The sequence below is a fragment of the Litoreibacter arenae DSM 19593 genome (assembly GCF_000442275.2).
Lineage (GTDB): Bacteria > Pseudomonadota > Alphaproteobacteria > Rhodobacterales > Rhodobacteraceae > Litoreibacter > Litoreibacter arenae.
This window is the reverse complement of the sequence record NZ_KE557306.1, coordinates 711269-768043: the sequence shown is the minus strand read 5'-3', so window position 1 is coordinate 768043 and position 56775 is coordinate 711269. Positions and strand designations below refer to the sequence as shown.

The window sequence follows — 56775 nt, the reverse complement described above, 5'->3', positions numbered from 1 at the left end:
GGTTCTGCCAGTGCTGGTCGCATGGTTGGCCGGATTGAGCTGGAACAGGCTGGCCGCCATGCCTTTCGCGGTTATAGCCTTTCTCGTGGTGCTCTATCTGGCCGTCGATACCTCTGGTGCTCCGGTCCGAACCGACACCGCATGGCTTCCAAGCTTTACCCCCGTTGCACCGGTCTTTACCGTCCAGTCGGTGTTTTCCATCGCCCTGCCGCTCTATCTTGTGACCATGGCCGGACAAAACATCCCCGGCTTTGCCGTGCTGGAGCTGAACGGCTATCCCGTCGACCGGCAGCCATTGTTGCGCAAAACCGGCCTCGTCAGCCTTGCGTTCGCCCCGTTCGGGTCAATTCCTGTCAACATGTCCGCGATCACTGCCGCGATGATGGCGGGCGAGGACGCAGGGCGCGACCCCGCAACCCGCTATTGGGCCGCGATCACATCGGGCGTCGTCTACGTCTTGCTGGCATTTGCCGCGGCGCTTGTGACGACATTGGCCGGCCTCGCGCCTATCGCGCTGATCGCTGCGGTGGCCGGACTTGCGCTGATCCCTGCCCTGGTCGCCTCGCTCTCGGGCGCGTTCAGAGACACCAGCCAGCTGGAAGCCCCTGCCCTCACCTTCCTGATCGCCGCAAGCGGGATGACACTTTTCGGCGTAAGCGGCGCGTTCTGGGGCGTTGTCGTCGGGGCAATGGTGTGGATAGCAAAGAGTATGACACACGGGTCGGCAGGCGATTGAGCGACAGTCGAGACAACCGAGAGGACAGGTATGCCCGACATAACATCCAACCCTTGGCGCGGGCGCGGACTGGACCTTGACGCGGAATTTCCCTGCGACAACCCGCAGCATGTCCGCAAGCTGTTGGCGCAATGCCCCGTCCATTCACCGACCCCACTGCTGGATATGCCCGCATTGGCCGAACAGGTCGGGGTGGCTTCGGTCGTCGTAAAAGACGAACGCACACGCAAGGGTCTGGGCAGTTTCAAAGCGCTCGGCGCGGCATATGCCATTGCGCGGGAAGCCGAACTGACCGGCTTGACCGATTTGAAAACCGCGCTGAACGGGCGCACATTCGTCACCGCCAGCGCGGGCAATCACGGCCTGTCCGTCGCGGCCGGCGCTCAGATCTTCGGTGCAGATGCAGTGATTTACCTTGCCGAGACCGTTCCGGCCGCCTTCGCCGACCGCTTGCAAGCCATGGGCGCACGGGTCATGCGTGCAGGGGCGACCTACGAGGACAGCATGGAAGCTGCCGAAGCTGCTGCGGCGGCGAAAGGATGGACCTTGCTGTCCGACAGCTCGTGGCCCGGATACAGCGCGCTGCCGTTGCGCGTCATGGAAGGCTACCTGCAACTCGCCGCAGAGGCTGCCGAGCAGATGCCAAAGCCCCCGACGCATATCCTGCTTCAGGCAGGCGTGGGCGGGCTTGCCGCCGCTGTCGCCGCGTATTCTCGCAAGATCTGGGGCGACGCCCCCGAGATAATCGTCGTGGAGCCCTCCGCCGCGCCCGCGTTGCAGGCCAGCATCGCAGCCGGAAAGGTGGTCGAGACGCAAGGCCCCGTGTCGTCGATGGGGCGGCTGGATTGCAAGACGCCGTCCCTGATTGCCCTGAACGGTCTGGCGCGCGATGCCGATCTGTTTGTGACGATCTCGGAGGACGAAGCCAACCACGCGCTGCCCATTCTGGCAGGCCTGGGACTGGACACGACACCTTCAGGCGGCGCCGGGCTTGCCGCGCTGTTGGCGGGATTGCCGCTTGGCCCCGACGCGCGGGTCTGGGCGATCCTCAGCGAAGGTCCGGAAGGCGGCTAGCCCTGCCCGCCTAGTTCAACCGCTGGCCGGTTTCGGGCGCGAAATAGGACACCTTGCCCAGATCGAAGGCCAGCGGCTGTGCAACCCCGGCTTTCGCGGTCGTCTCGGCATGGAGCCGCGCGGTGACGTGTTTGCCACCCAGTTGCATCACCACATAGGTATCCGCGCCTGCGGGCTCGACGATGTCGATCACGCATTCGGCGACTTGCGCGTCGTCGCGGGTGCGGCTGGCAGGGTCGGCAATGTCTTCGGGCCTGACACCCAAGATCACATCCTCTGGCAGGTCTGCGTTCTTGGGGTCTGTCAGCACAATCGGATCACCTTCCTTGCGGGCGATCTCAATGACCGTGCCACCGTTGTCGCGGCGCGTCTTGGCGGGAATCAGGTTCATCGCGGGCGAGCCCATGAAATCCGCCACGAATAGATTTGCCGGACGGTTGTAGATTTCCGCAGGCGAGCCGATCTGCTGGATGATGCCGCCTTTCATGACGACGATCTTGGTGGCCAGCGTCATCGCCTCGATCTGGTCATGGGTGACGTACACCATCGATGCGCCAAGGTTCTGGTGGAGCGCCTTGATCTCGGTTCGCATCTCCACCCGCAGTTTCGCGTCGAGGTTCGACAGCGGCTCGTCGAACAAGAACAGTTTCGGGTCCCGCACCAGCGCGCGGCCCATGGCGACCCGCTGGCGTTGCCCGCCGGAAAGCTGGCCCGGCTTGCGGTGCAGCAACGGCTCGATTTGCAGCTGCGCCGCGACCTGTTTCAGCTTCGCGTCCTGCGTCGCCTGATCAATGCCGCGCACCTTCATGCCAAACGTGATGTTCTTGGCGACGGTCATCGTCGGATAAAGCGCATAGGACTGGAACACCATGGCGATGTCGCGGTCCTTGGGGCTGACATTGGTCATGTTCTGGCCGCCGATGAACAGTTCCCCGCCTGAAATCGGCTCCAGCCCCGCGATGCAGTTGAGCAGCGTGGATTTACCGCACCCCGACGGGCCGACGAGGACTAGAAAGTCGCCCTCTTCGATGGACACGTTGATATCTTTCAAGACCTCGGTCGCGCCGTAATTCTTGAACAGGTTTTTGACTTCTAGAATGGGGGCCATTGCATTTATCCTTTCACGGAACCGGCGGTCAGACCGCGAATGAAGTATTTGCCAGCGACGACATAGACGAGCAGCGTCGGCAGCGCGGCGATGATCGCTGCGGCCATGTCGACATTGTATTCCTTCACGCCGGTGGTCGAGTTTACGATGTTGTTCAGCGCCACGGTGACCGGCTGCGTGCCCGCCTGCGAGAAGGACACGCCGAACAGGAAGTCGTTCCAGATCTGCGTAAACTGCCAGATCACGGTGACCACGATGATCGGCAGCGACAGCGGCAGGAAGATCGACCAGAAGATGCGGAAGAACCCCGCGCCGTCGACCTTTGCGGCCTTGGTCAGCTCGTCCGGTATCGACACATAGTAGTTGCGGAAGAACAGCGTGGTGAAGCCAAGGCCATAAATGACGTGGACGAAAATCAGCCCCGGAATGGTCCCGGCGATCCCCATGATCCCGAGAACCCGCGCCATGGGCAGCAGTACGACCTGAAACGGGATGAAGCAGCCAAACAGCATCAGCGCAAAGAAGATATTTGCCCCCTTGAAGCGCCACTGCGCCACGACATAGCCGTTCAGCGCGCCGACGAGGGTCGAGATCATCACCGCCGGAATGGCGATCAGGACGGAGTTCCAGAAGAATGGCCGCACGCCTTCGCACTGGATGCCGGTGCAGGCCGTGGCCCATGCGGTTTTCCACGCGTCCAACGTGACCTCACGGGGCAGCGAGATCAGATCGCCGGTGCGGATTTCATCGAGCGACTTCAGCGAGGTCGTGATCATCACGAATAGCGGCATCAGGTAGAACAGCGCGAACAGGCCCAACAGGATGTAGAGCACGACGCGCAGCACCAGCTTCACGGTCGGGCTTTGGTTGCGGGCCATTGATGGGCTGCGGGTGTGGGAGATATCAGTCATCTTTGACCCTCAATTCCGAATAGAGGTAAGGCACGACAATCGCGAACACGACCAGCATCATCACCATGGCAGAGCTTGCCGCCTGCCCGATATCCCCGCGCGAGAAGGCCATCGCATACATGTAGGTGGCGGGCAGATCGGTGGCGTAGCCCGGACCGCCGCCGGTCAACGCGATCACGAGGTCGAAGGACTTGATCGCCAGATGCGCCAGCACGATGAACGCGCTGAGGAAAATCGGCGCCATCGAGGGGATGATGATAGCAGTATAGACGCGCCAGTGCGGAATGCCGTCTACTTGCGCGGCCTTGATGATCTCTTCATCCACGGAGCGCAGACCGGCAAGGAAAAGCGCCATCACGAAGCCGGAGCTTTGCCAGATCGCGGCGATGACGATGGTGTAGATCGCCATGTCAGGGTCCACGAGCCAGTCGAATTCAAAGCTCTCGAAGCCCCAGCCCTGAACCATTGCTTCCAAGCCAAGGCCGGGATTCAAGATCCATTTCCACGCGGTGCCGGTGACGATCATCGACAGCGCCATGGGGTACAGATAGATCGTGCGAAGCGCCCCCTCGGTGCGGATCTTCTGGTCCAGTAGGATCGCCAGCAGCAAGCCCAGCACCATGGCGATCACGATGAACAGCGTGCCGAAGATGAACAGGTTGACCATCGCCGTCTCGAACCGCGGTGACGTCGCCAGCCGTTCGTACTGAATGAAACTGTCCAGCTCGTAGCGTGGCATCAGCCGCGAGCGGGTGAGCGACACCCAAGCCGTCCAGCCGATGAAGCCGTAGACGAACACCATCACGGCGACAAATGACGGCGCCAGAACGATCTTCGGCATATTGTCTTGAAGCCATTTTGACATGGTGCGTCCCCCCGGATTTCCGATTGACCCCGCCCCGCTAAGGGACAGGGTCTGATTTCAATAATCGTGAACGATTACATGGAGTTTGCGACAGCGTCCGACAGCATCTTGACCGCGTCCTCGGACGACATGTCAGAGTTGAAATGCGCCGTGACGACATCGGTGATCGCGCCCGCTTGGGCGCCGAACAGCGCCATGCCGTGCGCATAGGACGGCAGCAGGGAGCCGTTCTCGGACGTGGACGTCATGTCAGCTGCCGATGTCTGCGCACAGCTGTCGAAGCCGTCGAGGGACACGTCGGTCCGCGCCGGGATCGAGCCCTTGTTCATGTTGAACACTTCCTGGAACTTCGGCCCCATCACCAGCTCTGCCAGCAACGCCTGACCGGCTTTCTTGTCGTCGCCGTCCACTTCGAACATGGCAAAGCTGTCGACGTTATAGAGGAAGCCGTCGCCGGGGGTGGAGGCGCAGGTGAAATCGACACCGGGCTTTTTGCCGGCGGCGAGGAACTCACCCTTCGCCCAGTCGCCCATGATCTGGAACGCCGCTTCGCCGTTCATGACCATCGCGGTCGCAAGGTTCCAGTCCCGACCGGAGAAGTTGTCATCGACATAGCCGCGCAAGGTGCGCATCTGGTCGAAGACGGCAACCATGGTGTCAGACGTCAACGCCGCCGGGTCCAGATCGACAAGGGCCGACTGGTAGAACTCGGGGCCACCAAGGCCAAGCACGACAGTCTCGAACACGGTCGCGTCCTGCCACGCCTGCCCGCCATGGGCCAAGGGAATGATACCCGCCGCTTGCAGCTTTTCGGCCGCCGCGTTGAATTCGTCCCATGTCGTCGGCATCTCGATGCCGTTGGCCGACAGGATTTCGGTGTTCGCCCAGATCCAGTCCACGCGGTGGACGTTTACCGGAACGGCGCACCACGTGCCTTCGCACTGCATGTGCGACGCGATGGAGGCAGGCAGCAGGTTGGCCCAGTCATTGGCTTCCGCCACGTCGGAGATATCGGCCAGCACGCCTTCCTGATACCATTCCTGAATGGACGGGCCTTTGATCTGTGCCGCTGTCGGCGCGTTGCCGGAGAGCACACGCGCCCGCAAGGCTGTGCCCGCCGCGTCGCCGCCACCGCCCGCAACAGGCATGTCGGTCCATGTGCCGCCATTGGCCGCAAATTCTTCCTGAAGCACGGCCACGGATTTCGCCTCGCCGCCCGATGTCCAGTAATGCAGGACTTCCGCCTCCGGCGCTGCATAAGCTGCACCCGTCGCGGCGATTGCGATCGCCGATGCCGCACTCAATACGTAAGTTTTCATTTTGGTTTCCTCCCAAGAAGTGCCCCTAGGGGCGTTCGTCCCGCGACTGTGTTGGGCTGCGGGCAGCCTTGCAATATCCGAATGGCAGGTTCCCGTTCCGGACATGCATAAATTCCGGCAAGCCGTTACACATTGTTACGCAAGCCTCGATTCTGTTGCCTGATGTTACATACATCTGGCGTAACTGTCGCTTGTACGCTGGAGGTAGGAGGACTTGGAGTAATGGCGATTCCACGCATTCTGGTGGTCGATGACGATGCGGAGATGCGCCAGATGATGACGCAATTCCTGCAACAGCACGGCTCCATCGCCCTGCCCGCCGCGTCCGAGGCCGAGGTGCGCAAACATCTGGCAGCGGGACGTATCGACCTGATCCTGCTCGACGTGATGCTGGGCGACGAAAACGGGCTTGAGATTTGCGGCAAGCTGCGGCGCGAGCAGGACGTGCCGGTCATCATGGTCTCGGCGCTTTCTGCCGATCACCAGCGGATGCAGGGCTATGAGGTCGGCGCCGATGACTATATCGCAAAGCCGTTCAACCCCGATCTGTTGCTCGCCCGCGTCAAGGCCGTCCTGCACCGGGCTCAACGCGCCTCGTCTCTCGCCCATCGTCGCAACATCCGGAGCTTTAGGTTTCAGGGCTGGTGCTATAACGCCAAACGAAACGAGGTGCTTTCGCCGGAAGGTGTGCAGGTCGCGCTGTCCAAGCGGGAAACTGCCCTGCTGCAAGTGCTTCTGGCAAACCCGCACATCCCCCTGACCCGCGACGAGATCGCGGAGGCGCTGACCGCCGACGACACAGCCCCGCGATCCGGTGAAACCAACGGGCGGTCCATCGACATGCTGGTGAAACGTCTGCGCTCGAAGATCGAACCCAACCCGAAAGACCCGACGGTCCTGCGGACCGAGCGCGGGATCGGATACATCTTCGCCGTCGATGTGATGACAGAGGATACATGACGCGACACGCCCCCAGCCTGCGCCTGGTCGGGATGGGCCTCGTGCTGCTCGCCTTCGTGGCGGGCGCGGTTTCCGCTTGGGTCTGGAGCCGGTCGGACGCGCGGTGGCAACAACACCGGACAGCCGCCTATTCTGCGGGTGTCGCGCTGTACTCGACGCTGCAAACCGGCACCTCGGCTCCAACAGGGATCAACATCACGCTGCTCCCAGACGCCGACCAGAAAATCGCGTCCCAAGGCGACTTCCTGCGGCTTTCGTTCGCGCCGCAGGTGGTTAGGCCGACACTGGTGCCGATCCTGCCCGACCCCAGCAATACGCGCGTGGCCGACGTGCTGACGCTGGTGATCCTGTCGCCCGATATCGTCTATCCCATCGCCCCGTTGCAGCAACGCGAACGCCAGACTGCCGCCGAGACGACCGGCGAGGTTCTGCGCCTGCTTGCGTCCTATTGCAGCGATCCGACCGTGCTTGCGCGCGTCGGCGTCGGCCCGTGGCTGCGTGTCGACGGTGGTGCCATCTGGAATTGCGCCGCAGCACCCGCCGATCTGCGCCTTTGGGCCGGTTTGGGGGCGGTTGTGGCACTGGCGGTTCTGGTCACCGTTCTGTTGAACACGACCGCCCATTTCACCAGTTTCGCATCCCGGTTGCGCAGCCGTCGAAGGCTCGACGGCCCAAGCAGCTACGACACCGATGGCCCGCAGGAATTGCAGGAAATCGTGACGGCGGTGAACAGCCATCTGGAGATGGAGCGCGCGCAACTGGCCGCCCGCGCCTCCGTGCTGTCAGGGGTCAGCCACGATCTTGGCACCCCCGCAACGCGCCTGCGTCTGCGCACCGCGCTGATCGAGGATGACGAGCTGCGCGGCAAGCTGGAGCACGACATCGACAGCATGACCGGCATGATCGAAAGCGTCCTGACCTATACGCGGGCCGAGATGAACGCCGAGGAGCCGCGCAAGATCTCGCTGCAATCTCTGATTGAGGCCATCGTCGCGGATTACGAGGATACCGGAAAATCCGTCACACTCCGCCCGCCGGAGGACGTGGTCATGCAAGGGGCGCAATCCGTCTTCATGTCACGACGCGGCAGCAGCGTCATTTCGGGCGATACGGATATAGTCATCAGCGCCCGCCCGATTTCACTGGAACGCGCGATCTGCAATCTGATCGACAACGCGCTGAAATACGGCCGCCGCGCGACCGTCTGGCTGGAGGCCGATGCGTCGTCGGTCACCATCACCGTCGAGGACGAGGGTTCCGCCAACACCGCACGCGATATCGAACTGCTCATGGCCCCGTTCAAACGCGGCGACAACACCGCCACGACCGACGGGTACGGCTTGGGCCTGACGATCGTAGACACGATCGCGAACCTGCATGGCGGATCGCTGTCGTTCGAGGACAAACCGGCTGGCATTGCCGCACGACTGACCATCGCCCGTAGCTGATTTTACACGCGCGCTGAGGTTTCGTTTTGTCTTGATCAATGGGGTGGTGGCGGACAGACAGTCCCCCGAACTATACTATTAAAATATTGTTATATATGTATTTAAACAATAGGTTGAGAAATTATACCACTTTTCATACCACTTGATGCCAATTATCGACGCACTTATTGGTAAGTCTTAGTCTTGGGATCGATCAAATAAACGACTAATGACTGGCAGCAAAGCGGACCGTAGGGTGCAACGTAGCGAATGACCGTTTCGAGCCCATTTTGTGAGTCCGGTTTTCATGCTGCGTGCGCTCGCGGCGGGGGAAATCCTGAGGTAGCGTAAAGTACGGTGCTGTCGGGCAGCGGGAAAAGCGGCCATTCGCGCAGAGTGCAGCAAGGATCAGGGACTGAATTTACGCAATGCGGACTTTCCCGCCATAGCCCTTCCGGGTGTTTGCTGCCGCAGCATCCGTTCGCAGGCGCGGCACACGATCTTCGGCATCCCAGCGAATTTCCCGTTTCCAGTCATTCACAGATGAAGAAATTGACGAAATCTAAACCGCACTTTCGCTGCATCCAGATTCTACCATTGCTACGCAAGACTTTCCCGACACTGACGTTTGGTATGTTGCTGACGCAGTATTTGCTCGTAGTTGCAGCAGTATGGTTTTTGTAGTGCAGCAGGTTTCGCCAGAGCAGCCGTTCAAATCCGCTTTCATCGACAAGCACTGGCCTATTCGATGCGCCCTTGCTTATGCATTTCCTGAATAAGACGATCACAGTTCGGATGGTTTGCATACATCAGTGAGGCTGTAACCGCTTGATATCGGCACCACTCTGTAGAGGTCGCATCTTCCGGCAGTGCCATACCGAAACCGCGTTCTACGAATTCCGCCAATGGAAGCGCATTCTTAGCCCAAAAGGCAATAACTTCATCACTGACTTCATTGCCAGAATTCGGTTGGGCGAGTGCGGGTCCAGAAAGAACAAGCGCGAGAGCAAACCATCTCATACTATCTGTTATCCTCATGTCCAAGGATTTCCTCGTTTCTTAAGTTCAGCCGAGAACGTTGCTTCTTCAGGACCCTGCGCTGTCGGGAAAAGACGAACAGATATGCCATAAAGATCAAACAGGTACTGTGACGGTGGCGGTAGCACGGCATTGGATCCGTAACTCGGATGCAGGTATGCTTCCCATGACTTCTCAAGTCCGCCAAAACTACGGATTATCGACAGTGGTTCTGAAATCTCACCAACTGCAAGCGCACTACGATAGCGTCGTAAAATCTCTTTGATTTGGTTTTGAGCGCTGGTTTCGAAGAAAGAAGCGGCGTCATGCAGATCGCGAGGATCTTCAGAGCTGGCTAATGGTTGTTTGGCTGCTGTGTTCTCCCAAAGGCCCGTTTCTGCAGCGCGTCTGACAATACGTGCAAACGTACCGACCAACGCAACGTATTGCACCAGGCGCCGATCCGCCTCTTGGAAAAGTGCCAGCCTTTCTTCGAACAAGCTCATAGATCACAATCCCCTATGCGTCCGGCACGAACTGTCGCGCGGGATGCCTGCGTTGGCGCGTTCCAATCGGTATAGTGGTACTCCTTAACCTGAGAGGAAGGAATTGCTGGCTCGGGGTATGCCGTGCGCGGAAACCAAAGTTGTTCTCCACCACCTTCAAGCATTTGACCGTCGTGCGGTACCCTATGTTTCGTGGCGTCTCCAAGATCTTGAGGTCCAATTTCTCCAACCAGAGCAGCTGGTGGTGGTGGGACATCTGCTACCATATATCCTCCACCACGGTTCCAGTCATTTGAAACTGCATCTCTCGTGCGCCAAGCCATTTCGTCACTCGGAGGCGGTGACCTACTCCAGAAAGAGCCGCCGATTTGGCTTTCATCTCCAACGACGCGATACATGCGCTCAGTGCCACCTTGAGTAAAGTCAACGAAGCTTGGCTTAGATCCAAATGTAGCGAGTTCGTTGACGAATCTTGCGGGATCATGCTGTGCGGCTTGCCTTAGGCTGTCAGGAAAGTTTGGATCGTTAAGCAACTCGTCTTTCCAACGCATTGCATCAATGCGTATCTGTTGCATACGTAGCTTGTCCTGAGGCGAAATTGAGCGCGCGCCGTTAGTCAATGCGTCTTCATCAAATCCATCCCTTGCCATACGTCTTTGAAAGCTTGTAAACGGCCCTGCGTCAATTACGGCGCGGGTTGCCCGCCGGATCACAATCCCTTGGCCCGGCATTACCCGCCATGCGCGAGACGCGAAATCGGCCAGCCCGCGCAGCAGGCGTTCACGGATTTCCTGCGCTACACGGGGGAACATCTGGGTCGCCATGCCGCGCACATGTTCGATGGTTTCGCGCAGTCCGTCACCCGTCCAGCGTGGGATGCGTTGCAAGCATGCGTCGAGGAATTCGTTGAACTTCCGCGTCACGAAACCAACTTGCGCAATCACGTCGTCAGCCAGCTTCTTGACAAACCGGTAGCCGTTGACGCGCATCCCCGTGCGGTGCAACGCCTTGTTGATATAAATCAGGATTTTGCCAACCTCGCCCGCGTTTCGCCAGACCAGTTTGATCACGCCCTTGGCCAGTGACCCCAGCGACGGAACTAACCCGATCAGGCAGGCAAAGACACCCACCCAAACACCGATCTCAGCATAGCGCCGGTCCCAGATCAGGGCTTTGCCATTGGCAACCAGATCACGGGCGTCGGCGACCTGATCGACAATAGGCACAGCCGTCACCACCGCATTTGTGATGATCTGGCCGGTGGACATGTCTTCGTTAAAGTCACCTTGTGCGACGTCCCATGTCCATTCCGCCCCGTTCATCACTGAATCTGCCGCGCGTTGCAGCCAATTGCGTTGATCTTCAACGGGCTGGGGCTCTTCAAAAGGGACAGGCTCTGTGGGATCGTCAAAGACGAACACCTCGACCTCGCCCGCGTGATCGCCAAGGTCCACATGGACGTACTCATGTTCCGCGTCAGGCCCGATGGAGATCACCCCTTCGGCGATGACCGTGCCGCCCGGTTCGCCGCCGTTTGGTGTTTGCACCACGTATACGGCATCTGTGATCGGATCGCCTTCGGTATACTCATACCGGACATGTATCCAGTTGCCTGTATGGCATTCGGCACAGCCACCGCCGACGGCGTTGCCGCTTTGGGATGCTGCGACATCCTGTGCTGATGTGTATTCAGAACTTCGTCCAGCCATAATGTACTCAGGTCTTCTCTAAAATGGTGCTGCGGCGTTCAAGCTCTTGCAAAAGGTTGTGTTTGAGATCGTCTGCGTCGCGGAATATCGCCTTTAGTTTCTCTTGCAAAGGATCATCAAGAAAATACGGCGTATATAGGGCCGACAGGATGTAATGTGCCATTTGGCACTCCGAACTATGGAGCGATTTAGCCTGCTGTTGTGACTGACAGGTCCGGATGAATTGTTGCGCAGTATCAGCGTTATGAAATCCAAATTCAGGCGTATAAACTTGGGCAAGGTAATCTTGCGTGATCTCTTTTCGATCAAGGGCATAGCGTAGCTGTGACAATGTCTTTGTGACACTTGCCGCGTTTGTCATTACGTCTATTGGCACAGTTTTGTGCAGAGCTTCCTGAAAGCGCTTTGCGCGTAATCCGGGTGACGATTTTGCATCTGTCAAATAACGTTGGCTTAACCCAGCAATGCGCGGATCGTGCAAGAAATGCGTCCCGTAAAACAGGGCGCAACTGGCCATGCGTCCAAGATCACTGCGTTTGCTAAACCCAAACGGTTTGAGATACTCGGTCACACTGGTCACCATCTGCCCTAGCGCATCATGGCCTTCAATACCCAGAGCACTGGCACGAACTGGAACAGACCGAGCCAGAGACACCGCGTAATCACGTGCGAACTTGCTTTCGATAGCGGCATCGAATGAGGTTCTGTGGCGGTTGCTCAACTTGAATGGCTTTATCTCGGCAGCCTCAACGTCTGGAGCAGTAACAACGTAGGTCGCATCCTTTGTCGGTGCGTAGAAATGATAAAACGCGCATCCATCTGGCGCAGTCAAAAGACGCTTCGTATCAGGCTGCTCAAGAAGATGGATGAAAGCGTTCGGTTCCCAGAACCTGAAATAGAACCACTTGCCCTGTTCATCTTGGACTTTGGTAAATTTCCTAAAGTGTTTCCACATGGCATCGAACGTGCCGCACGACCTGACATAAATACCTGGTTCGCTGTCCCACATATGCCACGGCACATCCGAGCGGGTGAACAGATTGCGAGTGAAGCGGTTACCCTCTTCCAGTCGGGCAATCCACGGGGCCACATCTTTCAGTTCATCGTAAGCATCGCCTTTGAACAAGCAGCGATGCTCCAGACCTGAAGCATCCAGCATTTCGGGCAGGTTTGTGACCTTTGCAGCATCAAGAACAGCGTAAGTGTGCAGAGGCGGCACCTTGCCTGTGTCGCCACCAGTCGCCCGCGCCAGATCGGCCTCTGTCGGCTCTGGCTGGCCGAAGAGAGCGTCTTGCAACATGGCCGGTACGGTAAGTGGTTCTGCAACGCCTAACTGCGCATCAAGCGGTTCAACACCGTGGATAGCCTGCAAATCCAAATCCGATGCGGACGGCTTTTCAGACGCAGTGGGCCATTGCGTCCAGTAATCAAAATCATTGTCTGTGCTCATGGCGCGCCACCCACGTAATGATAGGTAATACAATTTCGCTCAGGTTATCTCATGGCCGGGGCTGTGCAACCTAAAGCCCTACTCTATGTTGTGCTCGAAGTTGACCTTGACCCGCCCATAACAGGTGGCAACTAAGGCCGCATCTTGATAATTGAGCGTGTTGTTTCCGCTGCGCTAGGCATGAATGACCGCTGTTCCTGCTGCCCGGCGGCGTAGAATTTTACGCTGTTGCAGCAATTTCCGCGCTACGAGCGCACGCAGCACAAATCTGACACTTCCGCTATGGGCTCCTTGCTGCCATTCTCCGCCCTGCAGCACGGTTAGCAACGGACTGACGGCGCGTCACCACTCACGGCCCTAAGCCGACGTTCGAACTAGGCGCAGCGAACGACTGCTTCGAGCCCAACCCCGCCATTGTCATTTCGTGCTGCGTGCGCTCGCAGCGCGAATAATACCGCGTGAGAGAAAAATCCGATGCCGCTTTGCCGCAAGAAAACCGTCATTCATGCAAACCGCAGCAAGAACGAAGTAATGAAGAGGCAGGTCGCGGGCAAAACCGGCGTTGATAATTCTCCCTTCTCTCGACTTTGCGTAGTGTAGCGGCCTTTGTGCCTCCTCCGCACGCACCCAAAACAGGTGTAGATCATCCGAGTCTGTGTGGTTAAGGTCATCAAAGGCAAAGCAATTTGCCGGACTGGCAATTTGGGGTCTCTTCGACATGCGCACTATTTTCTTCAGCTTCTTACTTGTTACACTTTGCGGCACTTTCGCCATCGCGCAGGATCAGCCAAAACTGGTGAAGTTGGTTGAGGTTCAAGCCGGCGCCTCCGAAACCACGCGTCAGTTCTTTGGCCATGCGGTTGCAAAAGAAACCGTTGATCTTGCGTTTCAGGTGGGTGGCCAAATTGTTGATATCCCGATCGTTGAGGGCCAGCCCATCGCACAAGGTGCAACGGTTGCCGTGCTTGACCTTGAACCGTTCGAGATTGCCTTGGATCAAGCCCGCGTTCAGAAAGACCAAGCAGATCGCACCTTGGCGCGGTTTCAAGCCTTGCAAGGCAGTGCTGTGAGCCAAGTGAGTGTCGATGATGCTGAGACCCAAGTACAGCTTGCTGAGATTGCCGTCAGAAACGCCGAACGTTCTTTGAACAGCGCGCAGTTGACCGCCCCATTCGATGGGTTGGTTGCGGCGCGCAACGTTGCTAATTTCTCTACGATTGCGGCGGGCACACCGATTGCCCGGCTGCATGATATGTCTGAAATACGGGTCGAGATTGATGTCCCCGAGGTGCTATTCGGCCGGGCCGGGCGCGATCCTGATGTGGCATTGTGGGCGCAATTGCCGGGCAGTGACACGCGCTATCCGCTTGAGGCCCGCGAATTCAACGCCGAGACATCCCAAGTTGGTCAGACCTTTCAGATTACACTGGCCATGGACCCGCCTGATGATCTGATTGTTTTCCCCGGTGCCTCTGTCACGGTCTATGCAACCTTGCGCGGGGGCCCTGATGCGTTGCGTATCCCGCAATCGGCGGTGATCACATCAACGGATGGCATGACGCAGGTTTTGGCATTTACAACACAAGACGGCACGACCGGGACGGTTTCTGCTGTTCCCGTTGCCATCGAACCTGCCCCAAATGGCGATATTCTGGTTCTGGAGGGTCTTGAGCCGGGTCAGGAAATCGTGGCGAGCGGCGCGCATTTGTTGAACGATGGTGATGCGGTGACACGCTTTACTGGCTTTGCGAACTGAGGTCGGATTATGAACATTGCGCGCGGATCAATCCAACGGCCCATTATCACATGGCTGGTCATTTTGGGCTGCCTTTTTGGTGGTGTCTGGGGCTTTGGCAATCTTGGTCGCCTTGAAGACCCGGCGTTTACCATCAAGACAGCCGTCGTCGTGACCCAATACCCGGGTGCGAGCGCTGCACAGGTGGCGCGAGAAGTATCTGAACCGATTGAATCCGAAATTCAGAAAATGGCCGAGGTCAAGCGGGTAAGGTCCATGAACCAACCTGGGCTATCGTGGATCACGGTTGATATGAAAGACACCTACGATGGGTCTGAACTGCCGCAAATCTGGACCAAACTGCGCAACCGCACTGCTGCGGCACGGCTACCCAGCGGGGCTGGTGCTCCTTTCGTGAATGATGGGTTTGGTGATGTCTTTGGCATTTACTACGCCGTTCAGGCCCCCGGCTTTTCGGATGCTGAGATCAATGACCTTGCCACCTTCTTACGGCGCGAAATGCTGGCCGTGTCCGGGGTCGCGGATGTCAGCCTTTCGGGTGTGCCGAATGAGGTTATTTATGTTGAGCCTGATCTGACGCTCAGCACGAACCAAAACGTGCCGCCCGCAGCCATTCAGGCGGCGATTGCAAATGCCGATAGTGTTGTCGATGGTGGATCGTTTCAGCGCCCTGATGGGCGCACCTTGATCCAGGGGCCAGAGGGAAGTGACAGCGTTCAGGAAATCGCCGGCCTGACCGTGGGTGTTGGGGGCGAAGTTCTGAACCTGCGTGATTTTGCAAGCGTGAGCCGAGAGCGTGAGGCAAACCCAAGCCTTATGATCCGCCACAATGGCGTGGATGCGTTTACAATTGGGATTGCTGGCATCGCCACGGAAAATATCGTTGATGTTGGTCATCGCACCGATGCGCGGCTTGCGGAACTCGCGCCGCAAATTCCATTAGGTGTGCAGCTTGATCCGATTTATCAGCAGCACCTTGTTGTGGAGGAGGCATCAGGGTCGTTCCTGATTAACCTCGCGATGTCGGTCAGCATCGTCGTGGTCGTGTTGGCTTTGTTCATGGGGTGGCGCGCGGCTGTGGTGGTCGGCGCGACGCTGCTTTTAACCGTTGTTGGTACACTGTTTTTCATGGCGATATTTTCGATTGAGATGGAGCGGATTTCTCTGGGTGCGCTGATCATCGCGATGGGGATGTTGGTCGACAACGCCATCGTTGTCGCAGAAGGCATGCAAAACACGATGCGGCGCGGACAAAATTCGCGCGATGCGGCAGATGAAGCGGCACGCAAAACGCAAATCCCCCTTTTGGGCGCGACCGTCATCGGGATCATGGCATTTGCAGGGATTGGCCTTAGCCCGGATGCAACAGGTGAATTCCTGTTTTCGCTTTTTGCGGTGATTAGCATTTCCTTGTTGTTGTCCTGGGTCCTTGCGCTGACGGTGACACCACTTCTGGGGCATTACTTCTTTCAGCAAGGCGATGGCTCGGATACGGGCGCTTACGATGGTGTGCTGTTTCGTGCTTATGCAGCCGCTTTGCGGGTATTGCTGCGGCTGTGGTGGGCCGTGTCGCTCGGGTTGCTCGCGGTGACGGTGGTGTGTTTCATGCTGTTCGGCCAGATCAAGCAGCAGTTCTTTCCAGACAGCAACACGCCCCTGTTTTTCGTGCATTACAAACTGGCGCAGGGGGCATCGCTGCAGGAAACCTCAGACGATATTGCCCTCTTGGAAGCTTGGCTTGCCGAGCAGGATGATGTGGTGTCGGCCACCTCTTTTGTCGGGCAAGGCGCGTCGCGCTTTATGCTGACGTATCAAGCAGAGGACCCGAACCCAAGCTATGGCCATATCATTGTGCGCACGCAGTCGATTGATGAAATCGCGGGGCTGATTGCCGGGATGGAAGACTTTGCCGCGATGACATTGCCTGAAGGCGAGTTCCGCGCAAAACGCCTTGCCTTTGGACCCGGCGGCGGTGATCCGATCCAAGTGCGCTTTTCCGGCCCAGACGCGTCCGTGTTGCGCGATTTAGCCAATACAGCAGCGCAGCGGTTGCAGGCCGCATCCCCTGACATTGTCGCCCCACGGATTGACTGGCGCGAGATGGAGCAGGTCTTGCGTCCCGTCTACGCCACCGACCGCGCACAAGAGGCGGGGATCACCCGTGATGCCGTGACCGAGGCGATGCGCTTTGCCACGACGGGGATCACCGCAGGTGTGTACCGCGAAGGGGATCGCCAAATTCCCATCGTGGTTCGGGCCGATCCTGATGCAGGTCTACTGCTGACAGATCATGTGATTTACTCAGACAGCGGCCAAACCTTCGTGCCATTTGAACAGGTCACCGACGGCTTGCGATTTGAATCGCAAGACACCCTTCTGATGCGCCGTGACCGCGTGCTGACGATCACGGTCGGGGCCGATATCAGCAAGGGGCTGACGGCCGCGCAAGTACAGGCGCAGGTGAACGACACGATCAACACCATGCCGGTCCCTGCAGGCTACACCATGGAATGGGGCGGTGAGTTGGAAAGTTCGCGCGATGCGCAGGCGGGTTTGGCCAAACAACTGCCGATGAGCCTGATCGTAATGGTGCTGATTTCAATCCTGTTGTTCAACGCTTTACGCCAACCGCTGATCATCTGGCTGCTTGTGCCGATGTCCGTCAACGGGGTCAGCCTCGCGCTACTCGGAACTGGCCTGCCATTCACGTTTACGGCTTTGTTGGGGCTATTGTCCTTGTCTGGAATGCTCATCAAAAACGGGATCGTTCTTGTCGAAGAGATCGACATTGTACGCCGCGAAAATGCGACGATGGATTTGCAGAACGCGATTGTGCAGGCATCGACATCACGTTTGCGCCCCGTGATCCTGGCCGCAGCAACAACAATCCTTGGGATGATCCCCTTGATCTGGGACGCGTTCTTTCAGTCGATGGCGGTGACAATCATGGGCGGCCTGGCCTTTGCTTCGGCACTGACGTTGATCGCAGCGCCGGTCTTTTACTACGCAATGTTCAAGCGGCAGAGCGCTCCTCGAACACAAGCGGCCACAGCATGAAGATACGCGCACTGTCTATCGTTTTGCTTGGCCTCGTTGGATGCAGCGCGGGTCCAACTCTCACGAACGTTGCGCCGCCTGCGCAAAGCAATTTGCAAAGTATGTATTTCATGACGACGCGTGCCGCTGTCGCCGATGACCGCTTATTTGGAGAAGATCGCGCTGCAACACCGACATTTGGCGAAATCAATATCGGTATCCCGCCAATTCACCAACCCGGGCAGGTCGAGACAACAGATGGCGTCCCAGACCCGGCGCGTCATTTCTACAATGCAGGTGTGATGCGATACGCTGATGCGCGGGCGCTGAAACGCGCCGTCAGCACCGAAGGGCGACCAACCGTTGTCTTCGTCCATGGCTACAACAACACCTTTGCTGAAAGCACATTCCGCTTCGCACAAATCCTGAACGATCTGGATCGTGACATTACACCGGTCCACGTCTCATGGGCGTCACGCGGTAGTTCGGGCGGCTACGTTTATGACAGGGACAGCGCCTTGATCGCACGTGATGATCTGGCCGATCTATTGGTTTTGCTTGCAACCAGTAATGACAACGGGGTTACGCTTGCAGCCCATTCCATGGGTAGCCTCGTTGCGGTCGAGGCGTTGATCCAGCTTTCCAAACGCCGCGAGGCTGCGGCGCTTTCCAATGTCAATCGGGTCTTATTGGTCGCACCTGATTTGGACGGTGATCTATTCACGGATCAAATGGCCCAAGTCGCCTATCCCACGGACCAGATTTTTATCGCCGTTAATCAAGGCGACCGGGCATTGGCGCTATCAGGGCGGATTACAGGCAATCAAAACCGGTTGGGTCGTGATTTTGACACCGACCAGTTGGAACAGGACGGTTACCGCGTTGTCGACCTGTCAGAAATCGATGATGGCGACGTCGGCGGTCACTTCTTGCTGGCATCTTCACCAACGCTTCTGGGGTTTCTCAGTGCGCTTCAACCGCTTGAATAAAACCCGGCGGCTGAGCCTATCTGAGGACGTGCAATAGCTTTGGCTCCGCTTGCGGCAGATCATAGGCAAGGCTGGCCGTGCCATAGAGAACCTTTACCTTGTCGCCACCTGAATAGTGCTTGGTGTTCCCATCAAGGACGCGCGTATAAGTGTTGGTCGCCATAACCGTGCGCTCGGGGCAATCCCACAAAAGGTAGGGTTTGAAATCGCGGTCTTCTAACAGCAGATGCCGCGCAATCGCCGTGGGCTTCATGCCGTTCTTATACAGGTCTTCTGTCTTACTCAGAAGCACATCAAAGAAGCTTTTGACATCATCTACACCATCTTTGGTGATGATCGGACCGTGACCGGGAATAATGGTTTCGATATCCATGGCTTGGATTTGTTCAAGCACTTTGGGCCAATGTGGCAGGCCGGGGTTCCACGCGGCAGGCAGCCCTTCGACAAACAGGATATCGCCCGCAAACAGAACCTTCTGATCGGGCAGATACAGCATGATGTCACCATCAGTATGCGCTGGCCCGACCTCGATCAATTCAAACGGGATAGACCCGATCTGGCCTTTGTAATGACCCGTGAAGGTTTCCGTAGGAAGGGTCAGCGTGATGCCTTTGTGGTGATAGGGAAGCATCATGTTCTGAAAATACTTACCAACCCTATGCATATTGCGCAGGGGCCACATCGGCATCCCACCCAACCCACAACATGAAATCGCTTTACCCATGACGGGCAGCAGAGTGGCCGCCGAGGCAGGTTCACTTGGCATTTCTTCGGCAGCCTTTTCAGACGCAAGGATCGTCGCGTCCTTGAACAGCTCATTGCCATAGGTGTGATCGCCATTGGAATGACTGTTCACCAGCATCCGAATTGGTGCATTTTTGGTAATCGGTTCCATATGCCTAAGCATGTTAGCCGTCAGCTTGAGGTCGAACAGCGAGTCAAACACAAGGCTTTCCCCACCTGAGGAAATCATCGCAGCATTGCTTTCGCCCCATGACCCGTTGGGCTGCATCCACGCATAAACACCTTCGGTTATTTCATAGAGCCCCCGTTGGAACTTTGCAGGGTCACCAAACAGACTTTTTTCGCCATGCAGTGGTGTGCGGTCTCTTTTCCAGTTCAACAGTTTTGTCATGGTCTAACCCTTATAGTATTGCTTGAGGTCGGCGCGTTCACCCCAGCGGGTGGCTTGGGCGCGGTCCAGATATTCAGGTGCGGCGACCGTGTTTTCCATGATGCCGATGCCTTCAAATTCGACGCGAATTTTGTCGCCAGGCTGCACCCAGATGTCATTATCCAGGCAGTTGCAGCGTGGGATCGTGCCAAGCGCGATTAATGTGCCAGGCTGCAAACGCGCGGTCTTTTCCATAAAGGCGACGGCCTCATGCGGGGGTAAGGCGTATTTGTCAGAACGACCGGTCCAATGGTGCCTGTCCCCGATCCGCACATCGACCTTGCAGTCGAAGGGGTCTTTTTCGTCGGGCGTGACGATGAATGGGCTCATCACGTTCTGGAAATCCTTGGACCGCTGCGGACCAAGGCGCGTCCCACCTATTTCGGGCATCTGAATATCGCGGGCGGAACAATCATTGATGATCAGATAGCCTGCCACCTTGCTGCCAGTCGAATTACCAGTGACGAAAGCCAGCTCAGGTTCGACATCTAGGAAAGACGTATAGTGCGGCCAGACCAATGGCGACCCGGTGCCTGTAAAACTGGCCACGTTGCCTTTGTAGTATTCCGGCACCTCCGGCTGCGAAAGGTCTTCGCTTGCTTTCTTTTGTTTGCGCAACAAGAGCGGCATGACAGTCGCCCGAAGAACCGCGTTCATCTCGTATTTCAGCATTGTCTTGGCCGACAGATAGACATGCGTGGGCGAGGTCAGCATATCGTAGAACATCACCGGCTTGAGCGGCAATTCCAGCGTCACGTCAGTGATCGCAAAGGCAGTTTTGCCCTCAACAAGCAACGCCGGATCATTTGCAACGCGCGCGGCAATGGCCTGTGCTGCCGGAAACGCCGCGTCCAGATCATCAAGATAGTTGTCCACCGAGCGGAGTGCGGATGTGTCTGCGTCAAATGCGGAAAATGGAACGACGCGGTCGTCTATCGCAAATCCGAAATGCGTCCGGTCGTTGTGCGTGAATGTGGTAAGTTTCATCCTCAAAATCCAAAAATGACAACATTTGTTGTCATTTAATGCAACAGCTTGCCCAGAAATGTCAACACTTGTTGGCAAATCCCCGATCGTCTATAGAAATATGGTATGAAAACCGAAGAACGCCTCCTTCACCATGCCCGCTGTCTCATGTGGGTCCGCGGCTATTCTGCTGTGTCGCTGCGCGAGGTTTGCCGTGCGGCGGACGTTGACGCCTCAATGGTGAAACGTCACTTCGGATCCAAGCGCGGTTTGTTTGAGGCGACGCTCGAAGGCGCGTTTGATCTACCTGTTTTTGAGACAAACGATATTGCTGTTTTGAAAGAGAACATCCTCACGTTCATTGAAAATTTCAAACCTGAGGAGAACGTGCCGACCGTTCTCTGGCTGATCATCATGAACGCGAGCGATCCGGAGGTTGGTGAAATTGTGCGTGCCGGCCAATACGAGCACATGCAACGGCCGCTGGAACGCATTGTCGGCAGTCCAACCCAAGCTGCGTATTTTCTATCTGTTCTGATGGCGACGACACTCGCTGAAACGACTTTAAAGCTGCCCGGTATCGCGGAACGCGGATCAGCTGCGTATCGTGCCCAGCTTTCGCACATGATGGATGCAGCACTAAGTTGTCCTACGAGTGAACGACCGCTTCGGTAACATCAGCGGCATCGCATCGGTGACCGTGCTGCGCATGCAAGGAAATTCTGCGGCAGCATTGGCTGCGCCTGCAAAGGTCCGCTTCGTCCCGCGTCTCGGTTGCCCAACTTGGACGCAGCGAAAGTGCGGTTCCGGTGACGGCCAGAAAAGCGCTTGCGAACGACCGGTTCGGCGACTTATGTCGCGACGCAGAGATTTGCATGCTGCGACTGCGAACAAATGCTGCGTCAGCAAAGAACGAAAAACGAATGACGGCATTGTCCGCAAAGCAGACATTGTGACGCCACTCAATGAACAGCTTCTTCTGGTTGTTTTCTAAGTCCACCGCCTTCGACGAGCCTATAGCTATCCTAGCCCTTCATCGAATGTAGTAACCAGCCGCAAGAGTTTCGCCGCGATCCGTTCGACCACACTTTTACGCTCGAGGATTTTGGGCTTCTCGCTCAGTGCCTCCACAATTGCGCCTTGAAGCGGCTTCTTTCCCGAAAAATGGTATTGCTCAATCATCGCCTTGAACGCTGACGGGTCAAGGTTCTCCGCCTCGCAAATTTCGGCAATCGCGTTCGACTTCTCTTCATCCCAAAAACCGCTAAAGGCATCCTCGACGGTCTGACCCTTGGGCATATTAGGCATATGTTCCTCGATAAACTTCTCGATCAGTTCTCGCTTGCTGCGTAGGTGCCGTTCAGAGCCCAGCAAATCATAAACCATTTTCCGTTTCGCCTTGGAAGCATCTCTGACTTTTGGATCGAGGCTGTCCTGATCCGCAAATGCCTCAGCCAGTAGAGCCAAGATATACGCCACATTGATTTCGTCTCGTTGGATCAGCTCCAGCTCAAAGTCCACCTCGTCAATGATGGACACGGCATCGCTGTCAGGTTTGTCGGCCTTGGTCTTGTCGTGAATATCCAGATACTTGCTCTTATAGTCTTCGAAGATTTGCGCTTCTAAATCCAGATCGTCCGCATCGTACTCGGCAAAGCTGGTCAAAACGTTGCGCAGGCGGATCAGGTCGCGGAAGGCCTGAACAAAAGCAAGCTGATCCTCCTCGGATTTCAAATCATTCACGCTATCGGGATCAGGAGCAATTTTCCGCAATACCTCTATCGCCTCGTTGAACTGGTCGAGGTAATCTCCATAGGGAGCCATCAAGATCGTCTCAATCGCGTCCTTGTTCGAGAACAGTGTGATCGCTTGATCCGTGTTTGGCTTGAGATTACGGAAACAGACAATGTTCCCCTGCGACTTCACCTGCCCCAATATGCGGTTGGTTCTAGAAAACGCTTGGATCAATCCGTGGTACTTTAAGTTCTTGTCCACGTAGAGCGTGTTCAGCTTCTTCGCGTCAAAGCCGGTCAGGAACATATTGACCACCAACAGAATATCCAGCCGATCCTTATCCAAGGCGTCCTTGCGGTCACGGTCCTTCAGTCGCTTACTCAAGTGATTGTAATAGGTGTAGAACCCAGCGCTATCTTTGACCGTCTCCTTGGTCTGATACATCGCGTTGTAATCCGCCACGAACGATTCCAGCCGGTCGCGCTTATGCACATCCACGGGCATATCAGCCACGTTCAAATCGGGGTCACCGATCAGGCCATCAGCGTCAGGATCGGCCTCGTTCGGCCCGTAGGTAAAGATCGTCGCAACCCGCAGGTGGTGCTCCCCTGCCCCCTTCTTGCGCCGGAACGCCTCATAATAGGCAATCAACGCATCCACAGAACTCACGCACAACATCGCGCTGAACTGCTTATTATGCGTCTTGCGGTCGTGGTTCTGGATGATCCAGTCAACCACGCCGTCGATCCGCTCAGGACTGTCAAAGAACTCGCGTACATTGATCGCGGGTACATCCTCGTCGATCAGACTGCCGTCCTTGCGCTTCAACTTGCCCCAATACTCGACCGAGAACCGCAGCACGTTCTCATCCGCAATCGCATCGGTGATCACATACTTATGCAAACACTCAGCAAACAGGTCTTTCGTGGTCCTCTTGCCCACCGCGTTATCCGCAAAAATCGGCGTGCCGGTGAATCCGAACATCTGCGCCTTGCTGAAGAACTGCACGATCCGCTTGTGCGTGTCGCCAAACTGAGAGCGATGGCATTCGTCGAAGATGAAGACCACCCGCTGATCCTTCACCGCCTGCAACGGCCCCTCATAGCGGTCGCGCGATATCGCGGTGTTCAGCTTCTGGATCGTGGTGACGATCAGCTTGGTATCGCCGCCCAGTTGCCCCACCAGCGCCTTAGTGTTGTCTGTGCCATCCACAGAGCCGTCGGAGAAGAAGTTGAACTCCTTGGTCGTCTGGTAATCCAGATCGGCGCGGTCCACGACGAACACAACTTTGTGCACCTTGGGGTTCTCGATCAGCACCTGCGCGGCCTTAAACGATGTCAGCGTCTTGCCCGACCCCGTCGTGTGCCAAATATAACCGTTCTTGCGGCCGTTCTTTACCCGCGCGTCAATCGCCTCCACCGCGTAGTATTGATACGGGCGTAGGGCCATCAGGATTTTGTCGCTTTCGTGCAGCACGATGTATTTGCTGATCATCTTGCTGACGTGGCATTTCTCTAGAAACGCATCCGCAAACGCGTCCAGCTGCGTCACCAGCTCGTTGTCCTCCTTGGCCCAGAAAAACGTCTGTTTGAAATCTTGGTTGCGGTTGTTGGCGTAATACTTGGTGTTCACCCCGTTCGAGATCACGAACAGCTGCACGTATTGGAACAATCCGCTCTCGGACCAATAGCTGTGGCGTTGGTAGCGGTTGATCTGGTTGAATGCTTCCTTCAGCTCCACCCCGCGCCGCTTTAGCTCGATCTGCACCAAGGGCAGGCCGTTGATCAGCAAGGTCACGTCAAAGCGGGTTTTGTGGTGGCCGGTCACCGTCACTTGGGTGGTGACCTGATATTGGTTCTGGCACCACTCTTGGGTGTTGAGGAATTGCAGGTACAGCGGAGTGCCATCATCACGCGTCAGCTGCATCCGGCCCCGCAGGGTCTTGGCCTTCTCGAACACATTTCCCTTGTCGAGGTGGTTGAGGACTTTTGCAAACTCCGCATCCGACAGGGTCACGCCGTTGTGCTTGCCCAACTGCGCCCGCAGGTTGGCGCGCATGGCGTCCATATCGAGCAGCGTGACAGGCGCATAGCCAAGGCTGGTGAGCCGTTTGACAAGCCCGTCTTCAAGTTGCGCTTCGGATTGATACTCGGCCATGGCGGTCCTAACGGGTTAAACAAACATCTGCTGGAGCAGACCTTTTTTGAAATCCTGCATCTGGTCAAGCTGGTCAGTGACGGCGGCAATCTTGGCGTCCATGGCGTGGAGCGCCTCGGCGATTTTGGACTGTTCGTCGGGGTGGGGTAAGGAAATCTTCCACCTCAAAGTCTCATCTGGCGTCACTCGTACGTGACTATTTGTGGACCCTGTTGCTGATCTTTTGAGCTTCCTGACGAAATTCTCGCTTCGGAAGAATTGGAAGAAATAGTTTAAATTTGTCCTGTCCAGATCCCGCGCCGCATAAGCCATAAACTCCGTTGAACAACAGGAACGCAACTCAGATTCGATGGTTTTCATCACCCTAGGCTTTCGAGGGTTCAGTTTTGAAACGAGAAGCATGTTATCAGAGACTTCATATTTATTGCTCTCAATTTCAGACCCTTGAATTTCGATGCTTGCACCAAACGCGTCAAATGCGGGCAAACTGTAGTATTGAAAAGTTTCACTGTGTTGGTTTGGCATTATTGCGGTCGTCACTAGCTCAAACACCTCCCCCAACCGCTTCTCTTCACAATCGGGGAAGTGGGTGCCGTCTGGTTTGGTGAAGCGCAGGGTTTGGCTGAACAGCGCCTGCATCAGCCCGCGTTTATAGCGCTCCAGCCCCGCCAGCCGCGCCCGCAGCGCCGCGATCTTGGCATCCACCACCCCCAGAAACGCCGCGATTTTCTTTTGTTCGGGGAGGGAGGCGCGACAAAAGACAAGGGACTTTAACTCATCTGTATCGAGTTTGCCCGCACCTATTCCCGTCCCAGTTACCATAGAAAGAAGCTTGTCTTCTTTGGCTCGAATATATGCGAGGACAAACTCAGGAGTCTCGTTCTGCTTCAGTATCAAAGCCTTTACGTCTTGATTGAAGGTAACAAGCCTATCGCAAATACCTGCGGGAATGCGATTGTAGAGCATACTCCCGCGCACAAGCAGCAAGACTGTGTTTTTCTCTGCCTTACGCGTGCCGTGCTCGGCCCCCAAATCCGTTACAGTTCGCTCGGAAGTAGTGATGCGATCATCATGCATCGACGTCGCACTAATCCAAGGAATGTCACCACCCCAATAGGCGTCAACGCCTTTTGAAGGTGTGCCACCGCTAGAGAAGCTAACTACTTCACCAAACTCAGCTTCCTCCCATTCCCCCTCGAACTCAGGAAACCGCAAAGCAGGCACATTCACACCGGCACCTCAATACCAAGCTCTTCACAGAACCCCGCAATCTGCGCGTCCAGTTCGGCCATGCCTGTGGCGTTGGCCTTCAGCTCCGACGCGACCTTGGCCAGATCAATCGGCTCTTCCGGCTCGAACGTGTCTACATAGCGCGGGATGTTGAGGTTATAGTCGTTCTCGGCCACCTCCGCCAAAGACGCCCGGTGCGAGAACCGCTCCTCCACCGCCCTGCCCCTAAACGTGTCCACGATCTTGGCGATGTCCTCGACCCGCAGATAGTTCTGGTTTTTGGCCTTTTCAAAACAGGTAGAGGCATCGACGAACAGGATATCTTCGGGATGTTCGCGGCATTTCTTGAACACCAGAATGCAGGTCGGAATGGATGTGCCGTAAAAGATATTCGCAGGCAGGCCAATCACCGCGTCCAGCCAGTTGCGTTCCTTGATGATGTATTCGCGGATATGCCCCTCCGCCGCGCCGCGAAACAGCACGCCATGGGGCAGGATCACCGCCATCGTGCCATTGTCATCCAACTGGTGCAGCATGTGCTGAACAAAGGCGAAATCCGCCTTGGAGGCCGGAGCCAGCCGCCCGTATTGGCTATAGCGGTCGTCATTCAGCAGCAGCGGATTGGCCGACCACTTGGCAGAGAACGGAGGGTTGGCGACAACCGCCTCGAACCGCTTGTCCGCGTGTTGCGGGTGTTCCAGCGTGTCTTCTTGTTTCAGGTCGAAGTTACGGTAATGGACCCCGTGCAAGATCATATTCATCCGCGCAAGGTTGTAGGTCGTGCGGTTCATTTCCTGCCCGTTGAAATCGCCCACCTCGACCTCTTTGGCGACGCGCAGCAGCAAGGAGCCAGACCCACAGGTGGGGTCATAGACGTTCTTAATGCGGGTTTTTCCCGTGGTGACGATGCGCGCCAGAATGGTGGACACCTCTTGCGGCGTGTAAAACTCCCCCGCCTTCTTCCCTGCCCCGCTGGCAAACTGCCCGATCAGGTATTCATAAGCATCGCCCAGAACGTCGCTGTCCTGCTTTTCAAGCTCGAAATCGATTTCATCAAGGTGAGTCAGAACCTTGGCGATCAAGGTGTTCTTGGCCTCTTCGGTGCGGCCCAGCTTGTTCGAGGTCAGGTCCATGTCCGAGAACAGATCATCGAAGTCGTCCTCGGACTCCGTCCCCATGGTTGAGCGCTCGACGTTGTTGAGAATACGCGCGAGGTCTTCGATGATAAAATTGCCCGGCTTGCTGCCACGTTTGGCGACGGCGCTGAACAATTCCGACGGTTTGAGGAAATAGCCCAATTCGTCAATCGACGCCTCGGCCACGGCTTCAAGGATCGCTTTGCCATCATCTGTGGCCTCATCCACTTCCGCAAAGTCTAAGCCATCCGTGCTCAGGATCGAATTGGCATAGATGTAGAGGCGTTCGGACAGGTATTTGTAGAAAATGAAGCCAAGGATGTAGTCGCGAAACTCGTCCGCGTTCATCTTGCCGCGCAAGGTGTTGGCAATGTCCCAGAGCTTTTGCTCCAGCTTCTTCTTCTGCTCGTCGGTCATGGAGAACTTTCAAAAACTGCTTTTCGTATTGATGCAGGATTGGGGCGGGATGGGAAAGGCAAAACCCGAGCAGAAACTGCGCAGTGGCTATCCTCGAAACTTTTGCAGAATCTCCCGTTGGCGTTCACGGCTCATTGGCAGGTAGGAATTGTAGGACGTTGCTAGGTTCTCATGGCCCAAGTTCCGCGACCACGCCTTTATCTCCTCAAGCGTTTCGCACCGTTCTGCCCCATAGAGAAATAACGTCTTGCGGAAGCTATGTGGAGTGTATTCCGGCATCTGCACATTGGCAAAGGCGGTGCGGATGATCTTGTTGAGGTTCGCCGTTGAAGAATACCCCTCCCGCGACAAGCCCAGGTTGGCAAAGCCTTCGCCTTCTTTGATACCCACTAAAGCCTTGGGGAAAAGCGCATCCTCCGGCCCAAAGAACTTCTCGTTTTTGAGAAAGTTCAGCCATGCCGTGAAGCATTCCTGATATGCAGCGTCCACGGGAAAGAACCAAGTGTCGATGTCCTTCGAGTTCTTCGTGGCCACTTCACGGGAATCTTGGCGCACATGACATTCGGTCAGGTTCACATGTTTCAGCTTGAGCGTAGCGACCGCTCCGATCCGCGCCCCTGTGAGCATCAGAAAGGCAAAGAGCGCCTTGTCGCGCCTCTGGGTCTCAGTACTGTTTGGCATGGCTTGAAATGCGTGGAGCGCGGCTTTCATTGAGGAGTAAGGCACATCGCGCTGCGCATGGGCAATGCGGGCATTCTTGCGGTTATTCTTAAAGTAAGCCGCATCGCTATAGGTGAACTTGGAGCGGTATCCATTGCGACCCGCCAGCCAAGTGAAGAATTTGCGCACCAATGCCAGCGTCGCGTCGATGGTCGCATGAGACAGCGGCTTTCCCGTTCGCGGGTTTTTGGCGCGGTTGAGGTCACGCTTGAAGCGTGCCGCCTGCTCGATATGGAACTTGGTGAAGGGCTTGAAACCGGTGCTCTCCTCAAACTTGAGGATCGCCGCCAAGACCTTGTCCGTGGACTTCTCGTCCAGCCCTTCGGTCTCTTCTAGAAAGAAGATATAGTCGCGCTTCGTACGTTCATTCTGCTCGACACGTTTGGCCATGTGTTTGGCTCCATTTTTGCTTTGAATTTAGGGCAGTTTCCGAGATCATCTGAAATGATGTTTTAAGCTAGGTTTGAGGGGTTCCTTTAACCTTGCGAGGGGTTGTTTCTGACGATCTCGAAGAACTGCGCCATCTCGGCGAGGCTGCTTGCCCCTGCGAAGCGAAAGGACGGCCCCTCACAGACCTCGCACACCGCCTCCAACTGCCCCCGTTGAGGCGTATATGCCGTGTAGAAAACCACCCGGTCCAAGGCGCGTGTTGGTCCGCATTTGAGACACCGAAGCTGGTCCGGAGCCATCTTTAAACGTGGCCTTTGCTGCGCTTTGACGAAGGCTATTAAATCTTCCCCAAGGATAAGGTGGGGGCGTCCGCCGGTCATCACGGGCAGACCCTTTGCCCGCCATGACCGCAGGGTCTGATAGGTGAGTTCCAATGCCTCCGCAGCTTCATCATATTGATAGTGACGGTTCGCCTTGATCCTGCGCGTAGATACGCGCTTCGGCATCAGCCTTGCCCCTGTCCCGGATCAACCCGGTTGGCTTCGACCCAAGCATTAAGGTCAGCGCCTTTGTAGATGATCTTGCGGCCCAAGCGATAGAAGGCTGGCCCCATACCCTTGTGCCTCCATTGGGCCAGCTTGTCGCGGTCGCCAATGAGGTTGAGTTCTTGGTCGCCGAGAACGTAGTTACGGTTTTGCACGAATATGTTTGCCATGTTAGCTTTCCTTTTCGGTCGATGTGGGACCAACAAGGCGCACCGAAACGACTTTGAAAATACTCAAGGAAATACCAAAAACCACAGAAGGAAAGGGCTAAGACTCTTCGCCTTTTGCCCGCCCCGCCGCCAAGTTAGCAAGCAAATCAGGGTGTACCCCTCGTGCCATCGCCAAGCCACCGGAAGGGTTTCTTAGAGAATTTCGAACCTCTCTCGTGCAGTCTTCTTCAGTCAGCTGACCTATGGCCCAAACCGCAGGGTTCTTGACTTGAGCCGTTATTCCGAGGAGTTCAAACACCTCCTCCAAAGCTCGGCCAAAATCAGTAGACGGATGCCCGCCGTCCTTGCTCGTTCCGAACGTTGGCTTCTCACCGGTATTCTTGGCTATCAGACGGGCAAATCGCAATGCTATGGCCCTCGCATAGTGATTTGGAGGTCGAGAACTCACATTCCAAAAGTTCACTTCTTGATCTATAAGCTCTTGTTTTCGCTTAGATAGCCCCTCGATGACGTCATAAATTTGAAACGCCATTATCCAACAGGCTCCCAAATCCGACGCATTGTTCCTCATCATGTCGGCTAGATCAGAAATTCCGCTTCCAGAACGATTCTGACGAACTGTAGCGTCAACGCACTTTGCTATGCGATTTGTAACATCATGGTCGGCTGTATCTTCTACAGCCGCTGAGACAAGAAATCTCGATAGCTGGTTTGCGGCTTTTAATGCCTCCTCGACCAGTATCTTTTCCTCAAGAAAATCAGACTTACTGTCGTGGAAATTCGGCTTTGAAGTGTCAAACGGCGGCCCAAACATTCCCAATAGACCCATAGGTTCTGCTGGAAAAAATCGGTTAACTATTTCGCGAAGTCTGTCGTTTCGTTCTGTATCGTCCATAAAAAGGTAGTATGAAGGTGACCTTTTGCCAGATCAAGCAATTTGTTTCGGTTTTGTTCGCTTCTTCTTGGCGATTAAAAGGTACGAGTATGCTGACCTTTCTATCAAAAAACTTTCAGAGTGCATCACCGCGCAAATGCACTATCTTGCTATTTCGTCCTGATACAAACGCAGACCACCGCTCCATCAGTATTCGCCGCTTGTCCAGCAAATCAGACCGCGCATAGGCGCGCTCCACATCTGACCCTACCTTATGCGCCAAACTCATTTCCGCCACCTCACGCGGCGCGTTTGCGACCTCTGACGCCCAATCCCGGAAGGTTGAGCGGAATCCGTGAACCGTGACGCCCTCGACCTCCATTCGGCGCAAGAGCATCAGCATCGACATATTGGACAAGGGCTTGTGGCGTTTTTGTCCTTCAAAGACGACTTCGGACTCCATCCTCCGCAACGGCTCAAGGATTGCCAGCATTTCATCGGTCAAAGGAACGCGGTGATCGTCGCCCGTTTTCATCCGTTCCGCCGGACAGGTCCAGACACGGGCCTCAAGGTCCAGCTCTTCCCAACGCATCCCTAACACCTCGCCGGTGCGGCTTCCGGTCAAGCAGGTGAACATAAGCGCCTTCGCCGCCATTGCATTCCGCCCCCGCAATTCCGCATAGAAGGCTGGCACGTCCTGCCAGTGCATCGCCTTGTGGTGTTTTGGCTTGGCCACGACCTTGGGCAGAACCTTACCCTCCTTTATCGCCGTGACAGGGTTCTCGCCAGAGCGCAGGCCTTTGGACTTGGCCACGTCCAGCACCGTCTTGATCCGTTGGGCCAAGCGCCGCGCGGTTTCATGCTTCTCGGTCCAGATCGGAGACAGGCACATCAGAATTTCGGGCTGGTCGATACTATCAACGGGCATCCGCCCGATCTTGGGGAAGGCATAGTCGCGCAAGGTGTTGATCCATTGCTGGCCATGCTTGGCATTCTTCCAAATCGGCATCCGGTCGATGTGGACTTGCTGGGCGAACTCCTCAAACGTCGGGATTTCGCGTTGGTCGTTAAAACGCGGATTCAGGCCCTGCTTTGCCATGCGGCGATATTCCAGCGCCCTCTCGCGGGCTTGATTGATCGTCACCAAATCAGCGCCGCCTAATCCGAAGTCGGTGCGCAGGGGCGCGCCCTTCTTGTTCTTTTGGCCTTTGACAACCACGCGGACAATCCAGCGCCGCGCACCGGAGGGATCAACAACGAGATAAAGCCCGCCGCCATCGCCGTGACGTCCCGCGCCAAGGTTCTCGACCAGCTTCTTTGTCAGCTTTCCGGTTAAGGCCATTTCAAAATACCACTATTCATACCACTCAAGGAACGAATATAGGCGTTATCGAAAGCAACTCAACCAAAACGATAAGAGCCGCTATAGCCTTAAAAACAAACAAAAATGGCCACTCAAAGCGACCCGTTCAAACTTAAAAAAATGGGGTGGTGGCGGACAGACAGGGATTCGAACCCTGGAGACGGTCTCCCGCCTACACACTTTCCAGGCGTGCGCCTTCGACCACTCGGCCACCTGTCCGTGGCGCAGGGTTTAGCCAAAAGCACGGGGGAAGCGCAAGGGGCAAATCCGCTCTTTTCCGTCTGATCTCGCGGGCGTGGCGGCGAGGCCGCGTCTCAGGCGTCGAGATGCAGGTTCACGCGCCTGTTGTTGCGGCCCTTGTTTTCGATCTTGCCGATCCGGACGCGGCCGATCTCGGCGGTGCGGGCCACATGGGTGCCGCCGCAGGGTTGCAGGTCGATCTGCTCCTTCCCGGTGCCGATCCGCACCAGCCGCACGCGGCCCGCCCCCTTGGGCGGCTGCACCGACATGGTCTTGACCAGCCCCGGATTGGCCTCCAGCTCCGCGTCGGTGATCCACTGCTCCGACACGGTCAGGTCACGGGCGATCAATGCGTTAAGCGCGTCTTCAAGGGCGGCTTTGTCCTCGGGTGGCTCCGCCATGTCGAAATCAAGCCGCCCCTTCTCCGCCCCGATCTGCCCGCCGGTGACGCCCAGCGGGATCACCACCGACAACAGATGCAGCGCGGTATGCACGCGCATATGCGCATGACGCCGCGCCCAGTCGAGTGTTTGGGTGACCTCTGTCCCGACCTGCGGCCACGCCGCTCCGGCGTCGGGGATCAACATGACCTGTTGGCCCTGCCCCTTGCGGGCATCGACGATCACACAAGACCCGCCGTCCCAGTCCAGCCGCCCCGTATCGCCGGGCTGGCCGCCGCCGGTCGGATAGAACTGCGACCGGTCCAGAACCACACCGGCGTCGGTCACGTCGACCACCTTGGCGTGGGCTTCCTGCAAATAAGCGTCGTCGCGGAACAGCAAGCTCACGCCTTTGCCCCATCCGCATCGTCCGGTTGCTCCGGTCCTGCCATCTCCGCAGGCTTGTCCCGCTCTTCCGCGCGCGGGGCTTGCAGAGCCTCGGGATTGCGCAGCCACACGTCGCGCTGTGCGAAGGGTATCTCCAAACCTTCTTCGGCAAAACGCTTGGCGATTGCGTGGTTGATGTCGGACGTCACCGAGAGCGAGTAGTTCACATCCCGCAGCACCGCGCGGATTTCGAAATCCAGCGAGTCGGCGCCAAATCCCCTGAAGATCACGGCAGGCGGCGGGTTCAGGATCACCAGCGGCTCGGCCTCCGCGATCTCGCGCAGGATAGCCTCGACCCGTCTGGTGTCAGAGCCATACGCGACCCCCACCGGCAGAATGATCCGCCCGTTCAGGTTGCCCTTGGTCCAGTTCGTCACCGAGGTGGAGATCAGGTCCGCGTTGGGCACGATCACGTCGCGGCGGTCGAAGGTCTCCACCCGCGTCGCCCGCACAGAGATGTCGCGCACCACGCCCATGGTGCCGCCGACCTCAATCCAGTCGCCCTCGGATATCGGGCGCTCGATCAACAAGATGATGCCCGAGACGAAGTTCGACACGATGGTTTGCAGGCCGAAACCGATACCGACCGACAGCGCACCCGCAACGATGGCCAGTGACGACAGGTCGATGCCTGCGCTGGTGATGGCGATCAGCGCCGCAAGGAATATGCCGACATAGCCGGTGCCCGCCACGACGGCATTGCGCCCGCCGGTGTCCAGATCGGTGCGTGGCAGGATTTGGGTTTTCAGCGAGCCTTGGAACAGGCGTGTCAGCCCGTAGCCAATGACAAATATGATCGCGAACTTGAGGAAATCCACAGGCGAAATGCGGCTGTCGCCCAGTTGCACGCCTGCCGAGACGATTTTCCACGCTTCGCTCAGGTCGGTGGTGCGTGCGCCCCAGATCAACGCCAGTAGCGGTATGGCGCACAGGACCAGCACGAAGCCGATCAGCACTGGGATCAGCCCGTTCGACCCGGCCTCTTCGCCCCGGATCATGGCGTAGACGTCGCGCACCAGCCGCTGAAGGATCGCCACAACCGCCATCAGCGCCAGCGTCAGGTAGCTGGAATAGATCAGTGAGTTGCCTGCGAAGGTGTAGCCGATGGCAGCCAGCAGCGGGCCGGTGACGGCGATCACCCGCGCGGCGCGGCCCAGAAAGCGCAGGACGACGCCCGATGGGCTATCCTGCGTCGGCTGCGGCTCGTCCGCTGACTGGGCGTCCGCGATGGCCTGCGCCCGCGCCGCCTTGGCCGACGCAACCAGAAGTTGTGCGATGCGGTACATGAACAGCCCCGCCAGCACGATGACCGGCAACCCCACGACCGACGCGGCGGTCTCGGACAAAAGGCCCGCATCCAACAGCTCTGAAATCGCGGCATCTGCGGCAATAGACAAACCCGCGAGATTGATTGCGACCCGCATCTGCAAGGATTGGCCATCGGAGAGCGTCAGCAAGGGTTGCGGCGGATAGGTCGGTGGCGCGACCTGACGACCCAGCCAGCGGGCGACGTAAATGATAATGACAATGGCAGAGAGCGCGTCAAGAACCGCCTGTCCGGCCGGGCCGGTCAACTGGCTTTTGTCAGCCGCGATGAACAGCAACATCAGGCCGATGATCGGCAGCACAAGTGCCACCAGTGAGACAAGAACCACCCCGACACGCACACGCGCCTTGCTGGCGTGGCGACTGTCACTCAGGGCGGCAAGGCCACGTTCCACCCACGCGCCGCTCCGCAGGACCAGAGCCAGACCAGCCACCAACAGCGCGATGATCAGCGGCAAATTCGCCTTCAGGGCGGCGGATTGCAGCGCTGACTCCTGGCTGTTTCTTATCTCAGCCGTCACGGTTCCCCAGATGTCGCGGACAGATCTGATGGTGTCGGGCCAAAGCCCCGGATTCAGCGGTGACGGGTTCAGTTCCAGAAACTGGTTCGCCTGACGATCACGCACGATCCCGTCAAGCCGCGCAATGAGGCCGTCGGCGCGGGTATATGCCTCTTCCGCGCGTCGGATCGGTGCGGTGAGCTGCTCCAGGTTCTTGTTCAAAGCAGTGCGTCTGCTGGCGATATCCTCGGACTCGCTCTCCCCCTCAGCGGGCGTAGGCCCCAGCACGTCGATCTGGTTTTTCAGCGTTGCGATCTGGTCCTTGTTGACGTTTTGTCTGCGCAAGAACAGGTCGCGCCATTTCGCAAGCTGCTCACGCAGCGATTGCAGCCCTTCGATCGAGACGCGGTTGGTGTCCAGCACTTCGGTCGCGCGGGTGGCGTCACGCTCCCATACCTCGTAATCGGGCGCGCCGGTCTCGGTCGTGGTGACCTGCGACAGCGCAGGCCCCTGCCCTGAAACCACGGCAAAGCACAAGGTCAGCGCGACAAGCAGCGCGCGCAGGAACATGACGCGTTTCATCTACTCGTACACGCTCGGCATCAGTTGCGGGTCACGGTCCAGCCATTCGGGATATGGCAACCCTTTGTCTTTCAGGAAGGCAGGGTTCCACAGCTTGGACTGATACCGCGTGCCGTAGTCGCACAAGATGGTCACAATAGTATGTCCCGGGCCCATATCCTTCGCCAGCCGGATGGCACCTGCGATGTTGATGCCGGAGGATGCACCGAGGCACAAACCTTCATCTTGCAGCGTGTCGAACACAATCGGCAAAGCCTCCTCGTCGGGGATCTGGTAATTGAAATCGGGCGTCAGCCCCTCAAGGTTCTTGGTGATGCGGACCTGTCCGATCCCTTCCGCAATCGAGCCGCCCTCGGAGGTTAGCTCCCCCTTCGTGTAGAAATCGTAAAGTGCGGCCCCCATCGGGTCCGCCAGCCCGATCTTCACACCCTTGGGTTGCAACGCCTTGGCGACACCCGACAATGTGCCGCCGGAGCCCACGGCGCAGATGAAGCCGTCCACCTTGCCGCCGGTCTGCTCCCAGATCTCGGGGCCGGTCGTCTCAACATGCGCCTGACGGTTGGCGACGTTGTCGAACTGGTTGGCCCAGATGGCGCCATGCTCTTCCGTCTCGTTGAGCTTCTTTGCCAGCCGTTCCGAATAGCGCACGAAGTTGTTGGGGTTCCGGTAGGGCGCGGCGGGCACCTGCACCAGTTCCGCCCCCGCAAGACGCAGCATGTCCTTCTTCTCCTGACTTTGCGTCTCGGGTATGACGATCACCGTCTTGAACCCCATCGAGGCACCGACCAGCGCCAGACCGATGCCGGTGTTGCCTGCGGTGCCTTCCACGATGGTGCCGCCGGGCTTCAACGCGCCGCGGGCAATCGCGTCGCGGATGATATAGAGCGCCGGGCGGTCCTTGACCGACTGGCCGGGATTCATGAACTCCGCCTTGCCCAGAATTTCGCAGCCCGTTGCCTCGCTGGCCGCATTCATGCGGATCAGCGGCGTGTTGCCCACCAATTCGGCCAGGTTTTTCTTGATCGCCATCTGCGGTATCTCCTGTTCAGCGCTTGGCCCTTTGATAGGGTTCGCCGGACTCGAACTCAAGCGGGTGTTGCGCCTGCGCGAAGTTGCGCCCGTTCACGTTCCAGACAGTAGGCGCAGATCAGCAAAGGCCCGTTCTGCACCTCGCCACTGCGCACCGCGTCCATCAACGCCGAGAATGGAACCACCATGGAGCGGATGTCCTCGGCCTCCGTGTCCAGCCCGCCAAGCCCCGCCGCATCATCGGGCAGATCGGCCAGCCCGATATAGCAATACAGGTATTCCGTCGCCGCACCCGGCGTCGGGTAATACTGCGCCGCAGGAACCAGCTTGGACAGGGTCAGGCCCGTCTCCTCCTCCGCCTCGCGATGGGCGGCAACCTCGGGGCTTTCGCCGCCGTCGATGCGACCGGCAATGGCCTCCAGACACCACGGGTTCAGATCGCCACGCGCATAGGGCGCGGGGCGGAACTGCTCGATCAGCAGCACCATGTCGCGCACGGGGTCATAGGGCAGCACGACCACGGCGTCGACCATGACGAACACCTCGCGCTGCACCTTGTTCTTGCCGCCGTCGAAGCGCGGATGGGTCAGGTCCAACTCGTCCAGCGCGAAAAAGCGCGAATAAGGGCGCCGCTGCGCATGTTGCACCACGTCGTCACGGGAAAACCCGCGCCGCAGCTTCACCGGAGCCGGATCGTTGCGGGCATTGACCCGCGCCTGCGCACGGGCACGGATCGACGCGAGGCGTGGCACCAGATCAGGCACCGTGACCTTGCCGAACAGTCCCATGATCTCCCGCGCGGCTTCGCGGGTCATTGGCCCCTGCTCATCCTGCCAGCGCCGCAAGTCCCACGGCGGGCCTTGTTCGTATTGATTATCCGTCGGCCTGTAGACCCATGCCCCACGTCCGTCGGCAAGCTCAACCTGCTCCAGCTCGTAGCCATAGGGGGCTTCATAGTAGTCCAGCCGCGCGACCTGTTCCGGCGTGAGGTTTTGCAACAGAAGCCCCTCCGCCTGCGCGTCCTCCTCAGGCCACAGCAGCGGAAAACTCTCGCCGGCAGCGGCGAAAACGCCGTGATCGGGTAAGGCTACGGGTTGCGCATCTGCCACAGCGCCCAGCACAATTTCCAGCAGTTCGGGGTCTTTCAACGTGCCGAACAAAACGATGTCGGACGCAAGTTCAGCGCGGCTCACGGCGTCACTCGAACTTGCGATGCGCCCATTCGGAGGCGAGCCCGCCGATAACGCCACCCCCGACAAGCACCGCCAGCACCATGGGGTTCAGCAACAGCACTCCGTATTCCAGCATAATGGCGAACACATCCACCAGCGCTTCCATCGGGCCGTCATATTGCAGGCGGCGGGATTTCTTGATCATCAATGCCACCGCAAAAACAAAAGTCACGGAAATTATTGATACAGCAACGACATACAAGCCGTTGTTCATGCTGGCGCCATAGCGCTTTCCGACCAGTTTCCCCATAATCCGCCAGCCCACGACCAGCGGAACGCCGACGCAAACCGGCAGCAGCCATTTCAGCGGCTGGCCTTCGGAGAAGGTCGGGCGGATCAATTCGGCGACCAGATACCCCGTCGCCGCGAAGATGACTCCGGCAACAAGTTTCGCTGCGGTCGGCATCTTGGCAGTGGTGGTCATTGTGGAAACTACTCGGTTTTTTTCATTGTGATCTGCGTCACATCGCAGTTTCCACTCCAAAACGTAGCGGCGCAAGAGGTCAGGTAAAAATTCCACATATTGCGGAAACGCTGGTCAAACCCCAACGCCGCGACCTCGTCCCATCGGGCATTGAAGGTGTCGTGCCACAGACGCAGCGTTTTCGAATAGCTTTCCCCGAACTCGACCGAGCGCACGACCTCCAGCCCCGCCCGCTCCACCTGCGCGCGCAGCACGGACGGGCACGGCAGCATGCCGCCCGGAAAGATGTATTTCTGGATGAAGTCCACCTGACGGTTATAGACCTCCCAACGGCGGTCCTCGACGGTGATGATCTGCAAGGTCGCGCATTTGCCGGGCTTCAACCGGTCGCGGATGGTGTCGAAATAGACCGGCCAGTATTTCTCGCCTACCGCTTCGAACATCTCGATGCTGGCGATGCCGTCATACTGCCCGCGCTCGTCGCGGTAGTCCTGCATCTTGATCTCGACCAGATCGCTCAACCCAGCTTTTGCAACCCGTTCCACAGCATAGTCATGCTGTTCCTGACTGATCGTCAGCCCCGTGACCCTGATCCCCTTGCGCGCCGCATGTTCCGCGAACCCGCCCCAGCCGCAGCCGATCTCCAGCACATGGTCGCCCGCCTGTACGCCCATCTGCTCCAGCATGGAGGCGTATTTGGCCTGCTGCGCCTCCTCTAGGCTCTCGTCGCCTTTGAACAGGGCCGAGCTATAGGTCATCGACGGATCAAGCCACAGCGCGTAAAATTCGTTACCCAGATCGTAATGGTAGCTGATGTTCTTACGCGCCTGCTCGCGTGAATTGCGCTGCATCCAGAACCGCATTTTTTCATAGGCCCGCAGCAGCCCGAGGCCGGGGAAGCCGTCATAGACCTCCTCGTTATCGGCGTGCATCAGGTCCATGAAAGCCTGCAAGTCGGGCGTGGTCCACCAGCCGTCCAGATAGGCGTCGCAGAAACCCAGATCACCTTCGCGGATCAAGCGGGCGAACAGGTCGTTGTTGTGAATGTCGATTTCGGCGCAAATGCCCGGCTCGCGGCCCTCGGCGCGGAACATGCGGCCATCGGGCAGCTTCATGTCAAGCCGCCCTGCCCGCATCTTCTGCGCCGTGGCGAACGCCTGTGTGAAATAGCGCGGCAAACCCTGTTGCCCCTGCGTGTGCGTCAGCACCTCTTGTATCAAAGCATCGCCGCTCAGAACATTCATGCCCAGCCTCCCAAACCAAGCGATTTCGTGAATTCTGACAGATAGCCCGAAATTACTCAAGTAAAGCAACGCGGTCGTGATTTGCCATCAAGTCACCCGTCGCGGTTTTTATAGGCGTCGAGCGCCCTCTGCCGCCCTTCGTCCAACGCCACCACGGGTTCGGGATAGTCGTCGGTGATCGCCATGTTCCACGACTTCGGGATTGCTTTGAAATAATCCTCCGCCTCCTCGCCGTGATCCTTGAACACTTCCCCCAGATAGCGCGCACGGTAGGTGCGGTCCTCGTCGAACTTCTCGGCCTGCGTCGCCGGATTGAACACCCGGAAATAGGGGGTCGCGTCCGGGCCGGAGCCCGCCGACCACTGCCATCCCATTGCGTTGGAGGCCGGATCCCAGTCGATCAGGCAATCGTCGAACCACGCCTGCCCCACCTTCCAGTGGGTCATCAGGTGCTTCGTCAGATAGGACGCCACGATCATCCGACCGCGATTGTGCATGTAGCCGGTGACATACATCTCCCGCATGGCGGCATCGACAAGCTGGATGCCCGTACGGCCCTGTTTCCACGCCTTGATCTCGGCGGCGCGTTCGTCGTCCTTCCACGGGAAGGCATCCCATTCCTCGCGCCAGTTTTTGTCCATGATGCGTGGGGTGTGGTAGGCCAGATGGTAGGCAAATTCCCGCCAGACCAGCTCTTTCAGAAACGTCTCCGCCCCCGACTTGCCCTCATGCACCGCGCGCCAGCCTGCGTGCCAGCAACGACGGGGGGAAATTTCGCCATAGGTCAGGTTCTCCGACAGCATGGAGGTGCCGCGCTCCGCCATCTGGTCGCGGGCCTGTTTGTAGTCGTCGATGCGGTCGCGGATGAATGTCGCCAGACGGGTGGAGGCTTCCTGCTCGCCCACCGCCACATGCTTGGCCACGATATCCGCGCCGCGCTGCATCGCCGCGCCCATCTGCCAGTCTGCGATGTCATCAGACGCGGGCCATGATTGTGGCGTGCATAGTTCGCTCACCGCCGAAATATCCGCTGCAAGCTCCCGCCCGCGCACGGATTTCCACATCGGGCTGTAGACCTTGTAGAACCCGCCCGTTTTGGTTTCCACGGTCCACGGCTCGAACAGCACATGGCCTTTGAAACTTTGCGCGTCGATGCCGTCATCTTTCAGGGCTTCCTTGACGCCTTTATCCCGCGCGATGGCGTCAGGGTCATAGGCCCGCGACCACCACACGGCCCCTGCCCCTGTCTCGCTTATCAGGTCGCGCAGAACGTCAAGCGCCTTGCCGCGCCGCAGGACCAGCTTCGAGCCGATGTCCTCCAGCGTCTTCGCAAAATGCTCCACCCCCAGCCCCAGCCGCCATTTCGGCGCGGCGCCGTGAGTCTCGACCACTTCGTCATGGATAAAAACGGGGATCACGGGTCGGCCGGTCTTGGCCGCCGCACTGAGGCCTTCATGGTCGCCCAGCCGCAGGTCGCGGCGGAACCAGAACAGGATCGGTGTATCGCTCATAGCACGTGATCTAGTGCGTCTATCAGACGGTCAACCTCTGCGCGGGAGGTATAATGCACAAAAGACAACCGCAGCACGCCGCGGTCCATGTCAACGCCCATCGCCTCCAGCGCGCGGCCTGCGTAGAAATCGCCACCGCCTGCCATGATACCGTGCGGTGCCAGTTGCGCCGCTGCTTCCTCTGCGTTCGCTTGTAAGGCCAGCGCAACGGTCGGTGCCCGTGAAGCCGCCTTGTCCGGCCCGATCAACCGCACGGAGTTCTTGGCCGACGCGTAGTCCAGCAGCGGTTGCAGCAGCTCGCGCTCGTGCGCCTGCATCAAATCGTGTACCGCCGCTCCTTTGGCCGCAGGGGCAGCATCACCGCCGATATGGTGGTCATACAATGCGTCGATATAATCCGCCATGCCCGCGCTGGCCGCGACCTGCGCGTGGTCCGGCCCCGCAGGGGTGAACCGCTTAAACAGACTGTCACCGTTGAAATGGTGGCCTTGGTTCGGCAGCTGCATCCCCAGATCGCGGCGGATCACCATGATCCCCTGATGCGGCCCGTAGGTCTTGTAGGCCGAGAACAGGTAGATATCCGCCCCCAACTTGCCCACATCCGGCAGCCCGTGCGGCGCGTAGGACACGCCGTCGACACAGGCCACCGCCCCCGCCTGATGCACTTGGGCGCAGATCGCGGCGACGTCGTTGATTTCCCCTACGACGTTGGAGCAATGCGGGAACGCCACCAGCCGCACCTTGTCGTCCAAGAGGTTCGCCAGATCGGCGGGGGCCAGATGGCCCGTCTCGGGGTTGATCTTCCACTCGCGCACCTCGAACCCGCGGTCGGCCAAGCGCCGCCACGGACCGGAATTGGCCTCGTGGTCCTGATTGGTCACGATAATCGCGTCGCCCGGTTGCATCCACTGCGCAAAGGCCTGCGCCAGAACATAAGTGTTCTGCGTGGTGGACGGGCCAAAGGACAGCTCGTCCCCCTCGACGCCAAGGATCGCGGACAGCCGCGCCCGTGCCTCGTCCATCTCTGCGCCGCCAAGGGTCGACGCCTCATAGGGCGCGTAGGGCTGAACCTTGCGCTCGGTGTAGAAGCGGTGCAGCCGGTCAATGACTTGCCGGCAGGTATAGGATCCACCGGCGTTCTCGAAGAACGCCTGACCTTGTAACGAAGGCACCTCGAAGGCGGGGAATTGCGCCCGCACGAAATCCAGATCGAGTTTCGCCATGTGACCCTCCCAAAAACAAAAGCTCCGGCACTGTGGCCGGAGCTTTCAAGGTTTTCAATGGGCTACGTCTAGCGCTCTTCGGTTTGAAGTCCTTTGAAGATCGCCCAGCACATCATCAGCAAAACCACCGTGAACGGCAGTCCCGTCGAAATCACCATGGATTGCAGCGATTTCAATCCGCCGACCGACAACAGCAGCACAATCGCCACCGCGCCCTCGAAGATGCACCAGAACACACGCTGCGGCACCGGCGCGTCGATCTTTCCGCCCGCCGTGATCGTGTCGATCACGAGGCTGCCGGAATCCGACGAGGTGACGAAGAACACAATCACCAGAATGATCCCGATCAACGAAGTAATCTGGGTCAGCGGCAACTCGTCCAGCATCTTGAACAGCTTCAGCTCAAGCGGTGCATCCTGCGCAGCGGTGTAGCCGTCGACCACGACTTGCTGGATGGCAGTGCCACCGAAGACGCTCATCCACAGCACGCAGACGAGGCTCGGGATCAGCAGAACGCAGATCACAAACTCGCGCACGGTGCGGCCACGGCTGACGCGGGCGATGAACATGCCGACGAAAGGCGACCAGCTGATCCACCACGCCCAGTAGAACGAGGTCCAGCCCTGCACGAAGTTGGTGTCCTCACGGCCGATGGGGTTGGCCAGGCCGGGCAGATACTGGACATAGGCCAGAAGGCTGTCGGCAAAGCCCGTCAGGATGGCGACAGTCGGCCCGACGATCAACACGAACAGGAGCAGCAGGAAGGCCAGCCCCATATTGATCTCGGACAGGATCTTCACCCCGCCGTCCAGACCGCGCACAACCGAGATCAGCGCAATCGCGGTAATGACGGAAATCAGGATCACCTGCGTGGTGCCACCGATCGGCACGCCGAACAGCTCGTTCAGCCCCGCATTGGCCTGCGTGGCCCCGAAGCCCAGCGATGTCGCCAGACCGAACAGCGTGGCAAACACCGCCAGCGTGTCGATGATGTGGCCGGTCCAGCCCCAGACGCGATCCCCGAAGATCGGGTAGAACGCGGAGCGGATCGTCAAAGGCAGGCCCTTGTTATAGGTGAACAATGCAAGGCTCAGCGCCACGACCGCGTAAATTGCCCATGGGTGCAGGCCCCAGTGGAAAATCGTCGCCGCCATGCCAAGGCGTATGGCCTCGTCCTGATCGCCGCCAGCACCGCCAAGCGGAGCCCAGTCGGTGCGCGCGCCACCCTCGGAGACCACGCCGCCAAACGAGCTGGAGAAGTGGCTCATCGGCTCCGAAACGCCGTAGAACATCAGCCCGATGCCCATACCGGCGGCAAACAGCATCGCGAACCACCCGACATAGGAATAATCCGGCACTGCCTCCTTGCCGCCCAGTCGCACATTGCCCAAGGGCAGCACGATCAGCAGCAGACAGAACAGCACAAAGATGTTTGCCGCGCCGATGAAGAACCAGTCAAAGCCCTTCGTCACCGCCCCGAAGAGCCATGTGAAGACGGCCCCCGATTGCTCCGGCAAGGCCAGCGTGTAGAACACGAATGCCACGATGGCGACGCCTGATATGGCGAATACCGGGTTGTGGATGTCGAACCCGAACGGCCCGACGGAGCCTTCCACGTTGTCCTGCCCGATCTCGTAATCCGTATCTATCAGATCCGACTCCCCGTCCGGCGGACGGATTCCTTCAAATTCCGTTTCATCGACCATGTAATGGTCTCCCTGTTTTTTCTTTTGTTATCAGCGCACCAAGAAGACGGACGCCTTCGCATGCTGGGCCAGATGGCCCCCGTGCGATGACCAAATGTACTCCCCGAAGCCCGGTGTGTGTGTGGCCATAACGACCAAATCGGAGCCTGTATCGTCAACGGCCCGCAGCAAGGTCTTGTCCAGATCGACCGCCGGATCGTGGCTGGTCATCGCATGGGACGACGCCGGAACGCCGTGCGCCTTGCCCTGTTCCTGCGCGAATGTGTCGAGCTTTTGCGCATATTCCTTCGGGTTGTGCGCCACCTTGCCAGGTACGCTGGACGTTACGCCAACGAAGCACAGCTCTGCCTTGTGGGTCTTGGCAAGTTCCGCTGCGCATTGCAGGGATTTGCCCATCTTATCGCTATGGGCCAGGTCGATCGGTACCATAATTTTGTGAAACATCGGTCCCTCCTGATTTCGAAAACCGCCACTTGGGACAGACCCAAGCTGTTGAATCTCCGTATGCTTTTAGAGGCGGCGGGCCGATTGCCCGACCGCCTCTTCGCAAAACCGTAACAGGAGGGCGGGTTGCAGCGCAACCGGATCGCCCGACAGGATTTGTCAGGCGTTCACGTCGACGACGACGCGGCCTTTGACCTGACCTTTCAGGATATCCTTGCCCAGCTTGGGCAGATCCGCCAGCGTCGCGGGCTGAACCATGGCGTCGAGCTTGTCCATCGGCAGGTCTTTCGCAATCCGCTTCCAGGCCCGCAGGCGGTTGTCGTAAGGCTGCATCACACTGTCGATGCCCAGCAGGTTCACGCCGCGCAACAGGAACGGGATCACCGTGGCAGGCAAGGCCGCGCCGCCTGCCAGCCCCNCCTTTGACCTGACCTTTCAGGATATCCTTGCCCAGCTTGGGCAGATCCGCCAGCGTCGCGGGCTGAACCATGGCGTCGAGCTTGTCCATCGGCAGGTCTTTCGCAATCCGCTTCCAGGCCCGCAGGCGGTTGTCGTAAGGCTGCATCACACTGTCGATGCCCAGCAGGTTCACGCCGCGCAACAGGAACGGGATCACCGTGGCAGGCAAGGCCGCGCCGCCTGCCAGCCCCACGGCGGAGACCGACGCGCCGTATTTCATCTGCCCCAGCAGGCGGGCCAGCATCACGCCGCCCACCGCGTCGACGCAGCCGCCCCATGTCTCGGCCTCCAACGGGCGTTTGGTCGTCTCGTTCAACTCCTCGCGGGGCACGATCCGGGTCGCACCCAGACTTTTGAGGTAGTCAGCCGTCTCGGGCCGCCCCGTCACTGCCGCAACCTCATGGCCCAGATTAGCCAGAATGGCCGTCGCCACCGAGCCAACACCGCCTGCGGCCCCCGTAACCAGCACAGGGCCGTCCTTGATGCCGTGATCCTCCAGCGCCATCACCGCCAGCATCGCGGTGAAGCCCGCCGTGCCCACCGCCATCGCCTGCCGTGTGTCCAAGCCATCAGGCAGCGGCACCAGCCAGTCGGCCTTCACGCGGGCCTTCTGGGAGTAGCCGCCCCAATGCGCCTCGCCCACGCGCCAGCCGGTCAGCACCACCTTGTCGCCGGGCTTGTAGCGGTCGTCATCCGACGCCTCGACGGTGCCCGCGAAGTCGATGCCGGGAATATGCGGGTAGTTCCGCACCAAGCCGCCACCGGGCCCGATGCACAGCCCGTCCTTGTAGTTCACGGTGGAGTATTCCACCGCGACCGTCACCTCACCCTCCGGCAGGCGATCCAAGGAAATGCTTTGGACAGAGGTACTTGTCTTGCCCTCTTCATCCTTTTCGACGATCAGTGCGTTAAACATGGGCTCTCTCCTCTAAATCCAGAATTCTTCATAGACCGTCGCCATGCGCGGCCCGTCTTGCGTTTCCACCTGCACCTGCGTGCCATCGTCCCAGTGGGTCATCCGCACCATGCCGATGGCGACATTGGTGCCGAAATCGGGGCTCTTCGCCGCCGAAGTGACCTGCCCGATCACCTTGTCCTTGGCGGTGATTTTCCACAGCCGGTCGCAGGGCGGTATGTCTCCCTCAATGCTGAGCGCGCGGATTTGTTTCACGGGGCCTTCCTTGGCCACCCGCAGCAGCGCATCGCGCCCCACGCAACCGATGGCGGTTTGCGTCGAGCAGAACCGACCCAGCCCGCATTCATGCGGGGTGTTGTCGCGGGTCATATCGTTGCCATAGGACAGCATCCCGCCCTCGATCCGCTCGATCAGGTTGGGGCAGCCTGCATGGACGTCCAGATCACGGCCCGCCTCCATCAACGCATTCCACAGCGGCATGCCTTTCTCGGTCCCTTCGACATAAATCTCGAAGCCGCCTTGCTTGGAATAGCCGGACCGCGCCACCAGCATCATGTGACCCTGAAAGTCGAAATAGCCGTAGCGGAAGAAGCGGAGGTCTTTCACCCCGTCGCCGAACACCCGCGCGGCCAATGCGTCCGCCTGAGGCCCCTGAATGGCCAAGGGGGAGACGTCCGGCTCGTCCACGATCACATCCAGATGAAGTGCGTAGGCCAACCCTTTGACCCACAACAACATATCACTATCCGCGATGGACACCCAATAGCGATCATCCGACAGCTTGAGCGCCACCGGATCGTTCAGCATGCCGCCGGTTTCATCCACCGTCGGCACGTAGTAGCACATCCCCGGCAGCATCCCCCGCAGGTCGCGCGGGGTGAGCATTTGCATCAACCGTCCCGCGTCGGGGCCACGCAGTTCCACCTGACGCTCGCAGGCGACATCCCAGACCTGCACGGCGGATTTCAGGTGGTGGTAATCCCCCTCGACCGAGCGGAACACCGTCGGCAACAGCATATGGTTATAGACGGTGTATCCCTTGACGCCTGCCGCCTCGACCCCGTCCGAGAACGGCGTCCGGCGTACGCGGCGCGATGGTGCGATCGTGGCCATGTGCTACAGACCCCCTCTGAGGTTGCGTTTGCAGTCGACCGGCCCCTTGGCCGAGCGGCTATAGGCCGACACCCCGCAGGTATCGCAGCGAAATTCGTTCAAAGCGCCCTTGCCGTTGCCCGTGGGCTGCCACTTGCACGGCTTGCGCCGGAACAGCAGCTTGTCGAGCCGGTAGGACACCTCGTCCCCCGCCCGCTTGCGACCCCAGCTCCACCAGATGAAACCGGCGATAGCCAGCAGGGCGACCAGCACGACAGGCATCAGGCGTCATCCGGCATGAACACCAGATCCGTGTCGCCGGGGTTATGGCCCGCCGCCGTCAGCATCGCATGGATTTGGCCGCGATGGTGGGTCTGGTGGTTGAAGAAATGCGTGATGCAAACCGCCTTCGGCTCGCTCATCTGTCGCCCCGCAGCACCGGAATACCATGTCAGCGGGCCGTAGAGGCCGATCTGTTTCAGCCCCGCCGCCCATCGGGTGATCTGCGCGTCGGTGCGCATCCGGTCGCCAAGGTAGAGTTGCAGGTTGTCATGCAAGGTCGTGCTGTCCGCAATGCCCCCTTTCGGGGCCAACCTGCCGTCGAACCGCGACATCCACAGCCGGTCGGCCCACAGCAAATGGTTCGCCGTCCCGAAGATCGAGCCGAAAAACGCCTTGCGGTCCTTCGTCAGCTCGGCGGTTTTGAGCGACTTCATCGCCTCCATCAGCCCGCGGTTCTGCCACGCGTTGTAGCGGGCCATCATGCGGCAATACTCGACGGTAATCATTTTGGCGCAGGTCCTCCCCAGTCGATCTGGCAGATCTCGGCAGAGCGTCCGTCGAAGTCCCAGACCCGCCCGAACGCCCGCACCTTGCCCTTGTTGGCGGTGGCCACGGTGATATCCGGCCCCATCCAGTATTCGGTGTTGGTGATCACCATGTCCTTGCCGTCCTTGCCCGAGACCGGCACGACCTCGCCCTGTATCTTCTTGCCGACCATCAGGCGGCGGACATTGCCTTCATTGGTGAACGACACCGGCGCGCGCTCCGCGCCCAGATATTCGCCCACCAGCATCCGGAACAGGCCGGTGGTGCCTTTGGCGGCGCCGGACAGGATCGCCTCCAGCCCTGCATAGGCCGCGTCGCTGGCCTGATCGTCGATGAACGCCGCCGCCTTCCAGTTGCCGCGCCCCATATTGCCGGGAATGTCCATCAACATGCCGACGGCCATGCCGGACAGGTCTTCGTCGCCGTAATGGCCCTCGTCAATGCGGATGCCCAGCCAGGCCTGACAGTAGCCCTCAGTCGGGGGATGCTTGCCCAGCGACACCACGCAGGGGCAAAACACGGTGCAGTTGCAGTTCAGAATAAGCTCGCCCTTGATGTTCCACGGAACAGTTCCAAGCTCTTGTGTGTCCAACGCCATAGTGGTGTCCTTTCCCTTAAATTGCGCTCACGAGGGTGCCTGCCGCCGACAGCAGCAAGATCACCCCCAAAGGTTTCGTTATATATCGCCCCAGATCAGGCAGCTTTTCCAGCACCATGATCGCGGTGGCGAGGCCCATGAAGGCAAGGCTCATCACGCCGCCGACGAAAGCCAGAAGCATCAAGGCCCAGCAGCAGCCCAGGCAGACCAAGCCAAGGCGCACGCCGTTGCGCCACGGGCCTTCGTCGAAATGCTGCATGAAGAATGTCATCGGCTGGCGGCACTTGCTCAGGCAGGCCTCTTTCAGGGGCGAGAACTGGTAGAGCCCCGCCAGCGCCAGAAGCGCCACAGACAGCCACACCGACAGGCTATCCCCGAACGCGCCGATCAGGCCCGCTTGGAACAAAGCCATCTGCAAGCCTGCGGCCAGCGCCGAAAAGCCGAACCAAACGCCCAGATAACCCCCGACCAAAGCGCCGAAATTCGCGCGGTCGCTGACATGGGACAGGTCGTCATAGGTGGCCAAAGCGGGCAGAACCGTGGGGGCCATCATCGCCGCCGACATCAGCGACCACATCAGCACCATACGCAAATACCCGGCGGCATCGGGGGTGATGGTGCACAGCGCAACCCAGAAGTCGCGGCCATAGACTTGCTCAAGCAGCCGCAGCTCCGGCGGGACCGACATGGCATAGAGCGCACCCCATGACAGCACGATCAGCCCGAACAGCGCCAGCCAATGCGCCCCCGTCATCGCCCTGATCCGATCCGCCCACATCCGCGTTGCGCCCCTGCTTCCAACTGTTAGGGTAGGTTGTCAGAGTTTTATATGTCTGACAATTGATATTCCGAACGGGGCCGATGAAAAATTCCGCAAACAAGCCTGCCGATCTGTCGGCCCAGATCGCCGCCTCCATCCGCGACGCCATCATCGCGGGGGAGTTGATCGTGGACGCACGCCTGCCCTCGGAGGCCGAGCTGGCAGAGCAATTCAACGTCTCCCGCCCCACCGTGCGCGAGGCGCTGAAACGGCTGGCCGCCCAAGCCCTGATCCGCACGCAGCGCGGGGCGACGGGCGGGGCGTTCGTCAACCACCTCACCTACCCCGATGCCTACGCCCAGCAGATCACCACATCCACGCTGCTGTTGTCGATGAACGAGGTCTCTATCGTCACCGCCTGCGAAGCCCGCTTCGCGCTGGAGCGCGCCTGCACCCAGCTTTCCGCGCAGCGCCGCAGCCCCGACCATCTGGCAACCATGCGGGCGGAAATCTTCCGCCAGTCCCAACCCGGCCTCAGCGACGAAGCGTTCTGCGCCTCCGACATCGCGTTCCACCGCGCGCTGGTCGACGGGGCGCAAAATCCGGTGATGTCCTACCAGTTGGCGGGCGCAGTCGAGGCGATGCAGCCGCTGATGAACATGATCACCTTCACCGCCCGATCCCGCGAGCGGATCGTGGCGCTGCACAGCCAGATCGCCGACGCGCTGGAGGCCCGTGACGCGACGCAGGCCGACGCCGCGCTCAGCACGCTGGAGGCTTACACGATGTCGCTGGCCGATGACGTCATGGCCAGCCGCTAGGCCACTGTTTTTTCGGCTTGCCGAGGGTCTAAGCCTCGCCTACGCTCCGCTCCCAATATCGCTTATTTTCAATCGGGAGACTGCCCTAATGACACGCCTCACCAAACTGCTCGGCACCAGTGCCGCCGCTCTGACCGCGACCGCCGCGCTGGCCGCCGATCCGGAGCTTCTGGTCTTCGATTATTCGGGCTTCGAAAACCCCGATTTCCACATCCCCTACTCCGCCGCGCATGGCGACTCCCCCACTTTCGCGTTCTTCGGTGACGAGGAAGAGGCGTTCCAGAAGATCGTCTCCGGCTTTCAGACCGACGTGACGCATGTATGCTCCGGCTCCGTGAACAAGTGGATCGAGGCTGGCATCGTCGAGCCTTGGGACGTCAGCAAGATCCCCGCCATCACCGATATCGACGCGACCCTGATGGGCCAGGAGGTCACCGAAACCTCCGAGGTCTATTTCGTCCCCACCGATTTCGGCACCACGGCGATTGCCTACAACCCCGATGAAATCTCTGCCGAGACCGTGTCCACCCTCGACGTGTTCCTGTCGCCGGAATATGCCGGTCGCCTGTCGATCCCCGATAACGTGGACGACGCCTACGCGCTTGCTTATCTCGCCACCGGCACGTCGGACTGGACCAACGCCAGTGACGAGCAATTCGAGGCCGCCTCCGACTGGCTGCGTCAGGCGCATGGCAACCTGCGCACCTACTGGACCGACCCCGCGGAACTGTCGCAGCTGATGGCGTCTGGCGAGGTGCTGATCTCGTGGGCATGGAACGAAACCTATCCCACCATGAAGGAGGAAGGCCGTCCCATCGCGTTCGAGCGTTCCCCGAAGGAGGGCAGCTCGGTCTGGCTGTGCGGCTACGTCAACATGAAGGACGCGCAGGGCTCCGAAGACAAGGCATATGACTACATCAACGCGATTCTGGCGCCCGAAACCACCGAGGCCCTGCTGTCGCAAGGCTTCGGCCACGCCAATGCCGCCGCACTGGCGTCGATCAGTGCCGAGGAGTTGGACGCCGCCGGTCTGGGCGAGGCCTCCGGCCCGCTGCTGGCACAATTGCCCATGTCGCGCGAGTTGCGTGACAAGCAATCCGAAGCCTTCGAGCGCATTCAGGCCGGATTCTAAAAAAACAAGGCAGCCACCGGACAAGGTGGCTGCCGCACATTCCCTCAGCTTTCTTCACCGACCGAGCCGCACGACGCGAGAATATGTCTCACCTTTTGCCATTGCGCATAGGGGACAAAACTGGCGTGGTGACGTTGAATAAATACATTGAAAGAATCTGCCCGTGAACGCCATCGACGAAAAGCTCCAGCCCATTCTCAGCACCGTTTTGCACCGCAACGCAGGCGAGCCGGAATTCCACCAGGCCGCGCGGGAGGTGCTGGAAAGTCTGGGTCGTGTGATCACGCGAAATCCGGAATATTCCGACGAAGCCTTGATCGAACGCATCTGCGAGCCGGAACGCCAGATCATTTTCCGCGTGCCGTGGATCGACGACAAGGATCAGGTGCAGATCAATCGCGGCTTCCGGGTCCAGTTCAACTCGGCCCTTGGCCCCTACAAGGGCGGCATCCGCTTCCACCCTTCGGTGAATGTCGGGATCATCAAGTTCCTGGGTTTTGAACAGACGTTCAAAAACGCCCTGACCGGCATGCCCATCGGCGGCGGCAAGGGTGGCTCCGACTTTGATCCCAAAGGAAAGTCGGACCGCGAAATCATGCGCTTCTGCCAGTCCTTCATGATCGAGCTGCACCGCCATATCGGCGAATATGTCGATGTGCCCGCAGGTGACATCGGCGTGGGTGCACGCGAAATCGGGTATATGTTCGGGATGTATAAGCGCCTCAACAACCGGTTCGAGGCGGGGGTTCTGACCGGCAAAGGTCTGGCCTATGGCGGCTCCCGCGCCCGCAAGGAAGCGACGGGTTTCGGCACCGCGTTTTTCGTGCGCTCCATGCTGGCCCAGCAGGGCAAGGATATGGAGGGGATGCGCTGCATCGTCTCCGGCTCCGGCAACGTGGCGATCTACGCCATGGAGAAGGTCCTGTCCTTCGGCGGCAAAATCGTCGCCTGCTCTGATTCCGCCGGTTATGTCGTGGATGAAGACGGCATCGATCTGGACCTTGTAAAGCAGATCAAGGAGGGCAAGCGCGGCCGCATTTCCGAATATGTGGAGTTGCGGGGCGGCAAGGCCCACTACGTCGCGGGCGGGCAAATCTGGGACGTGCCGTGCGACATCGCCCTGCCTTGCGCGACCCAGAACGAATTGAACGGCAGCGACGCCAAGACGCTGGTCGAGAACGGCGTGATCGCCGTCGCCGAAGGCGCCAACATGCCCTGCACACCCGAGGCCGTGCACTTGTTCCAGCAAGCAAAGGTTCTGTTCGCGCCGGGCAAGGCCGCAAATGCCGGTGGCGTCGCCACCTCCGCCCTTGAGATGCAGCAAAACGCCAGCCGCGACAGCTGGACCTTCGCCAAGACGGAAAGCAAGCTCGAAGAGATCATGACCAACATTCACGCGGCCTGCCACGAGACGGCCGACGAATACGGCGCGCCCGGGGACTATGTCCTTGGTGCCAACATTGCAGGCTTCGTGCGGGTGGCGGACGCGATGCGGGCGATGGGCGTGATCTAGCCCCCCAGCGTGTCGCTTTCGCGCTGGATCGACCACTCGATCAGCTCGGTCCAGAGGGTTTCGGCAAGCTGGGGGTCGAGGCCGCTTTCGGCGGCGCGTTTGCTCACATTGGCCAACACCTCATTGACCCGCGCGGGAATACGCGCGGGCAGCCCTTCCGTCGGCTTCAAATCGACCGCGCGGTCGATATAGCCCGCGCGCCTCGCCAGCAAGTCCACAAGCGCCATGTCGATCGCGTCGATCTCCAAACGCAGCTCCGCCATCGAGTTGCAGTCCTGCGCCGGTTTGTAGCTGGTCATTCTGGGCCTCTTGAGGTGGTCTTGATCGCACGTCGCACCTTATGACATGCGGGACCGGCAGAGCACAGGCCCGCTGGCGGCATCGGACATTTTGTCCTGCCCCGGAGCCGTCCAAAAATCGCGGGCGGCGCTGGTCACGGTGATTGTAATGTGCAGCAGCGGCTCCTATATATGGGATGTCTCTTCGGGGACTATGGACATAAACGCGCTCGTAATAAGCGGATCGGACCCGGGGGCGGTACCCGGCGACTCCACCAATACTCCCTCGTTTGGGGACCATGGGGTCGAAATAGGATCGACGGACGTCTAAAGGGGTTTGCTTTGTCTCGGTGAGTTACCACCGTTATCGGTACACTAAAGCTAGTTGCAAACGACAACAAAGCTCCAATGGCGATGGCTGCGTAAGCAGTCGGAACTATTGAAAACTTAAGCCCTTAGGCCTAGCAGCTTAAGGCGGGGTTTGCAGGTACCTGGCAACAGAAACCTGCGCTAATTCCCCCCATCAGTCATACTTTACACCCGTCTCCAGCAACTCAAAGCCGGCGATCTCGAATTCATAGTAGTTGCCCTCCGTCTTACGCGCTCGCGCGATCAGACGGTTTTGCTCATCGCGGAAGACGGCATGGGTGCTGTGCAAGGCACGGTAGCAATGGCTTCCGTCAGGGTAGATGTATTTGATCATGAGTTGTTTTCCTTCTCAAAAGTTAAACGCCTTGCGAAACGCCGCCTCGCCCAAGCCGGTAAACCGCACGATGCGCGTGCCTTCGGGCCGCGAGGCCCAGCCTTGGGCAAACATATGATCCAGTATGCCACGCCCCAGCCGCCCCGCCAGATGCGACCGCCGCGCGGACCAGTCGAGGCAGGATTTGCACTCGGGGCTGCGCGATTTGGCCGACAGGTCGATGCCAAGCGCCGCCATCTCGGCCCGCCCCGCATCGCTGAGCGCTATGTCGTCGCCCTCGCCCACCAGTACGCCGCGAGCCTTCAGCCCGTCGTAAAGCAGCACCCCCAAATTGCCAGCCAGATGGTTGTAGCACACCCTTGCATGACGCAGTTCCGGATCGCGCGGGCCGGTGCGGGTGCGCAGCTGGCCGTTCTTGGCCGCCAGCCCCATCAGCGCCTCCAGCACTTGCGCCACGTCGCCATCGGCCAGCCGGAAATAGTGGTGCCGCCCCTGCCGGTCCCGCTGGATCAGCCCGCCCTCCTCCAGCCGCGTCAGGTGGCCGGAGGCGGTCTGCCCCCTGATCCCCGCCTCGCTCGCCAGCTCTCCGGCAGTCAGGGCCTTGCCGCTCATCAGGGCGGCCAGCATGTTGGCGCGACCGGGGTCGCCGATGAGGTTCGCGATGCGGGCAATGTCGGGGCCGTCTTTCATGTTCTGCACTCCATGGTTCGGGGTAGACCGAACCATGGGCGACATGAAATTGCAAGCATAGTTCGGCCTGTGCCGAACCATTCACGTCAGCAGGCAGGCTAGAACAGGGCAAAAGGAGATACCCCAATGCTGACCTGTTTCATCCGCTACCAGATCGACCCCACCAAACGCGCCCAGTTCGAGCAATACGCCCGGAACTGGGGTCAGGCCATCCCGCGCAACGGGGCGGATTTGATCGGATACTACGCGCCGCACGAAGGCTCCTCGACGCTGGCCTACGGCGTCTACAACATCCCCTCGCTTGCCGACTACGAAGCCTATCGCGCCCGCCTTGCCGCCGATCCGCTGGGCCGTGAAAACTACGAATTCGCCCAGACCGAAAAGTTCATCTTGCGCGAGGACCGCACCTTCCTGAAGCTGGCAAGCGCACCACATGGGAGCCCCGCATGATCGCCGTCATCTTCGAAGTCATCCCCGCCGAGGGCCGGAAAACCGCCTATCTCGACATCGCCGCCGACCTGCGCCCGCTGCTGGAGCAGGTCGACGGCTTCATCTCGGTCGAGCGGTTCCAGTCGATCACCGACCCGTCCAAGATGCTGTCGCTGAGCTTCTTCCGCGACGAAGACGCGCTTGCCAACTGGCGCACATTGTCCGAGCATCGCTCGGCCCAAAAGGCAGGCCGCAGCGGCGTATTCGAGGGTTACCGCCTGCGCATCGGCTCGGTTATCCGCGACTACGGGCTGGACGAGCGGCGCGATCAGGCCCCCGCAGACAGCAACGAGGCCCATGGCTGCCCCTACAGGGCTTGACCCACGCGCCCGCCCGAGGCACCCTGCCCTCATGGGGATCCCGCGACGCCCCGTGAGGCGACAGCCGAATGTTCGTACCCTTCTGAAACCGAAAAACGGGGTACTTTACCATGGCTGGCTTTTCCGAAATCTCTCCCACGGCACTGATGCGCCTGATCGGCACGCCCGACGCGCCGACCATACTGGATGTCTGTATCGACGCTGACTTCGCGGATGATCCGCGTCTGATCCCCACCGCGCGACGCTGGCCGCATCCTGAAATCGGCGGCTTTGACGGCGCAGGTCCTGTGGTGGTGGTCTGCCAGAAAGGCCTGAAACTCAGCCACGGGGCGGCGGCATTCTTGCGGGCCAAAGGCATCGCGGCAGAGGCGCTGGAAGGCGGCATTTATGCGTGGCGGGATGCGGGGCTTCCGCTGATCCCTGCCGCCGCGATTCCTGCGCCGCTATGGGTCACGCGCCACCGCCCGAAGATCGACCGCATCGCCTGCCCATGGCTGATCCGGCGCTTTGTCGACCCGTCGGCGCAGTTTATGTTCGTCCCTCCGTCCGAGGTGCCGGCGGTGGCCGAGAAATTCGGCGCAACACCGTTCGACGTAGAGGGCGTTGCGTTTTCGCACGTCGGCGAGCGGTGCAGCTTCGACACCATGCTGGACGCCTTCAAGCTCGACACGGAGCCGTTGCAAACCATGGCCACGGTGATCCGCGCGGCGGATACGAACCGTCACGATCTGGCTCCGGAAGCTGCGGGATTGCTGGCCCTATCGGTCGGCTTGTCGCGGCAATACAAGGACGACAGCGCCCAATTGGAAGCAGGCATGGCGCTCTATGACGCGCTCTACCGTTGGGCGCGGGACGGACAGGGCGAGGGTCACCTTTCGTCTGTGGGCGCATGATCCCCCTGTCCGAGATGCTGCGCGTCTTTGGTCGCATCGGGCTGTTGTCCTTCGGCGGCCCTGCGGCGCAGATCGCGTTGATGCACAAGGAGCTGGTCGAGGACCGCCCGTGGCTGACCGAGGCGCAGTTCTTGCGCGCGCTATCCTTTTGCATGTTGCTGCCGGGTCCGGAGGCGATGCAGCTTGCCACCTATGCAGGCTGGCGGATGCGCGGGGTGTCTGGCGGGCTCTTGGCGGGGCTGCTCTTCGTGGTGCCGGGGGCGTTGGTGATCGTCGGACTAGCCTTGGCCTACGGCATCTACGGCCAGCTCCCGCTGGTGCAATCGCTGTTCATCGGTGTGAAGGCCTGCGTTGTGGTGATCGTGATCCAAGCGCTGATCAAGGTGGCGCGGAAAGCGCTGAACGGCCCCATCCACATCGCAATAGCGGTCGCCAGCTTTTTGGCGCTGTTCGTGCTGAACGCGCCGTTCCCGTTGGTTATCGTGCTGGCGGCAGCGGTCGGTGCCGTTGCCTTGAATGGCGAGGCTGAGGGCGGAGCGCCCGCCCCGAAAACCCCCGCCGCGCGCACCGTGAATACTGTAGCACTCTGGCTGCTGATCTGGTTCGCACCGCTGCCGCTGCTCATGCTCTACGCGCCCGACATCCTCACCGACATGGCGGTGTTCTTCTCCACCCTTGCAGTCGTCACCTTCGGTGGGGCCTACGCGGTGCTGGCCTATATGACGCAAGCGGTGGTGGGCGATTTCGGCTGGCTGACCACCGCGCAGATGGTCGACGCCTTGGGGCTGGCCGAGACCACCCCCGGCCCGCTGATCCTGGTGACGCAATTTGTCGCCATGGTGGCGGGGTTCAAGGCGGGCGGCACCGCGCTGGCGCTGCTGGCGGGGCTGGTCACGCTTTGGGTGACCTTCGCGCCGTGCTTTCTGTGGATCTTCGCGGGCGCGCCCTATATCGACCGCCTCGGCCACATGCCGCGCCTGTCGGGTGCCCTGACCGCGATCACCGCCGCCGTGGTGGGCGTCATCGCCAATCTGGGGCTGTGGTTCGCGGGCGCGGTGTTCTTCGAGACGGGCAGCATCCAGCCAGTTCCCGTGGCAATCGCACTGGTCGCCAGCGCCCTCATGCTCTGGCGCAAATGGGATATGCTGGTCGTTTTGCCCATCTGCGCGGCGCTCGGGCTGGTTTTGACAGGGTCCGGTTGACCCCCCTTTCCCTCGCCTCCGAATCCGCGCATGGTAAGACCCAAGGTCAACCAC

General features: G+C 59.2%; 53 protein-coding genes, 1 tRNA gene, 1 other RNA gene and 2 pseudogenes (1 of these 57 running past the window's edge). 17 read left to right on the top strand and 40 right to left on the bottom strand.

The window, feature by feature from the left end; all coding sequences use genetic code 11:
• Both THALAR_RS03900 and THALAR_RS03895 read left to right on the top strand, forming a co-directional pair.
• Window positions 1-736, top strand: the 3' portion of a protein-coding gene (locus THALAR_RS03900) for a benzoate/H(+) symporter BenE family transporter (RefSeq protein ID WP_021100181.1). It extends 449 nt beyond the left edge of the window; the window shows 736 of its 1185 coding nt (coding positions 450-1185); its start codon lies beyond the left edge, outside the window; the stop codon is at window positions 734-736.
• Window positions 737-766: 30 nt separating this feature from the next.
• Complete coding sequence (locus tag THALAR_RS03895) at window positions 767-1810, top strand: pyridoxal-phosphate dependent enzyme (protein ID WP_021100180.1); 1044 nt, start codon at window positions 767-769, stop codon at window positions 1808-1810.
• A gap of 10 nt (window positions 1811-1820) precedes the next feature.
• Here THALAR_RS03895 and THALAR_RS03890 read toward each other — a convergent pair whose 3' ends face one another.
• The 4 genes from THALAR_RS03890 to THALAR_RS03875 all read right to left on the bottom strand — a co-directional run bounded on the left by THALAR_RS03890 (window position 1821) and on the right by THALAR_RS03875 (window position 6013).
• The gene (locus tag THALAR_RS03890; RefSeq protein WP_021100179.1) at window positions 1821-2918 is read right to left on the bottom strand and encodes an ABC transporter ATP-binding protein; all 1098 of its coding nucleotides are present in this window, start codon (window positions 2916-2918) and stop codon (window positions 1821-1823) included.
• Window positions 2919-2923: 5 nt separating this feature from the next.
• Window positions 2924-3829, bottom strand: a complete 906-nt coding sequence (locus THALAR_RS03885) for a carbohydrate ABC transporter permease (protein WP_021100178.1) — start codon at window positions 3827-3829, stop codon at window positions 2924-2926.
• Window positions 3822-4694: a carbohydrate ABC transporter permease gene (locus THALAR_RS03880; RefSeq protein WP_021100177.1), complete on the bottom strand. Its 873-nt coding sequence runs from the start codon at window positions 4692-4694 to the stop codon at window positions 3822-3824. Before THALAR_RS03880 ends, THALAR_RS03885 begins: the two co-directional genes overlap by 8 nt.
• A gap of 74 nt (window positions 4695-4768) precedes the next feature.
• Complete coding sequence (locus THALAR_RS03875; protein WP_021100176.1) at window positions 4769-6013, bottom strand: ABC transporter substrate-binding protein; 1245 nt, start codon at window positions 6011-6013, stop codon at window positions 4769-4771.
• A gap of 222 nt (window positions 6014-6235) precedes the next feature.
• Between THALAR_RS03875 and THALAR_RS03870 the strand changes: the two genes are divergently transcribed.
• Complete coding sequence (locus tag THALAR_RS03870; protein ID WP_021100175.1) at window positions 6236-6973, top strand: response regulator transcription factor; 738 nt, start codon at window positions 6236-6238, stop codon at window positions 6971-6973.
• Window positions 6970-8421, top strand: a complete 1452-nt coding sequence (locus THALAR_RS03865) for a sensor histidine kinase (RefSeq protein ID WP_021100174.1) — start codon at window positions 6970-6972, stop codon at window positions 8419-8421. The genes THALAR_RS03870 and THALAR_RS03865 overlap by 4 nt, the downstream gene beginning before the upstream one ends.
• Window positions 8422-9141: 720 nt before the next feature.
• Here THALAR_RS03865 and THALAR_RS18335 read toward each other — a convergent pair.
• The 5 genes from THALAR_RS18335 to THALAR_RS18550 form a co-directional block, all read right to left on the bottom strand.
• A complete protein-coding gene (locus THALAR_RS18335; protein WP_154666741.1) occupies window positions 9142-9420 on the bottom strand; it encodes a hypothetical protein in 279 nt (92 codons plus the stop codon).
• Window positions 9421-9434: 14 nt separating this feature from the next.
• Entirely contained in the window at window positions 9435-9923 is a 489-nt protein-coding gene (locus tag THALAR_RS18330) for a hypothetical protein (protein WP_154666740.1), read from the bottom strand.
• On the bottom strand, window positions 9920-11632 hold the full coding sequence (locus THALAR_RS03860; protein ID WP_021100172.1) for a hypothetical protein: 1713 nt from the start codon (window positions 11630-11632) through the stop codon (window positions 9920-9922). The genes THALAR_RS18330 and THALAR_RS03860 overlap by 4 nt, the downstream gene beginning before the upstream one ends.
• A gap of 7 nt (window positions 11633-11639) precedes the next feature.
• Complete coding sequence (locus tag THALAR_RS03855; protein ID WP_021100171.1) at window positions 11640-13082, bottom strand: DUF4123 domain-containing protein; 1443 nt, start codon at window positions 13080-13082, stop codon at window positions 11640-11642.
• A gap of 417 nt (window positions 13083-13499) precedes the next feature.
• Entirely contained in the window at window positions 13500-13802 is a 303-nt protein-coding gene (locus THALAR_RS18550; RefSeq protein ID WP_040817167.1) for a hypothetical protein, read from the bottom strand.
• On the opposite strand from THALAR_RS18550, the gene THALAR_RS03845 reads away from it, so the two are divergent.
• The 3 genes from THALAR_RS03845 to THALAR_RS03835 all read left to right on the top strand — a co-directional run bounded on the left by THALAR_RS03845 (window position 13801) and on the right by THALAR_RS03835 (window position 18863).
• Entirely contained in the window at window positions 13801-14838 is a 1038-nt protein-coding gene (locus THALAR_RS03845; protein WP_040817165.1) for an efflux RND transporter periplasmic adaptor subunit, read from the top strand. The two genes, THALAR_RS18550 and THALAR_RS03845, sit on opposite strands and share 2 nt — an antisense overlap.
• Window positions 14839-14847: 9 nt before the next feature.
• On the top strand, window positions 14848-17895 hold the full coding sequence (locus tag THALAR_RS03840; protein WP_021100169.1) for an efflux RND transporter permease subunit: 3048 nt from the start codon (window positions 14848-14850) through the stop codon (window positions 17893-17895).
• 110 nt (window positions 17896-18005) lie between these two features.
• Window positions 18006-18863, top strand: a complete 858-nt coding sequence (locus tag THALAR_RS03835) for an alpha/beta hydrolase (protein ID WP_169788513.1) — start codon at window positions 18006-18008, stop codon at window positions 18861-18863.
• 16 nt (window positions 18864-18879) lie between these two features.
• Here THALAR_RS03835 and THALAR_RS03830 read toward each other — a convergent pair whose 3' ends face one another.
• Window positions 18880-19998, bottom strand: a complete 1119-nt coding sequence (locus THALAR_RS03830; protein WP_021100167.1) for an MBL fold metallo-hydrolase — start codon at window positions 19996-19998, stop codon at window positions 18880-18882.
• Between the two features lie 3 nt (window positions 19999-20001).
• The gene (locus THALAR_RS03825; RefSeq protein ID WP_021100166.1) at window positions 20002-21024 is read right to left on the bottom strand and encodes a fumarylacetoacetate hydrolase family protein; all 1023 of its coding nucleotides are present in this window, start codon (window positions 21022-21024) and stop codon (window positions 20002-20004) included.
• Window positions 21025-21129: 105 nt separating this feature from the next.
• Here THALAR_RS03825 and THALAR_RS03820 point away from each other — a divergent pair, with 105 nt between their 5' ends.
• Both THALAR_RS03820 and THALAR_RS18545 read left to right on the top strand, forming a co-directional pair.
• The gene (locus THALAR_RS03820; RefSeq protein WP_021100165.1) at window positions 21130-21678 is read left to right on the top strand and encodes a TetR/AcrR family transcriptional regulator; all 549 of its coding nucleotides are present in this window, start codon (window positions 21130-21132) and stop codon (window positions 21676-21678) included.
• Window positions 21659-21997, top strand: coding sequence for a hypothetical protein (locus THALAR_RS18545; protein ID WP_169788512.1), 339 nt, complete (start codon window positions 21659-21661; stop codon window positions 21995-21997). The genes THALAR_RS03820 and THALAR_RS18545 overlap by 20 nt, the downstream gene beginning before the upstream one ends.
• 26 nt (window positions 21998-22023) lie before the next feature.
• On the opposite strand, the gene THALAR_RS03815 is transcribed toward THALAR_RS18545, so the two are convergent.
• The 26 genes and pseudogenes from THALAR_RS03815 to THALAR_RS03695 form a co-directional block, all read right to left on the bottom strand.
• Window positions 22024-24894: a type I restriction endonuclease subunit R gene (locus THALAR_RS03815; RefSeq protein ID WP_021100164.1), complete on the bottom strand. Its 2871-nt coding sequence runs from the start codon at window positions 24892-24894 to the stop codon at window positions 22024-22026.
• Between the two features lie 15 nt (window positions 24895-24909).
• On the bottom strand, window positions 24910-26124 hold the full coding sequence (locus THALAR_RS03810; RefSeq protein ID WP_021100163.1) for a restriction endonuclease subunit S: 1215 nt from the start codon (window positions 26122-26124) through the stop codon (window positions 24910-24912).
• Window positions 26121-27677, bottom strand: a complete 1557-nt coding sequence (locus THALAR_RS03805; protein ID WP_021100162.1) for a type I restriction-modification system subunit M — start codon at window positions 27675-27677, stop codon at window positions 26121-26123. Before THALAR_RS03805 ends, THALAR_RS03810 begins: the two co-directional genes overlap by 4 nt.
• A gap of 87 nt (window positions 27678-27764) precedes the next feature.
• Window positions 27765-28787 carry a tyrosine-type recombinase/integrase gene (locus tag THALAR_RS03800; RefSeq protein WP_021100161.1) on the bottom strand — a complete coding sequence of 341 codons (1023 nt, stop codon included), beginning with the start codon at window positions 28785-28787 and terminating at the stop codon, window positions 27765-27767.
• 86 nt (window positions 28788-28873) lie between these two features.
• Window positions 28874-29293, bottom strand: a complete 420-nt coding sequence (locus THALAR_RS03795; protein ID WP_051153562.1) for a helix-turn-helix domain-containing protein — start codon at window positions 29291-29293, stop codon at window positions 28874-28876.
• Window positions 29293-29502, bottom strand: a complete 210-nt coding sequence (locus THALAR_RS03790; RefSeq protein WP_021100159.1) for a MerR family transcriptional regulator — start codon at window positions 29500-29502, stop codon at window positions 29293-29295. Before THALAR_RS03790 ends, THALAR_RS03795 begins: the two co-directional genes overlap by 1 nt.
• Window positions 29503-29599: 97 nt before the next feature.
• Window positions 29600-30397 carry a hypothetical protein gene (locus THALAR_RS03785; protein ID WP_154666739.1) on the bottom strand — a complete coding sequence of 266 codons (798 nt, stop codon included), beginning with the start codon at window positions 30395-30397 and terminating at the stop codon, window positions 29600-29602.
• Between the two features lie 115 nt (window positions 30398-30512).
• Entirely contained in the window at window positions 30513-31718 is a 1206-nt protein-coding gene (locus tag THALAR_RS03780; protein WP_021100158.1) for a tyrosine-type recombinase/integrase, read from the bottom strand.
• 150 nt (window positions 31719-31868) lie between these two features.
• A tRNA-Ser gene (locus tag THALAR_RS03775) sits at window positions 31869-31958 on the bottom strand.
• A 95-nt stretch (window positions 31959-32053) separates the two neighbouring features.
• Window positions 32054-32767 carry an alanyl-tRNA editing protein gene (locus tag THALAR_RS03770; protein ID WP_040817158.1) on the bottom strand — a complete coding sequence of 238 codons (714 nt, stop codon included), beginning with the start codon at window positions 32765-32767 and terminating at the stop codon, window positions 32054-32056.
• A complete protein-coding gene (locus THALAR_RS03765; protein ID WP_021100156.1) occupies window positions 32764-35214 on the bottom strand; it encodes a DUF3772 domain-containing protein in 2451 nt (816 codons plus the stop codon). The genes THALAR_RS03770 and THALAR_RS03765 overlap by 4 nt, the downstream gene beginning before the upstream one ends.
• Window positions 35215-36243: a cysteine synthase A gene (locus tag THALAR_RS03760; RefSeq protein ID WP_021100155.1), complete on the bottom strand. Its 1029-nt coding sequence runs from the start codon at window positions 36241-36243 to the stop codon at window positions 35215-35217.
• Between the two features lie 56 nt (window positions 36244-36299).
• Entirely contained in the window at window positions 36300-37436 is a 1137-nt protein-coding gene (locus tag THALAR_RS03755) for an NUDIX domain-containing protein (protein WP_021100154.1), read from the bottom strand.
• 4 nt (window positions 37437-37440) lie between these two features.
• A complete protein-coding gene (locus THALAR_RS03750; protein WP_021100153.1) occupies window positions 37441-37899 on the bottom strand; it encodes a TrgA family protein in 459 nt (152 codons plus the stop codon).
• 8 nt (window positions 37900-37907) lie between these two features.
• Window positions 37908-39143 carry an SAM-dependent methyltransferase gene (locus tag THALAR_RS03745; RefSeq protein ID WP_021100152.1) on the bottom strand — a complete coding sequence of 412 codons (1236 nt, stop codon included), beginning with the start codon at window positions 39141-39143 and terminating at the stop codon, window positions 37908-37910.
• 92 nt (window positions 39144-39235) lie between these two features.
• Window positions 39236-40654 (bottom strand): cryptochrome/photolyase family protein, encoded by a 1419-nt coding sequence (locus THALAR_RS03740; RefSeq protein WP_021100151.1) that lies wholly within the window; start codon window positions 40652-40654, stop codon window positions 39236-39238.
• Window positions 40651-41877, bottom strand: a complete 1227-nt coding sequence (locus tag THALAR_RS03735) for an aminotransferase class V-fold PLP-dependent enzyme (RefSeq protein WP_021100150.1) — start codon at window positions 41875-41877, stop codon at window positions 40651-40653. The genes THALAR_RS03740 and THALAR_RS03735 overlap by 4 nt, the downstream gene beginning before the upstream one ends.
• 68 nt (window positions 41878-41945) lie before the next feature.
• The gene (locus tag THALAR_RS03730; RefSeq protein ID WP_021100149.1) at window positions 41946-43583 is read right to left on the bottom strand and encodes a BCCT family transporter; all 1638 of its coding nucleotides are present in this window, start codon (window positions 43581-43583) and stop codon (window positions 41946-41948) included.
• Between the two features lie 30 nt (window positions 43584-43613).
• A complete protein-coding gene (locus THALAR_RS03725; RefSeq protein WP_245622341.1) occupies window positions 43614-44012 on the bottom strand; it encodes a universal stress protein in 399 nt (132 codons plus the stop codon).
• Window positions 44013-44186: 174 nt separating this feature from the next.
• A pseudogene (gene acuI, locus THALAR_RS18770) lies at window positions 44187-44444 on the bottom strand (acryloyl-CoA reductase); the annotation flags it as partial.
• A 4-nt stretch (window positions 44445-44448) separates the two neighbouring features.
• Window positions 44449-45402 (bottom strand): annotated as a pseudogene (locus THALAR_RS03720) (MDR family oxidoreductase); the annotation flags it as partial.
• Window positions 45403-45414: 12 nt separating this feature from the next.
• The gene (locus THALAR_RS03715) at window positions 45415-46515 is read right to left on the bottom strand and encodes a dimethylsulfoniopropionate demethylase (protein ID WP_021100146.1); all 1101 of its coding nucleotides are present in this window, start codon (window positions 46513-46515) and stop codon (window positions 45415-45417) included.
• Between the two features lie 3 nt (window positions 46516-46518).
• Window positions 46519-46776 (bottom strand): hypothetical protein, encoded by a 258-nt coding sequence (locus THALAR_RS03710; protein ID WP_021100145.1) that lies wholly within the window; start codon window positions 46774-46776, stop codon window positions 46519-46521.
• Window positions 46776-47282 carry a DinB family protein gene (locus tag THALAR_RS03705; protein ID WP_021100144.1) on the bottom strand — a complete coding sequence of 169 codons (507 nt, stop codon included), beginning with the start codon at window positions 47280-47282 and terminating at the stop codon, window positions 46776-46778. Before THALAR_RS03705 ends, THALAR_RS03710 begins: the two co-directional genes overlap by 1 nt.
• Entirely contained in the window at window positions 47279-47920 is a 642-nt protein-coding gene (locus THALAR_RS03700) for a DUF1326 domain-containing protein (RefSeq protein ID WP_021100143.1), read from the bottom strand. Before THALAR_RS03700 ends, THALAR_RS03705 begins: the two co-directional genes overlap by 4 nt.
• Before the next feature lie 16 nt (window positions 47921-47936).
• Entirely contained in the window at window positions 47937-48674 is a 738-nt protein-coding gene (locus tag THALAR_RS03695; protein WP_040817641.1) for a DUF2182 domain-containing protein, read from the bottom strand.
• 107 nt (window positions 48675-48781) lie between these two features.
• On the opposite strand from THALAR_RS03695, the gene THALAR_RS03690 reads away from it, so the two are divergent.
• From THALAR_RS03690 to gdhA, 3 genes are all read left to right on the top strand, one after another.
• Window positions 48782-49501: a FadR/GntR family transcriptional regulator gene (locus tag THALAR_RS03690; RefSeq protein WP_021100141.1), complete on the top strand. Its 720-nt coding sequence runs from the start codon at window positions 48782-48784 to the stop codon at window positions 49499-49501.
• Window positions 49502-49589: 88 nt separating this feature from the next.
• Window positions 49590-50633, top strand: a complete 1044-nt coding sequence (locus tag THALAR_RS03685) for an extracellular solute-binding protein (RefSeq protein ID WP_021100140.1) — start codon at window positions 49590-49592, stop codon at window positions 50631-50633.
• A gap of 163 nt (window positions 50634-50796) precedes the next feature.
• A complete protein-coding gene (gene gdhA / locus THALAR_RS03680; protein ID WP_021100139.1) occupies window positions 50797-52146 on the top strand; it encodes an NADP-specific glutamate dehydrogenase in 1350 nt (449 codons plus the stop codon).
• On the opposite strand, the gene THALAR_RS03675 is transcribed toward gdhA, so the two are convergent.
• On the bottom strand, window positions 52143-52445 hold the full coding sequence (locus THALAR_RS03675) for a chorismate mutase (protein ID WP_021100138.1): 303 nt from the start codon (window positions 52443-52445) through the stop codon (window positions 52143-52145). The genes gdhA and THALAR_RS03675 overlap by 4 nt on opposite strands.
• 139 nt (window positions 52446-52584) lie before the next feature.
• On the opposite strand from THALAR_RS03675, the gene ssrA reads away from it, so the two are divergent.
• Window positions 52585-52936: a transfer-messenger RNA gene (gene ssrA, locus THALAR_RS18010) on the top strand.
• Window positions 52937-52947: 11 nt separating this feature from the next.
• Here ssrA and THALAR_RS03670 read toward each other — a convergent pair.
• Window positions 52948-53127, bottom strand: a complete 180-nt coding sequence (locus tag THALAR_RS03670) for a hypothetical protein (RefSeq protein WP_021100137.1) — start codon at window positions 53125-53127, stop codon at window positions 52948-52950.
• Between the two features lie 15 nt (window positions 53128-53142).
• On the bottom strand, window positions 53143-53817 hold the full coding sequence (locus THALAR_RS03665) for an ArsR/SmtB family transcription factor (protein ID WP_021100136.1): 675 nt from the start codon (window positions 53815-53817) through the stop codon (window positions 53143-53145).
• A gap of 126 nt (window positions 53818-53943) precedes the next feature.
• On the opposite strand from THALAR_RS03665, the gene THALAR_RS03660 reads away from it, so the two are divergent.
• The 4 genes from THALAR_RS03660 (at window position 53944) to chrA (ending at window position 56721) form a co-directional block, all read left to right on the top strand.
• Window positions 53944-54267 carry an NIPSNAP family protein gene (locus THALAR_RS03660; protein WP_021100135.1) on the top strand — a complete coding sequence of 108 codons (324 nt, stop codon included), beginning with the start codon at window positions 53944-53946 and terminating at the stop codon, window positions 54265-54267.
• Window positions 54264-54626, top strand: a complete 363-nt coding sequence (locus tag THALAR_RS03655; RefSeq protein WP_021100134.1) for an antibiotic biosynthesis monooxygenase family protein — start codon at window positions 54264-54266, stop codon at window positions 54624-54626. The genes THALAR_RS03660 and THALAR_RS03655 overlap by 4 nt, the downstream gene beginning before the upstream one ends.
• A gap of 110 nt (window positions 54627-54736) precedes the next feature.
• The gene (locus tag THALAR_RS03650; protein WP_021100133.1) at window positions 54737-55519 is read left to right on the top strand and encodes a chromate resistance protein ChrB domain-containing protein; all 783 of its coding nucleotides are present in this window, start codon (window positions 54737-54739) and stop codon (window positions 55517-55519) included.
• Window positions 55516-56721: a chromate efflux transporter gene (gene chrA, locus THALAR_RS03645; protein WP_021100132.1), complete on the top strand. Its 1206-nt coding sequence runs from the start codon at window positions 55516-55518 to the stop codon at window positions 56719-56721. The genes THALAR_RS03650 and chrA overlap by 4 nt, the downstream gene beginning before the upstream one ends.
• Window positions 56722-56775 lie beyond the last annotated feature (54 nt).

Excerpts from the sequence above, each read along its gene's own strand:
- THALAR_RS03895 (WP_021100180.1), top strand. The coding sequence starts at position 767 with ATGCCCGACATAACATCCAACCCTTGGCGCGGGCGCGGACTGGACCTT.
- THALAR_RS03890 (WP_021100179.1), bottom strand. The coding sequence starts at position 2,918 with ATGGCCCCCATTCTAGAAGTCAAAAACCTGTTCAAGAATTACGGCGCG.
- THALAR_RS03885 (WP_021100178.1), bottom strand. The coding sequence starts at position 3,829 with ATGACTGATATCTCCCACACCCGCAGCCCATCAATGGCCCGCAACCAA.
- THALAR_RS03880 (WP_021100177.1), bottom strand. The coding sequence starts at position 4,694 with ATGTCAAAATGGCTTCAAGACAATATGCCGAAGATCGTTCTGGCGCCG.
- THALAR_RS03875 (WP_021100176.1), bottom strand. The coding sequence starts at position 6,013 with ATGAAAACTTACGTATTGAGTGCGGCATCGGCGATCGCAATCGCCGCG.
- THALAR_RS03870 (WP_021100175.1), top strand. The coding sequence starts at position 6,236 with ATGGCGATTCCACGCATTCTGGTGGTCGATGACGATGCGGAGATGCGC.
- THALAR_RS03865 (WP_021100174.1), top strand. The coding sequence starts at position 6,970 with ATGACGCGACACGCCCCCAGCCTGCGCCTGGTCGGGATGGGCCTCGTG.
- THALAR_RS18335 (WP_154666741.1), bottom strand. The coding sequence starts at position 9,420 with ATGAGATGGTTTGCTCTCGCGCTTGTTCTTTCTGGACCCGCACTCGCC.
- THALAR_RS18330 (WP_154666740.1), bottom strand. The coding sequence starts at position 9,923 with ATGAGCTTGTTCGAAGAAAGGCTGGCACTTTTCCAAGAGGCGGATCGG.
- THALAR_RS03860 (WP_021100172.1), bottom strand. The coding sequence starts at position 11,632 with ATGGCTGGACGAAGTTCTGAATACACATCAGCACAGGATGTCGCAGCA.
- THALAR_RS03855 (WP_021100171.1), bottom strand. The coding sequence starts at position 13,082 with ATGAGCACAGACAATGATTTTGATTACTGGACGCAATGGCCCACTGCG.
- THALAR_RS03845 (WP_040817165.1), top strand. The coding sequence starts at position 13,801 with ATGCGCACTATTTTCTTCAGCTTCTTACTTGTTACACTTTGCGGCACT.
- THALAR_RS18550 (WP_040817167.1), bottom strand. The coding sequence starts at position 13,802 with ATGTCGAAGAGACCCCAAATTGCCAGTCCGGCAAATTGCTTTGCCTTT.
- THALAR_RS03840 (WP_021100169.1), top strand. The coding sequence starts at position 14,848 with ATGAACATTGCGCGCGGATCAATCCAACGGCCCATTATCACATGGCTG.
- THALAR_RS03835 (WP_169788513.1), top strand. The coding sequence starts at position 18,006 with ATGACGACGCGTGCCGCTGTCGCCGATGACCGCTTATTTGGAGAAGAT.
- THALAR_RS03830 (WP_021100167.1), bottom strand. The coding sequence starts at position 19,998 with ATGACAAAACTGTTGAACTGGAAAAGAGACCGCACACCACTGCATGGC.
- THALAR_RS03825 (WP_021100166.1), bottom strand. The coding sequence starts at position 21,024 with ATGAAACTTACCACATTCACGCACAACGACCGGACGCATTTCGGATTT.
- THALAR_RS03820 (WP_021100165.1), top strand. The coding sequence starts at position 21,130 with ATGAAAACCGAAGAACGCCTCCTTCACCATGCCCGCTGTCTCATGTGG.
- THALAR_RS03815 (WP_021100164.1), bottom strand. The coding sequence starts at position 24,894 with ATGGCCGAGTATCAATCCGAAGCGCAACTTGAAGACGGGCTTGTCAAA.
- THALAR_RS03805 (WP_021100162.1), bottom strand. The coding sequence starts at position 27,677 with ATGACCGACGAGCAGAAGAAGAAGCTGGAGCAAAAGCTCTGGGACATT.
- THALAR_RS03800 (WP_021100161.1), bottom strand. The coding sequence starts at position 28,787 with ATGGCCAAACGTGTCGAGCAGAATGAACGTACGAAGCGCGACTATATC.
- THALAR_RS03795 (WP_051153562.1), bottom strand. The coding sequence starts at position 29,293 with ATGCCGAAGCGCGTATCTACGCGCAGGATCAAGGCGAACCGTCACTAT.
- THALAR_RS03790 (WP_021100159.1), bottom strand. The coding sequence starts at position 29,502 with ATGGCAAACATATTCGTGCAAAACCGTAACTACGTTCTCGGCGACCAA.
- THALAR_RS03785 (WP_154666739.1), bottom strand. The coding sequence starts at position 30,397 with ATGGACGATACAGAACGAAACGACAGACTTCGCGAAATAGTTAACCGA.
- THALAR_RS03780 (WP_021100158.1), bottom strand. The coding sequence starts at position 31,718 with ATGGCCTTAACCGGAAAGCTGACAAAGAAGCTGGTCGAGAACCTTGGC.
- THALAR_RS03765 (WP_021100156.1), bottom strand. The coding sequence starts at position 35,214 with ATGAAACGCGTCATGTTCCTGCGCGCGCTGCTTGTCGCGCTGACCTTG.
- THALAR_RS03760 (WP_021100155.1), bottom strand. The coding sequence starts at position 36,243 with ATGGCGATCAAGAAAAACCTGGCCGAATTGGTGGGCAACACGCCGCTG.
- THALAR_RS03750 (WP_021100153.1), bottom strand. The coding sequence starts at position 37,899 with ATGACCACCACTGCCAAGATGCCGACCGCAGCGAAACTTGTTGCCGGA.
- THALAR_RS03745 (WP_021100152.1), bottom strand. The coding sequence starts at position 39,143 with ATGAATGTTCTGAGCGGCGATGCTTTGATACAAGAGGTGCTGACGCAC.
- THALAR_RS03740 (WP_021100151.1), bottom strand. The coding sequence starts at position 40,654 with ATGAGCGATACACCGATCCTGTTCTGGTTCCGCCGCGACCTGCGGCTG.
- THALAR_RS03735 (WP_021100150.1), bottom strand. The coding sequence starts at position 41,877 with ATGGCGAAACTCGATCTGGATTTCGTGCGGGCGCAATTCCCCGCCTTC.
- THALAR_RS03730 (WP_021100149.1), bottom strand. The coding sequence starts at position 43,583 with ATGGTCGATGAAACGGAATTTGAAGGAATCCGTCCGCCGGACGGGGAG.
- THALAR_RS03725 (WP_245622341.1), bottom strand. The coding sequence starts at position 44,012 with ATGGTACCGATCGACCTGGCCCATAGCGATAAGATGGGCAAATCCCTG.
- THALAR_RS03715 (WP_021100146.1), bottom strand. The coding sequence starts at position 46,515 with ATGGCCACGATCGCACCATCGCGCCGCGTACGCCGGACGCCGTTCTCG.
- THALAR_RS03710 (WP_021100145.1), bottom strand. The coding sequence starts at position 46,776 with ATGCCTGTCGTGCTGGTCGCCCTGCTGGCTATCGCCGGTTTCATCTGG.
- THALAR_RS03705 (WP_021100144.1), bottom strand. The coding sequence starts at position 47,282 with ATGATTACCGTCGAGTATTGCCGCATGATGGCCCGCTACAACGCGTGG.
- THALAR_RS03700 (WP_021100143.1), bottom strand. The coding sequence starts at position 47,920 with ATGGCGTTGGACACACAAGAGCTTGGAACTGTTCCGTGGAACATCAAG.
- THALAR_RS03695 (WP_040817641.1), bottom strand. The coding sequence starts at position 48,674 with ATGACGGGGGCGCATTGGCTGGCGCTGTTCGGGCTGATCGTGCTGTCA.
- THALAR_RS03690 (WP_021100141.1), top strand. The coding sequence starts at position 48,782 with ATGAAAAATTCCGCAAACAAGCCTGCCGATCTGTCGGCCCAGATCGCC.
- THALAR_RS03685 (WP_021100140.1), top strand. The coding sequence starts at position 49,590 with ATGACACGCCTCACCAAACTGCTCGGCACCAGTGCCGCCGCTCTGACC.
- THALAR_RS03675 (WP_021100138.1), bottom strand. The coding sequence starts at position 52,445 with ATGACCAGCTACAAACCGGCGCAGGACTGCAACTCGATGGCGGAGCTG.
- THALAR_RS03670 (WP_021100137.1), bottom strand. The coding sequence starts at position 53,127 with ATGATCAAATACATCTACCCTGACGGAAGCCATTGCTACCGTGCCTTG.
- THALAR_RS03665 (WP_021100136.1), bottom strand. The coding sequence starts at position 53,817 with ATGAAAGACGGCCCCGACATTGCCCGCATCGCGAACCTCATCGGCGAC.
- THALAR_RS03660 (WP_021100135.1), top strand. The coding sequence starts at position 53,944 with ATGCTGACCTGTTTCATCCGCTACCAGATCGACCCCACCAAACGCGCC.
- THALAR_RS03655 (WP_021100134.1), top strand. The coding sequence starts at position 54,264 with ATGATCGCCGTCATCTTCGAAGTCATCCCCGCCGAGGGCCGGAAAACC.
- THALAR_RS03650 (WP_021100133.1), top strand. The coding sequence starts at position 54,737 with ATGGCTGGCTTTTCCGAAATCTCTCCCACGGCACTGATGCGCCTGATC.
- chrA (WP_021100132.1), top strand. The coding sequence starts at position 55,516 with ATGATCCCCCTGTCCGAGATGCTGCGCGTCTTTGGTCGCATCGGGCTG.